This is a genomic window from Flavobacterium geliluteum, from assembly GCF_017948595.1.
Classification (GTDB): Bacteria; Bacteroidota; Bacteroidia; order Flavobacteriales; family Flavobacteriaceae; genus Flavobacterium; species Flavobacterium flavipigmentatum.
In genome coordinates this window covers 57,672-111,755 of record NZ_JAGFBV010000015.1, presented here as the reverse complement: position 1 = coordinate 111,755, position 54,084 = coordinate 57,672, and the positions used below count along the sequence as shown (strand labels likewise).

General features: G+C 35.9%; 48 protein-coding genes and 3 tRNA genes (1 of these 51 cut by a window edge). 30 read left to right on the top strand and 21 right to left on the bottom strand.

Translation table 11 applies throughout. From position 1 onward, the window contains the following. Positions 1-154 precede the first annotated feature (154 nt). The 7 genes from J3495_RS10905 (at position 155) to J3495_RS10875 (ending at position 6,224) form a co-directional block, all read left to right on the top strand. A complete protein-coding gene (locus J3495_RS10905; protein WP_210666588.1) occupies positions 155-1,864 on the top strand; it encodes a tetratricopeptide repeat-containing sensor histidine kinase in 1,710 nt (569 codons plus the stop codon). Positions 1,865-1,871: 7 nt separating this feature from the next. After that, positions 1,872-2,540 (top strand): response regulator transcription factor, encoded by a 669-nt coding sequence (locus tag J3495_RS10900; protein ID WP_210666587.1) that lies wholly within the window; start codon positions 1,872-1,874, stop codon positions 2,538-2,540. A 105-nt stretch (positions 2,541-2,645) separates the two neighbouring features. After that, entirely contained in the window at positions 2,646-3,701 is a 1,056-nt protein-coding gene (locus J3495_RS10895; protein WP_210666586.1) for a type I restriction endonuclease, read from the top strand. Positions 3,702-3,776: 75 nt separating this feature from the next. Further along, positions 3,777-4,187 carry a hypothetical protein gene (locus J3495_RS10890; RefSeq protein ID WP_210666585.1) on the top strand — a complete coding sequence of 137 codons (411 nt, stop codon included), beginning with the start codon at positions 3,777-3,779 and terminating at the stop codon, positions 4,185-4,187. 28 nt (positions 4,188-4,215) lie between these two features. Then, positions 4,216-4,425 carry a hypothetical protein gene (locus J3495_RS10885; RefSeq protein ID WP_210666584.1) on the top strand — a complete coding sequence of 70 codons (210 nt, stop codon included), beginning with the start codon at positions 4,216-4,218 and terminating at the stop codon, positions 4,423-4,425. A 163-nt stretch (positions 4,426-4,588) separates the two neighbouring features. Then, positions 4,589-5,692 (top strand): pectinesterase family protein, encoded by a 1,104-nt coding sequence (locus J3495_RS10880; protein ID WP_210666583.1) that lies wholly within the window; start codon positions 4,589-4,591, stop codon positions 5,690-5,692. 61 nt (positions 5,693-5,753) lie between these two features. Continuing rightward, positions 5,754-6,224 (top strand): hypothetical protein, encoded by a 471-nt coding sequence (locus tag J3495_RS10875; protein ID WP_210666582.1) that lies wholly within the window; start codon positions 5,754-5,756, stop codon positions 6,222-6,224. A gap of 43 nt (positions 6,225-6,267) precedes the next feature. On the opposite strand, the gene J3495_RS10870 is transcribed toward J3495_RS10875, so the two are convergent. The 4 genes from J3495_RS10870 to J3495_RS10855 form a co-directional block, all read right to left on the bottom strand. Continuing rightward, on the bottom strand, positions 6,268-6,672 hold the full coding sequence (locus tag J3495_RS10870; protein WP_210666581.1) for a GNAT family N-acetyltransferase: 405 nt from the start codon (positions 6,670-6,672) through the stop codon (positions 6,268-6,270). Positions 6,673-6,714: 42 nt separating this feature from the next. Continuing rightward, positions 6,715-7,338, bottom strand: a complete 624-nt coding sequence (locus J3495_RS10865; protein WP_210666580.1) for a tetratricopeptide repeat protein — start codon at positions 7,336-7,338, stop codon at positions 6,715-6,717. A 162-nt stretch (positions 7,339-7,500) separates the two neighbouring features. Continuing rightward, positions 7,501-9,081 carry an NADP-dependent glyceraldehyde-3-phosphate dehydrogenase gene (locus tag J3495_RS10860; protein ID WP_210666579.1) on the bottom strand — a complete coding sequence of 527 codons (1,581 nt, stop codon included), beginning with the start codon at positions 9,079-9,081 and terminating at the stop codon, positions 7,501-7,503. Positions 9,082-9,159: 78 nt separating this feature from the next. Further along, positions 9,160-9,471 carry a rhodanese-like domain-containing protein gene (locus tag J3495_RS10855; RefSeq protein WP_210666578.1) on the bottom strand — a complete coding sequence of 104 codons (312 nt, stop codon included), beginning with the start codon at positions 9,469-9,471 and terminating at the stop codon, positions 9,160-9,162. A gap of 374 nt (positions 9,472-9,845) precedes the next feature. Between J3495_RS10855 and J3495_RS10850 the strand changes: the two genes are divergently transcribed. Both J3495_RS10850 and J3495_RS10845 read left to right on the top strand, forming a co-directional pair. Further along, complete coding sequence (locus J3495_RS10850; RefSeq protein ID WP_210666577.1) at positions 9,846-10,481, top strand: Crp/Fnr family transcriptional regulator; 636 nt, start codon at positions 9,846-9,848, stop codon at positions 10,479-10,481. A gap of 124 nt (positions 10,482-10,605) precedes the next feature. After that, complete coding sequence (locus tag J3495_RS10845; RefSeq protein ID WP_210666576.1) at positions 10,606-11,391, top strand: sulfite exporter TauE/SafE family protein; 786 nt, start codon at positions 10,606-10,608, stop codon at positions 11,389-11,391. Between the two features lie 241 nt (positions 11,392-11,632). Here the strand turns inward: J3495_RS10845 and J3495_RS10840 are convergent, their stop codons facing one another. The 4 genes from J3495_RS10840 to J3495_RS10825 all read right to left on the bottom strand — a co-directional run bounded on the left by J3495_RS10840 (position 11,633) and on the right by J3495_RS10825 (position 14,976). After that, positions 11,633-12,655 carry a M28 family peptidase gene (locus J3495_RS10840; protein WP_210666575.1) on the bottom strand — a complete coding sequence of 341 codons (1,023 nt, stop codon included), beginning with the start codon at positions 12,653-12,655 and terminating at the stop codon, positions 11,633-11,635. A 6-nt stretch (positions 12,656-12,661) separates the two neighbouring features. Further along, the gene (locus tag J3495_RS10835; protein ID WP_210666574.1) at positions 12,662-13,633 is read right to left on the bottom strand and encodes a DUF3667 domain-containing protein; all 972 of its coding nucleotides are present in this window, start codon (positions 13,631-13,633) and stop codon (positions 12,662-12,664) included. Positions 13,634-13,663: 30 nt separating this feature from the next. Then, a complete protein-coding gene (locus tag J3495_RS10830) occupies positions 13,664-14,437 on the bottom strand; it encodes a dienelactone hydrolase family protein (protein WP_210666573.1) in 774 nt (257 codons plus the stop codon). Between the two features lie 86 nt (positions 14,438-14,523). After that, positions 14,524-14,976, bottom strand: coding sequence for an Lrp/AsnC family transcriptional regulator (locus J3495_RS10825; RefSeq protein WP_210666572.1), 453 nt, complete (start codon positions 14,974-14,976; stop codon positions 14,524-14,526). A gap of 201 nt (positions 14,977-15,177) precedes the next feature. Here J3495_RS10825 and rocD point away from each other — a divergent pair, with 201 nt between their 5' ends. The 3 genes from rocD to J3495_RS10810 all read left to right on the top strand — a co-directional run bounded on the left by rocD (position 15,178) and on the right by J3495_RS10810 (position 18,019). Then, complete coding sequence (gene rocD, locus J3495_RS10820) at positions 15,178-16,428, top strand: ornithine--oxo-acid transaminase (RefSeq protein WP_210666571.1); 1,251 nt, start codon at positions 15,178-15,180, stop codon at positions 16,426-16,428. 258 nt (positions 16,429-16,686) lie between these two features. After that, positions 16,687-17,451 (top strand): META domain-containing protein, encoded by a 765-nt coding sequence (locus J3495_RS10815; RefSeq protein WP_210666570.1) that lies wholly within the window; start codon positions 16,687-16,689, stop codon positions 17,449-17,451. A gap of 124 nt (positions 17,452-17,575) precedes the next feature. Further along, the gene (locus tag J3495_RS10810; protein WP_210666569.1) at positions 17,576-18,019 is read left to right on the top strand and encodes an META domain-containing protein; all 444 of its coding nucleotides are present in this window, start codon (positions 17,576-17,578) and stop codon (positions 18,017-18,019) included. 78 nt (positions 18,020-18,097) lie between these two features. On the opposite strand, the gene J3495_RS10805 is transcribed toward J3495_RS10810, so the two are convergent. From J3495_RS10805 to J3495_RS10775, 7 genes are all read right to left on the bottom strand, one after another. Next, positions 18,098-19,372 carry a DUF2130 domain-containing protein gene (locus J3495_RS10805; RefSeq protein ID WP_210666568.1) on the bottom strand — a complete coding sequence of 425 codons (1,275 nt, stop codon included), beginning with the start codon at positions 19,370-19,372 and terminating at the stop codon, positions 18,098-18,100. A 140-nt stretch (positions 19,373-19,512) separates the two neighbouring features. Then, the gene (locus tag J3495_RS10800; RefSeq protein ID WP_210666567.1) at positions 19,513-19,791 is read right to left on the bottom strand and encodes a putative quinol monooxygenase; all 279 of its coding nucleotides are present in this window, start codon (positions 19,789-19,791) and stop codon (positions 19,513-19,515) included. After that, positions 19,760-19,966: a hypothetical protein gene (locus J3495_RS10795; protein ID WP_210666566.1), complete on the bottom strand. Its 207-nt coding sequence runs from the start codon at positions 19,964-19,966 to the stop codon at positions 19,760-19,762. The genes J3495_RS10800 and J3495_RS10795 overlap by 32 nt, the downstream gene beginning before the upstream one ends. A 417-nt stretch (positions 19,967-20,383) precedes the next feature. Next, positions 20,384-20,851 (bottom strand): RES family NAD+ phosphorylase, encoded by a 468-nt coding sequence (locus J3495_RS10790; protein WP_210666565.1) that lies wholly within the window; start codon positions 20,849-20,851, stop codon positions 20,384-20,386. Next, positions 20,851-21,351, bottom strand: coding sequence for a type II RES/Xre toxin-antitoxin system antitoxin (parS, locus tag J3495_RS10785; protein ID WP_210666564.1), 501 nt, complete (start codon positions 21,349-21,351; stop codon positions 20,851-20,853). The genes J3495_RS10790 and parS overlap by 1 nt, the downstream gene beginning before the upstream one ends. Before the next feature lie 67 nt (positions 21,352-21,418). Beyond that, complete coding sequence (locus J3495_RS10780; RefSeq protein WP_210666563.1) at positions 21,419-22,180, bottom strand: C40 family peptidase; 762 nt, start codon at positions 22,178-22,180, stop codon at positions 21,419-21,421. A 71-nt stretch (positions 22,181-22,251) separates the two neighbouring features. Further along, positions 22,252-23,430: an acetyl-CoA C-acyltransferase gene (locus J3495_RS10775; protein ID WP_210666562.1), complete on the bottom strand. Its 1,179-nt coding sequence runs from the start codon at positions 23,428-23,430 to the stop codon at positions 22,252-22,254. Between the two features lie 241 nt (positions 23,431-23,671). On the opposite strand from J3495_RS10775, the gene J3495_RS10770 reads away from it, so the two are divergent. The 4 genes from J3495_RS10770 (at position 23,672) to J3495_RS10755 (ending at position 24,616) form a co-directional block, all read left to right on the top strand. Next, a tRNA-Ser gene (locus tag J3495_RS10770) sits at positions 23,672-23,755 on the top strand. Between the two features lie 17 nt (positions 23,756-23,772). After that, positions 23,773-23,847: transfer RNA gene (locus J3495_RS10765), tRNA-Pro, on the top strand. 30 nt (positions 23,848-23,877) lie between these two features. Continuing rightward, positions 23,878-23,951, top strand: a tRNA-Arg gene (locus J3495_RS10760). A gap of 80 nt (positions 23,952-24,031) precedes the next feature. Next, positions 24,032-24,616 (top strand): DUF4202 domain-containing protein, encoded by a 585-nt coding sequence (locus J3495_RS10755; RefSeq protein ID WP_210666561.1) that lies wholly within the window; start codon positions 24,032-24,034, stop codon positions 24,614-24,616. A gap of 70 nt (positions 24,617-24,686) precedes the next feature. On the opposite strand, the gene cobA is transcribed toward J3495_RS10755, so the two are convergent. From cobA to J3495_RS10740, 3 genes are all read right to left on the bottom strand, one after another. Then, positions 24,687-25,481, bottom strand: coding sequence for a uroporphyrinogen-III C-methyltransferase (gene cobA, locus J3495_RS10750; RefSeq protein ID WP_210666560.1), 795 nt, complete (start codon positions 25,479-25,481; stop codon positions 24,687-24,689). A gap of 6 nt (positions 25,482-25,487) precedes the next feature. Then, complete coding sequence (locus J3495_RS10745) at positions 25,488-26,060, bottom strand: molybdenum cofactor guanylyltransferase (protein WP_210666559.1); 573 nt, start codon at positions 26,058-26,060, stop codon at positions 25,488-25,490. A gap of 84 nt (positions 26,061-26,144) precedes the next feature. After that, complete coding sequence (locus tag J3495_RS10740; RefSeq protein ID WP_210666558.1) at positions 26,145-27,326, bottom strand: molybdopterin molybdotransferase MoeA; 1,182 nt, start codon at positions 27,324-27,326, stop codon at positions 26,145-26,147. 425 nt (positions 27,327-27,751) lie between these two features. Between J3495_RS10740 and J3495_RS10735 the strand changes: the two genes are divergently transcribed. The 9 genes from J3495_RS10735 to J3495_RS10695 are packed head-to-tail and all read left to right on the top strand — an operon-like array spanning position 27,752 to position 37,737. Then, on the top strand, positions 27,752-29,701 hold the full coding sequence (locus J3495_RS10735; protein ID WP_210666557.1) for a hypothetical protein: 1,950 nt from the start codon (positions 27,752-27,754) through the stop codon (positions 29,699-29,701). Between the two features lie 11 nt (positions 29,702-29,712). Next, positions 29,713-30,774, top strand: a complete 1,062-nt coding sequence (locus J3495_RS10730; RefSeq protein WP_210666556.1) for a ferritin-like domain-containing protein — start codon at positions 29,713-29,715, stop codon at positions 30,772-30,774. A gap of 1 nt (position 30,775) precedes the next feature. Beyond that, complete coding sequence (locus J3495_RS10725; protein ID WP_210666555.1) at positions 30,776-31,213, top strand: VOC family protein; 438 nt, start codon at positions 30,776-30,778, stop codon at positions 31,211-31,213. A 34-nt stretch (positions 31,214-31,247) separates the two neighbouring features. Continuing rightward, a complete protein-coding gene (locus tag J3495_RS10720) occupies positions 31,248-32,108 on the top strand; it encodes an EboA domain-containing protein (protein WP_210666554.1) in 861 nt (286 codons plus the stop codon). 3 nt (positions 32,109-32,111) lie between these two features. Next, positions 32,112-33,020 (top strand): TatD family hydrolase, encoded by a 909-nt coding sequence (locus tag J3495_RS10715; protein WP_210666553.1) that lies wholly within the window; start codon positions 32,112-32,114, stop codon positions 33,018-33,020. Then, on the top strand, positions 33,021-33,917 hold the full coding sequence (eboC, locus tag J3495_RS10710; RefSeq protein ID WP_210666552.1) for a UbiA-like protein EboC: 897 nt from the start codon (positions 33,021-33,023) through the stop codon (positions 33,915-33,917). It abuts the gene before it with no gap. A gap of 15 nt (positions 33,918-33,932) precedes the next feature. Then, positions 33,933-35,105, top strand: a complete 1,173-nt coding sequence (locus J3495_RS10705; RefSeq protein WP_210666551.1) for a 3-dehydroquinate synthase — start codon at positions 33,933-33,935, stop codon at positions 35,103-35,105. Beyond that, on the top strand, positions 35,099-36,346 hold the full coding sequence (gene eboE / locus J3495_RS10700; protein ID WP_210666550.1) for a metabolite traffic protein EboE: 1,248 nt from the start codon (positions 35,099-35,101) through the stop codon (positions 36,344-36,346). Before J3495_RS10705 ends, eboE begins: the two co-directional genes overlap by 7 nt. A gap of 20 nt (positions 36,347-36,366) precedes the next feature. Then, on the top strand, positions 36,367-37,737 hold the full coding sequence (locus J3495_RS10695; protein WP_210666549.1) for an alkaline phosphatase family protein: 1,371 nt from the start codon (positions 36,367-36,369) through the stop codon (positions 37,735-37,737). Positions 37,738-37,902: 165 nt separating this feature from the next. Here the strand turns inward: J3495_RS10695 and J3495_RS19195 are convergent, their stop codons facing one another. Further along, positions 37,903-39,441, bottom strand: coding sequence for an AraC family transcriptional regulator (locus J3495_RS19195; RefSeq protein WP_236025447.1), 1,539 nt, complete (start codon positions 39,439-39,441; stop codon positions 37,903-37,905). A gap of 834 nt (positions 39,442-40,275) precedes the next feature. Between J3495_RS19195 and J3495_RS10685 the strand changes: the two genes are divergently transcribed. The 4 genes from J3495_RS10685 to J3495_RS10670 all read left to right on the top strand — a co-directional run bounded on the left by J3495_RS10685 (position 40,276) and on the right by J3495_RS10670 (position 50,709). Further along, entirely contained in the window at positions 40,276-40,899 is a 624-nt protein-coding gene (locus tag J3495_RS10685; RefSeq protein WP_210666548.1) for a hypothetical protein, read from the top strand. An 11-nt stretch (positions 40,900-40,910) separates the two neighbouring features. Beyond that, on the top strand, positions 40,911-47,795 hold the full coding sequence (locus J3495_RS10680; RefSeq protein WP_210666547.1) for an Ig-like domain-containing protein: 6,885 nt from the start codon (positions 40,911-40,913) through the stop codon (positions 47,793-47,795). A 62-nt stretch (positions 47,796-47,857) separates the two neighbouring features. After that, positions 47,858-48,766 (top strand): PorP/SprF family type IX secretion system membrane protein, encoded by a 909-nt coding sequence (locus J3495_RS10675; protein ID WP_210666546.1) that lies wholly within the window; start codon positions 47,858-47,860, stop codon positions 48,764-48,766. Between the two features lie 2 nt (positions 48,767-48,768). Further along, entirely contained in the window at positions 48,769-50,709 is a 1,941-nt protein-coding gene (locus J3495_RS10670) for an OmpA family protein (protein ID WP_210666545.1), read from the top strand. A gap of 368 nt (positions 50,710-51,077) precedes the next feature. Here the strand turns inward: J3495_RS10670 and cydB are convergent, their stop codons facing one another. Then, positions 51,078-52,154, bottom strand: a complete 1,077-nt coding sequence (gene cydB / locus J3495_RS10665) for a cytochrome d ubiquinol oxidase subunit II (RefSeq protein WP_210666544.1) — start codon at positions 52,152-52,154, stop codon at positions 51,078-51,080. 2 nt (positions 52,155-52,156) lie between these two features. Beyond that, a complete protein-coding gene (locus J3495_RS10660) occupies positions 52,157-53,500 on the bottom strand; it encodes a cytochrome ubiquinol oxidase subunit I (protein WP_210666543.1) in 1,344 nt (447 codons plus the stop codon). 262 nt (positions 53,501-53,762) lie between these two features. Between J3495_RS10660 and J3495_RS10655 the strand changes: the two genes are divergently transcribed. Further along, positions 53,763-54,084 carry the start of an MBL fold metallo-hydrolase gene (locus J3495_RS10655; RefSeq protein WP_210666542.1) on the top strand. 1,094 nt of this gene lie beyond the right edge of the window, so only the first 322 of its 1,416 coding nucleotides appear in the window; the start codon lies at positions 53,763-53,765; its stop codon lies beyond the right edge, outside the window.

The following is a 54,084-nucleotide window of genomic DNA, read 5'->3' as shown; positions in this document are numbered from 1 at the left end:
TAAACAAAAAATTGATATAATTTTGTCTTTACAAAGCATTGGTGAGGTTTATTGGTTCGCAAAACAAATTTACTAAACCTCTGCTTTGTTTTTTATACTATAGAAACTAGCAACTTGAATTAATTAATTGCTACATTCGGGGAAAGTAACTTTTATGCTACGATCCCCGTTTTTTAGTATTCTTCTTCTCCTTTTTTTCTTTACTTCCTGCAAAGAAAAAAAGGAGAAGAATATTATTAAAAGTCCCATTCAAAAAGAAGCTCATATTTTACTTGAAAAAGGATTATTCAACCTTAAGAATAAAAACTTCAATAGTGCTTTCTATAATTTTAATAAATCAAAAATAAAATTTGAATCTCTTCACGACAGCATAAATATTGCATATAATTTGATTCAGATGGCTTCTATTCAGCAAATCAATGGCGATTATTACGGCAGTAAAGAAACCTTAACAGAAGCTTTACCATACATTAAAAAAGACGATATTTATCTTCTTTCAATATATAATTTCTTTGGCATTGCAGATAAAGAATTGTCACTTTACGATGATGCTATTATTTCATACAAAACTGCTTTAAAAAGTGTAACGGATTCAATATCAAAAAAATCTCCCCTAAACAATATTGCGGTTGTTTATATCAAGCAAAAAAAATACGACAAGGCTATTCAAATTTTGGAATCAATTTTAAATAGTAAAATAAGTAATCAGTTACCTCAGACAACAAAAGCACGTGTTACAGACAATTTAGGTTACGCTTACTTTAAAAAAGGAAATTTTGATAAAGGTATTTCTTTGATGAATGAAGGACTTGCGATGCGAAATAAAATTGATGATGCATACGGTGCGATCGAAAGCAACTTGCATCTCGCAGAATATTATGCCAAAACTAATCCGAAGAAATCTATTGACTATGCGCAAACTGCTTATCAAACGGCCACAAAATTTAATAGTATTGACGAACGTCTGAAAGCATTATCCTTTTTAATTTCAACTGATTTTAGTTCGAAAAATACACAGTATGCCCAAAAATACATTTTCCTGAACGATAGTATTATCAAGATTCGAAATAATTTTAAAAACAAATTTGCCAAAATAAAATACGATTCTAAAAAAGAAAAAGACGAAAATCAGAAACTTCGTTTAGAGAGAGCCGAAAATTTGCTGACGCTTCAAAAAGTAAAGTACCAGCGTATTGTTTGGTTGATTGTAGCAGTTTTTCTTTTGATTCTGATTCTGGTTTTGATTCGCTATTTCCGCAACAGAAATCGAATCGGAAAACTAAAAGCTTCGTACGATACCGAGACCCGAATTGCTAAAAAAATTCACGATGAGTTGGCCAATGATGTATTTCATGCGATCACTTTTGCCGAGACCCAATCTTTGACAAGCGAGAATAAAAAAGAAAAATTATTGGAGCAACTGGACCAGATTTACGTTCGTGTAAGAGGAATTTCGAGAGAGAATAACGATGTTGATACGGGTATCGGATATTCTAAAAACATCAAAGAAATGCTCTCTACTTTTAACTCTGAGAGTAGAAATGTTATCATTAACAATTTTGAAAAAGTAAATTGGGAAGGTCTGGATGATATAAAAAAAATCACTATTTACCGCACTTTACAAGAGTTAATGGTCAATATGAAAAAGCACAGCGAGGCGTCTATAGTGATTGTGAAGTTTGAAAACTTGCAAAATTCGCTGCTTATTGACTATGCCGACAACGGAAAAGGATGTGCAAAAGAGGAAATAATCAAAAATGGTTTGCAAAATATGGAAAACCGTATTCTGGCCATAAAAGGAACTATTACTTTTGACTCAGAACCGCATAAAGGTTTTAAAGTAAAAATAGCCTTGACTAAATAAGAGCCACATGTTTAAAAAAGTATTAGTAGCCGAAGATTTTGACAGTATTAATCTAGGAATCGAACAAGCCTTAAAAGATCTGAATATTGTAGATTTTCAACATTCGAAATATTGTGATGATGCATTTTTGAAGATGCGAAAAGCCATCTTGGATCACGAACCATACGATTTACTAATTAGTGATTTGTCTTTTAAAACAGATCATCGAGAAGTAAAAATTGCCAGCGGAGACGAGCTCATCGAGCAAGTTCGCGCGCTGCAACCGAACATTAAAATTATTGCCTATTCTGTAGAAGACAAAGGCTATCGTATCAAGTCACTTTTTGAAAACTCAGGGATAAATGGTTTCGTACTTAAAGGCAGAAACAGTATCGAGGAACTAAAAAAAGCGATCAACTTGCTGGCTGTCTCAGACCAAAGATATGTTTCATCTGAAATAGCGACAGTCATTCAAGAAAAAAACAACTACGAAATAGACGATTTTGATGTCCTGATTCTCAAGCAACTTTCGTTGGGTGTACCTCAGGACGATATCGGCGCAACATTTAAAGAGTTGGGCATAAAACCCAACAGCAAAAGCACTATCGAAAAAAGAATTGCCAAACTTAGAGACTTTTTTAAGGCAAACAACACGGTACATCTCGTGGCTATTGCAAAAGATATGGGAATTATTTAGGTTTTTTTTATCACATTACGGTTTTCCATAAAATACTGGTTTTTAATGGTTTTACATTTGAATAATTAAAAAATCAAATACTAAACCATTCTAAAAATGAACCTTATGGAAATTAATATTCAACTTAAAGCGTTAGCTGATAAAATAAACCAGCTAAAAAGCAAAATCGAGACCGAAGAGTCTACCAAACATGCTTTTGTGTTGCCTTTTATACATGTTTTGGGATATGATGCTTTTAACCCTCTGGAAGTAGTGCCTGAATTTACAGCCGATTTAGGTTTAAAAAAAGGCGAGAAAGTAGATTATGCCATCTTTCAAAACGGAGAACCCATTATCATAGTTGAATGCAAAAGCTGGAAAGAAAATTTGACCGTTCATAATTCGCAACTTTTTCGTTATTTTCATGTGACCAAAACTCGATTTGCACTTTTGACCAATGGAATCGAATACCAGTTTTTTACTGATCTCGATGATAAAAACAAAATGGATCAGAAGCCATTCTTAGAGTTTGACATCACCAATCTCAAAGAAAATATTATCAATGAAATTACAAAATTTCATAAAACAAATTTTAACGTTGATAACATTGTAAGCAACGCAAGCGCTTTAAAATATATCAAAGAGATTAAAAAGCAAATCACTATCGAATTGGAAAATCCTTCAAACGATTTTACAAAACTTTTCGCCAATAAAGTGTATGCTGGGAGACTTACAGAAAAAGTAGTAGACGAGTTTAAAGATTTGGTACAAAAATCCTTAAACCAATTTATCAGCGAAAAAATAAATGACCGTCTTAATGCTGCACTTACCAAAGAAACGATCAAACAGCAAGGAGAACAGGTTGAATCTATTGAAGAAGAAAGTAAAATAATTACAAGCGAAGAAGAACTTGAAGGGTATCGCATTATCGTTGCCATACTAAGACGAAAAATTCCTACCAGCCGAGTTGTTTATCGTGATACCCAATCTTATTTTGGTATTTTATTAGATGATAATAACAGAAAACCTCTTTGCCGATTGCACCTTAACGGCAGTAAAAAATACATCAGCCTCTTTAACGAAAATAAAACCGAAGCCAAAATCTCTATTGCTTCAATTGATGATATTTATCAATTTGAAAAGGAATTACTGGACACTGTCACTCTTTATGAAACCGAATAAAATTCATAAAAAAACATATTAATCCCGTATAAATACGCTATTTCATTAGAGTTGTTCTTTTTACATTTATAAAATATGCTTTTCAATTATAAAATACCGCTCGTATTGCTGTCTTTAGGATTAATTTCCTGTAAAAAGCAATTGCCTCCTCAAAAAATAAATACTTTTTACAAAGAGGTAATCACGCCCGCTGACCGCCAGACCATTACCGTAGAAGAGGCCAAAACCTACCATACCAATACAACGCATCAGTACGAGTACAGGACAGGAAAACCAGGACATTATGAGTACAATTATGATGTAAAAGGAATAAATACCGAAGGAGATTCTGTTTTTGGAAACATTAATATTGAAGGAAAATATGGTGCCGGAATCCTGACAAACGATTCGATTCCGGTTATTGAAATAAAGGCTGAATGGGTTCATTATGGAAAACTAAAAGCAGTCGATCAACACGGAAACTACTATCAGCTCGTAGTCAGATAACAGTAGTACTCCCCAAATCTATACGTACATGAAAACCATTTATATCCTACTGTTTCTTTTTCTGAGTCCTTTGAATATTATCGAAACTCAGGTTTATATTTGTGGCCAGACGGGAGCCAAAAAATACCATTATAACGAAAGCTGTCGTGGCTTATCTTCCTGCAAACACGGAACTTTTAAAACATCTCTTTCGCAGGCCAAAAACTACGGGCTTACGCTTTGCGGCTGGGAAGATTAGGCAATAAAAGCATAAAGATGTTGCCTCTGAAGTAATCTTCTGGATGTGCTATGCGTGTAATTATTTTTTATTTATGAATAATCGGTTGTAGAAGCCTTTTCTGGCGATTTTTTATTTTAGAAACTCAAATTTTAATTACATTGCAAATCCAAAAACACTACAAATGAAAACTCCTGTTGCCTCTTGTTTTATATTCTTATTTGTCTTTGCAAATACAGTAAATGCTCAAAAAAACAATGCTATTTACGACATCGTAGTGGCAACAGATGGCAGCGGAAATTATACTAAAATACAAGAAGCTTTTGATGCTGTGCCCGAAAATAACTCTAAACAAATTGTGATTTTTATAAAACCGGGGATTTACAAAGAAAAACTAACACTGGCTGCTGCCAAGAAAAATGTAAAGCTTGTAGGCGAATCGTACCAAAACACAATTCTGACGTATGATGATTATGCCGAAATTGCGGGCGGTACCAAAAAGTCTTTCAGCGTATGCATTGAGGCAGATGATTTTACAGCAGAGAACATTACTTTTGAAAATACCATCGACAGCCAATTGCCACAATACCAAAAAGGAGGGCAAGCTGTCGCGCTGATGGTTACGGGAGACAGAGGTGTCTTTCACCTGTGTAAAATAACTGGTTTTCAGGACACTTTTTATCTAAAAGACAACAAAAGAACCTACATTAAAGATTGCATTATTGACGGAACCACAGACTTTATTTTTGGTGCCGGAATAGCCTTGTTTGAAAACTGCTTTATCAGCATCAGAAAAGATTCTTACATCACCGCGAGCAATCATGAGATTGGCAAAAGCAAATATGGTTTTGTGTTTAAAGATTGTGTTTTTATGACCTATCCCAAAGAGACTGTCACCAACGTAAGTTTTGGCAGACCCTGGGGTGCTGGTGCCAATGTAGTGCTAGTTCATTCGTATGAAGGCCCCAAGATAGCAGTAGATGGTTGGTCGGTATGGTCAAAAGACCCCAGCCATAAAGCGTTTGACAACTGGAAAACTACTTTTTATGCCGAATACGATTGTTTTGGTCCTGGCTATCAACCCAAAAAACGGTTGTCATGGACACATCAATTAACTAAAGAAGAAGCATCTATGTATACCAAAGCAAAGATATTTGCGGCTAATACTACCACCGCGGTTCCTCTTGAAGGAGATTGGAATCCCGTAATCGAAAAGGACAACTGCCGCTCTATTCTACCTTCTAAAAAAGCTAAAAACGCTGTTGCGAATTATCAAAAAGCATTCTAACAGGGATAAAATAGCGTTATTGGGATTAAAAGCTCCTCCGATGGGGTTCTGAGCTGCAACGTTGAGGTTAGGAACCGCATCGTTTAGGTCTGGAACCCCAACTTTGGGGTTAAGAACCGCATCAACGGGGTTAGGAACCCCATCGTTTAGCTCTGGAACCTCAAATTTGGGGTTAAGAACCGCATCAACGGGGTTAGGAACCCCATCGTTTGGGTCTGGAACCTCAAATTTGGGGTTAAGAACCCCATCGTTTAGGTTTGGAGCCTCAAATTTGGGGTTAAGAACCGCATCAACGAGGTTAGGAACCCCATCGTTTAGGTCTGGAACCTCAAATTTGGGGTTAAGAACCGCATCAACGGGGTTAGGAACCCAATCGTCTGGGTCTGGAACCTCAAATTTGGGGTTAAGAACCTCATCAACGGGGTTAGGAACCCCATCGTTTAGGTCTGGAACCTCAAATTTGGGGTTAAGAACCGCATCAATGGTGTTAAAAAACCCAAAATTGAGCTATAAAAAAACCGAAATCAATTAAAGTTGATTGCGGTTTTTAGTTCTTTTTTATTCTAAAGAGATTGCTAAAAAACAATTTCCATTATTGTAAATTCCTGCCCAGCCTTAGTAAACGTTTGCTGCGTATCTTTCAATCCAAATTTTGTATAAAATGTCTTTTTATTGGTTCTCGCATTGCACCAAACTTTTTTCAGTCCTTTGTCTTTTGCAAGTTGCAAAATATATTTCAAAAGTCTCGAAGCCATTCCTTGTCCCTGATAACTTTCTAATGTTGCGAGTTTTCTAAATTGCATTTCATCGGCAATGATAAAGCAGGAAACTACCGTTACTAATTCTTCATTAATAAATGCTCCAAAATGCAATCCTTCATCATCTTCTTCGAGTTGAACAAATTCAAAGGGCTGATTGGGCCACATCACTTCATGCCTGATTTTCCAGGTATCAGAAGCTTTGATTTCTTTGATTATCATAAGGAAAATTTAAAAATCATATCCCGAAAAAACAGTAAAAACCTAAGGATATACTACTTTTTCGCAATATATTTCGGGATTATCGACAATAATTTTCTTGGTTCCTTCTTCTGTTTCCTCACCTACACATAGCATTTGCAATGTTTTTGCAGTATCATCCACATTATACGTCCAAATTGTTTTATCAGATAAAATAATTCCAGAAAACACACCATTCAAATCCTCTTTATCATAAAACACAAAGTTCTCAGATTTTACGATTTTTCTTTCTTTTGTTTTTATATTTTGTTCATAAAACAAAATCTGCTTGTCATTTATAACGATTAATTCGTCCTTTTCACTGCTGGAGATTTTGCTTTTTTCCTTAGTTGTCCAGCTTGGTTCGTTCCCTGTTTTTCTCCAAGTGCCCTGTAAATGGTTTACTAATTCTTTCCTTAAAATTGTTTTCAGTGTATCGACTTTTTGTCGTGATTCAATACCTATTGGGCTTTCCGGATCAATTTTAGAGGCAACAGAGAAAAGATCAATTGCTTTTGTGTACTCTAATTTTTTGTAATGAGAAACAGCTAAATCATATCTGTTTTTTTGAAATTTTTTTTTAACATCGCTCTGAGCGTAATTTTGTAATGCAAATAAAAAGGTAATAATAACAAGATAATTTTTCATAAAATAAAGCTATATTTTTGGCAAAAATAGATAAATTATTTCTAAATCCCAGCTAAATATATTTGCTTTTATTTCTAGTATTTTTCGTTGTTTTTTATTTAAAAAAAACCGTCTTAATCGAAAGAAAAAGACGGGTTTTTTAGACAGTAATATGTACTAAAATTAAAGAATATAATCGGTATTAATAAAATTTGATTCTTTACTATTTAATAATTCCTGCAAAATTTCGTTGTTGTAATCAATATCTTTTGAAGCTACAAACGTACGAATCGAGAACGAACGCAATGCATCCGGAATACTCAAAGTACCTACAGCAGAGTCTTTTCGGCCTGTAAAAGGAAACGCATCAGGGCCTCTTTGGCATGAGCTGTTTAAGTTTACACGGCAAACCAAATTGACCAAAGCATCAATAAGCGGTGCAAGAGTTTTGATGTTTTTTCCGAACAAACTCACCTGCTGACCATAATTGGACTCCGCCATATCGTGCAAAGGTTCTTTAATATCTTTAAATGAAATCACTGGAATAACGGGGCCAAATTGCTCTTCGTGGTACACACGCATTTCTTTATTAACAGGAAATAAAACCGCTGGAAAAATATAATTCTCACTATGTTTTCCTCCTTTTTCGTTCAATATTTTGGCTCCTTTAGCCGTTGCATCATCAACCAATCCCTGAAGATATGCCGGCTTATCTGTTTCAGGAAGGGGTGTCAGAGAAACACCTTTCTCCCACGGATTTCCAAAAACTAACGCGTCCACTTTTTCAGAAAAACGTTTATTAAATTCTTCTGCAATCGACTCATGTACATACAAAACCTTCAATGCGGTACAACGTTGCCCGTTAAACGACAAAGTTCCGGCAATACATTCCTGAATGGCCAAATCTAAGTCGGCATCCGGCAAAATAATAGCGGGGTTTTTTGCTTCAAGACCTAAAATCAAACGCAATCTATTTTTATTAGGATGCTGATCCTGCAAAGCAATTGCCGATTTACTATTTCCGATAAGTCCTAAAACATCAACTTTTCCCGACTTCATAATAGGAGAAGCCACTTCTCGGCCTCTGCCATAAATAATGTTTATTACGCCTTTAGGAAAACTGCTTCTAAAAGCTTCTAAGAGTGATGAAATACACAAAACACCATTTTTAGCAGGTTTAAGAATCACGGTATTTCCCATGATAAGAGCCGGAATCAATAATGCAAAAGTTTCGTTGAGAGGATAATTGTATGGCCCAAGGCACAAAACAACGCCCAAAGGACCACGACGGATCATGGCATTTACGCCTTGTACTTTAGAAAAATGTGAGCTGCGGCCGTTTAACTCTTTATAACTGTCAATGGTATCGTAGATGTATTCTACAGTTCTATCAAATTCTTTTTGCGAATCTCCCAATGTTTTGCCTATTTCCCACATCAAATATTTCACTACTTCGTCTCGGGTGGTCTTCATTTGCTTAACGAAACTTTCCATACATTTTATACGGTCAATTACCTTCATCGTAGGCCATAAACCTTGTCCCATATCATAAGCATCATAGGCAGATTGCACCACTTCGTGAGCTTCTTTTTCTCCCATAAAAGGAATTGAACCCAATAGCGTAGGAGCATATTTTTCGGTAGACGATATCGTAGAAAACACAGGTGTAGTCTGACCTGTCCATTTTTTTAACTCTCCGTTTACAAGATAAGTATCTTGATTGATAAGGGTTTTAATCTGAAATTCTTCGGGTATCAAATTCATAATCTCGTAATTTATAGTTTGGTTATTTAATAGCTTTTCAAATAAAAGAGAGGCTTTTTCAGGGCCTCTCTCTAACTTTTATGACTGTACAGTTTCACCTTCCCAATCCAGGATTCCGCCAAGTAAATTATAGGCATTTTCAATCCCTAATTCGTTCATTATTTGGCAGGCTTTGGCGCTTCTTGCACCAGAACGACAGTACACATAATAGTTTTTGTTTTTGTCTAATTCTTCGATTTCATAAATAAAACCTTGTCCTTTATGAATATCTATGTTAACGGCATTTTCGATATAGCCGTCGTTAAATTCGTCTTCAGTTCGTACATCCAGTATAACTGCGTTTTTGTCAGCAGCCAGCTGAGCAATCCACTCTTCTTGTGATAAATTCATAATATTGTGTTTTTGTAAAATTACGATGTTTCTACTAATTAAAAACGTGCCCAATACGATTTCGATTATTATTCTCAGAAAACGTTTTAGAGAAAGTAGTTTAATCAGTGAAATACAAATTTACTCACTATTTTTAAAAATATACTCTATAAAATCGATAGAAAATAAGATTTTTTCATTTGCATAAAATACCTTCAAAATATGATTTTCTGACAACTTATACTGTTACATTCTGTTATCTTTGTATAAAATCATCCGTTTAAATATTTTTTTAATAAAATACAAGCCTTTCAAATTAACGGTTTTCGCATCAAGCAGCATTCAAAACAGCAAAAAATTCGAAGCTGCCCAATGTAACCTAATCCTTCTCATTCATGCAAAATTCTATACAAAAACTGTTTCCCAACTTCTCAAGCGAACTCATTTCGGATATCGAAAAAAATGCCAGCGAGCAAGATTTTAAAGCGGGAACAATTTTAATGCGCACCGGACAATACATCAAAAACACCATTTTGGTCACCAAAGGAAAAATCAAAATTTACCGCGAAGGCGAAGATGGTGGTGAGTTCCTGATGTATTATTTGCAACCCGGGCAAGCCTGTGCTATTTCGATGATTTGCGCAACCAAAAGCGAAAAAAGCCAGATCATGGCCAAAGTCGTTGAAGATGTTTCGGTGATGATGATACCGTTAAACCTGATGGACAAATGGATGATGGAACACAAATCATGGTACGAGTTTGTGATCGAAACCTACAAAAACCGTTTCGAAGAAATCCTCGAAGTAGTAGACAGCATCGCTTTTCGATCTATGGACGAACGTTTAGAATTTTATTTAAAACGCCACTCAGACGCCTGTGGCTGTACCGAAGTAAAACTCTCTCATCAGGAAATTGCAACAGAACTAAACACCTCACGAGAAGTAATTTCGAGATTACTCAAAAAAATGGAACAACGCGGTCTGGTAAAATTAAACCGAAACCAAATCGAGCTTTTAAAAATAAATAGTTGAGACCATTAGCCATAAAATACATTCGTGAATACATCAAAAAAATAATTTAAAATTTCTTCTCGTATGTGACAAATGTTACTGCACATTTGCGTTTAACGACCCAACTTTGCCTAAAAATAATACAATGGAATATTTAGGATATTTTGCTTCTATCATCATCGGAGTTTCACTTGGTTTAATTGGCGGAGGCGGCTCGATACTCACCATCCCTATTTTGGTTTATTTATTTAAAGTAAATCCAGAGCAAGCCACCTCGTATTCGCTATTTATAGTAGGATTGACAGCCATGTTCGGGAGTTATAGTCACTACAAAATGGGCAACCTGCAACCTAAATCGGCTTTGTATTTTGCGATTCCATCCGTAATTTCAATACTCATTATCAGAGAAGTAATTTTTCCTCAAATTGCCTCAACACTATTTTCTATCGCTTCTTATTCTGTTTCCAAGGATTTCCTCATTATGATCATCTTTTCTATATTGATGATTACTGCATCGATCTCTATGATTCGAAAAAAAGAGCCCAAAATAGTAACAACTGAAACCAATTATTTGCAATTAAGCATCATCGGTTTTGTAGTCGGAATCATCACGGGATTTTTAGGCGCTGGTGGCGGATTCTTGATCATTCCCGCTCTGCTCTTTTTTGCCAATTTACCCATGAAACAAGCCGTTGGAACATCACTGCTCATCATCGCCATCAATTCTTCCATCGGCTTTGGAGGCGATCTATACATCGGCACACCAATCGATTACCCGTTTCTGCTAAGCGTTTCTGCAATGGCACTCACCGGAATGTTTATTGGGAGCCAACTCTCCAAAAAAATTGATGGTGCCAGACTAAAACCTATTTTTGGCTGGTTCGTCCTCGTCATGGGATTTTATATCATCACCAAAGAAATGCTTTTTTAATCTAATTAGTTTCAAACAATTTGGCACATTTGCTTTTAAAGACAGCATCTATTTTGGGCGTTCCCTTCGGTCGGGCTATCCGCTAAATCTTTTTGTTTTTAAAGAAAAAACAAAAAGGATATCGCTCCTATCCCTAACGCACACTCGAGCAATAGAGCATCCAAACTATATTTTAGGAAAACAAAAAAGGATGAATTTTTACAACTCATCCTTTTTTCTAAAATATACTTTCTAAATCCGTTTATTTAATCGGTTTATCCACTACTGGTCTGTTCTCTCTGTTGGCCAATTCCCACGCTATTACAAAGGCCAATTTGGCTCTTTTGGTCAAAGCATCATACTCAATTTTTTCTGGTTCATCTCCTTTTTGGTGGTAATCTTCGTGAACTCCATTAAATAAAAAAACAGCAGGAATACCGTGTTTTGCAAAGTTGTAATGGTCTGAACGCTCATAAAAATGATTTGGATCTGCGGGATCGTTAAATTTAAAATCCAAATCTAATTTAACATATCTTTCATTCTGAGCTACCGTAATATTATGCAAATCCGATGATAATCTGTCGGCACCAATTACATACACATAGTTATTAGTATTAGCATGTTCTACATCACGGCGACCAATCATATCAATGTTAATATCGGCAATAGTGTTCGCAATCGGAAATAATGGGTTTTCAGAATAATAGCGTGAACCGTGTAAGCCGTGCTCTTCGCCCGTAACGTGCAAGAATAAGATAGAGCGTTTTGGTCCGTGTCCGTCTTTTTTAGCTTTTGCAAATGCTTTTGCAATTTCTAACAACGCCACTGTTCCGGAACCATCATCATCAGCACCATTATAAATTTCTCCCTTTTTAATTCCTACGTGATCATAGTGCGCAGAAATTACCAAAACTTCATTTGGCTTTTCACTACCTTCAATATAGGCCCAAATATTCTCCGAATCAGGAAGGTTTTCGTTGCGTCTTGCATTCAAAAAAGCAGCAGGAACAGCTTGGTAATAATCTTTGGCGCCCTTAGGAAAAGGAATTCCGTTATTCTTGTATTGCTCAATCATATAAATACCTGCTTTCTTTTGTCCTTTCGAGCCCGTTTCACGGCCTTCCATTTCATCAGAAGCAACAATGTACAGCATCTTTTTTAAATTTTCTTCAGAAATAATATTCATGTATTTCGCTGGTTCTGAATTGTCTTGAGGAGCGGCTAACTGTGCGTTTTTACAAGAAAACGTAGATGCAATTAGTAATAAAACTAAAAATTTTTTCATTTTAAATTAATGTAAGTTGACGAATATATAAAAGGTGTATAAAACGAGTAAAAATAGAGTAAAAAAGAAGTTTATAAAAAATAATAGAACGGTTTTTATAAAAGAAATCCATCGCGTTTCTCCATAAAAACGATGATGTGCAGGAAAAAAATAATAGATCATCCAGACGTAGCCAATAAAATTGGTAATGTCTGCCACAAAAGCTATCGGACTATTTTCTCCAAACATGCCAATCACTTTCTGAGTGATAAACATGATGAGAAATAGCAATAGCAAAAACGAAAAGTAGTGCAGGGTAAATATGCCGTGATCAAAATAATACCATTTCTTTTTATTGTGAAATAACCATAGAAAGAAAGCAAAAAACGGCATTACTACAAACAATATTTTCGGAATATTATGAAAGAAAGATTCGATAAATTTTTCGATAATTTCCTTTTTTGAATAATGTTCGGTAACCACCAAAACTTTCTTCATCGCCCAATATTCAAACTCAGAAAATTTTTCTTTTTCTGTTCCGTATTTTTGAATAGAATCGAGTTTCCTAACCGAATTTAACTCGAATTCTAATGACTCATCCAACTTTTTATTGCTCGCTTTAGCGGTTTTCTCTGTTTCTAAAGAAATGACTTCTCCGCTCTTATTTAATTGTTCACTTACGTTATTAGGAAACAAAGCAATCAAAAGAAACGTAATAAAACTGATAAAAATATAAAGGCGCACTGGCGCCAGGTACGAAAGTCTTTTTCCGGAGAGGTATTCTTTAGTTAGTGTAGATGGCTTAAAAAGTAAATTCCGAATAGTTTTCCAGAAAGCATTTTCGTAATGTGTCAAATCTTCAAAAAAATGAATAAACAAATGGTGAAATGTTTTTCGAGATTCTGTATTTTCCTGCCCACAATTGGGGCAAAAGTGTTGCTCGACAACGTGCCTGCAGTTCAGGCACGTTTTATCTTTTCTTATTGTACTTTTTGACATTATTGTGGTAGTTGATCAGTTGGTTGAGCGTTATTTTTTAAGCACTTCATTCAAAAATAATTGCAAATGCTCAAAAGCTCTTTTGGCGGCCTTTTCGTTGTAAGCAGCCCCTTTAGAATTGTCATTTCCCGCTTCAGGATTGGTAAACGAATGTACAGAATTGGCATAATAAATCATTTGCCAGTCTGCTTTGGTATCTCTCATTTCTTGCTGAAAAGCAGTAATTTCTGCTACAGGAACAAAAGGATCATCTGCACCGTGACATACTAACACTTTTGTTGTAATAGGCTCAGCAGTACGAGCTGCATCTTTTCCTAAACCTCCATGAAAAGAAGCTACACCTTTTACATTTAGGTGACCGCGAGCGGCTTCAAGAACTCCAGTTCCTCCAAAACAATAACCAATTGCAACAATATTATCGGCGTTGGCACCCGATTTTACCAATTCCTGCAAAGCCAAATCAATTCGTTTTTGATAAGCCGCAACGTTTTGCTTATAAAAACCGGCTAGCTTTCCAGCTTCGGCAGTATTTTTTGGATAATTTCCCTCGCCGTAGATATCGGCAATAAAAACATGATAGCCGAGTTTAGATAAATTTTCTGCAATTCCTTTAGAAGCATTGTCAATTCCTAGCCATGCCGGAAGCAATAAAATTCCGGGATTTTGACTGCTTTTTTTGGCAGATTTTATCGATAAGCCATTTAACACTTGACTTTCATCTGCATATTTCACAGGCTTTAATTGAGCAGTTATTGTACTCGAAACTAATATAGTAGTTAAAATTAAAAGAGCATAATTTTTCATAAAGATAGATTTTAAACAAATATCTGAAATAATATTGTACTAAAAAACCTCTGAAGATATTTATTCTAAAGCTTTTACTATATAATTTACAAAATAATATTTCTTTTAAAGGCACATCCCAATTCAATCATCGAATCTGTTTTGGCAATACCCGGAATATTATCAATTTGCTCGTACAAAATCTTGCGCATGTGCTCATGATTTTTTGCTGTAATTTTCAAATATAAAGTAAAAGATCCTGTTACAAAATAGCATTCTGTAACTTCCGGAATACCTTTTAGTGTTTCAATGATTCTCTCGGAATCCGAGTCTTTATTGAGCGTAATACCCGTAAAAGAAGCCCAATCGTACCCCATTTGTTTCTCATTTAACACAGGTTTAATTCCCGAGATAATGCCCTGTTCCATCAGACGATTGATGCGCTGATGCACCATTGTATTTGATATTTTCAAATTAGTGGCAATGGTAGAATAGGCAACCCGACCGTCTTTTTCTAATTCTTTTATTATTCTAATGTCAAATTCATCTAAAATTTCCATGAAATTGTTGTTTTTCGTTTAAAGCTATAAAGATAAAAATAAGTCTGATTTAATTCTTTCGAACAATATCAAAAATGACTTATTATGCTGTGATTAAAAGTAAAATTAGTTTTTAAATATGATTTTTAAGTTAAAATTATTCTTTTTTAATCAATAAATAAATAATTTTTATATTTTTGTACTACTAAAAAATAAATGATCATGGGACATATTCAGGAAGTACTTTCATCAAAATCTGAGGTTTTAATTGAAAAAGAAAATAAATACGGAGCTCACAATTATCACCCGTTACCTGTAGTTTTAGAAAAAGGCGAAGGAGTTTATGTTTGGGATGTTGACGGCAAAAAATATTATGATTTCCTTTCTGCCTATTCTGCTGTAAATCAAGGGCATTGCCATCCAAAAATAGTAGGAGCCATGATTGATCAGGCACAAAAACTTAGTTTGACTTCGCGTGCTTTTTACAATGATAAATTAGGAAATTACGAAGAATATGTAACCAAATATTTTGGTTTTGATAAGGTGCTGCCAATGAATACGGGTGCAGAAGCAGTTGAAACAGCGCTTAAATTATGCAGAAAATGGGCCTACGAAGTAAAAGGAATTCCGGAAAATCAGGCGCAAATCATTGTTTGTGAAAATAATTTTCATGGAAGAACAACCACGATAATTTCGTTCTCGAATGACGAAACAGCTCGTAAAAGTTTTGGTCCCTTTACAGAAGGATTTATAAAAATTGAATATGACAACCTCGAAGCCTTAGAAAAAACATTAGCCTCATCAAAAAATATTGCGGGATTTCTGGTAGAACCAATACAAGGTGAAGCAGGCGTTTATGTGCCATCTGAAGGATATTTAGCAAAAGCCAAAGCACTTTGCGAAAAACATAATGTTTTATTTATTGCCGATGAAGTGCAGACCGGAATTGCACGTACCGGAAAATTATTGGCCGTACACCACGAAAATGTACAGCCTGATATTCTTATCTTAGGTAAAGCAATCTCTGGAGGTGTTTATCCCGTTTCGGCTGTGTTGGCAAATGACGAAATTATGAATGTCATAAAACCTGGTCAGCATGGTTCTACTTTTGGTGGGAATCCAGTTGCTGCGGCTGTTGCTATTGCGGCGCTTGAAGTAGTAAAAGACGAAAAACTGGCAGAAAATGCAGAACATTTAGGAATTATTTTAAGAAAAGGATTAAATGAAATTGCCGAACGCAACGACCTAATTACTTTGGTGAGAGGAAAAGGATTACTGAATGCAATTGTCATTAATTGTACTGAAGATTCTGATTTGGCATGGGAAATTTGCTTAAAATTCAGAGACAACGGTTTACTGGCAAAACCGACTCATGGCAACAAAATAAGATTGGCACCTCCATTGGTAATGACCGAAGTACAAATTCATGAATGCCTTGATATTATTGAAAAATCTCTAAACTATTTTAGATAAATAACAATACTCCAACTTACTTTATTCTCAAAAAGACGATTATGTTTCATGATCGTCTTTTTTTGTTTACAATTAATAAAAATGCATTATTAGCTGATGTTACTTCCCATCAATTGATCTTCGATTAATAGTAACTACAATAAAACGTTGCACAGCACTTTATTCTGCATAACTTTGATTGAAGAGCTTTTGCCAACTTTTTTAAAAAATTAGCTCTTTAATATTTACTTTCTTTTTACCTTTTTAAAATTATTTTCTATGAAAAAAATATTTATACTTTTTATCGCAAGCATACTATTAATAAGCTGTAAATCTCTGGTTCCAGTAAAGTTAGAAGAAACAAAATCTGAGTATGACGACTATAATTATCTTTTTATTGCCAGAGGAAATGAGCCTTTTTGGGAGGTAAAAATAGGTGCCGAACAAACCGTTTTTAAATCATTGCTTCCGGGTGCCGAGAAAATTGTTTTTTCGTCTGTCGAGACCATTACCACAGCCAACGCTAATGTTAAGATTTATAAATTGAGTAATTCGAATTACAACTTTCAGATTACCATTTTAAAAAAAGAGTGCACTACTACTATGTCTGGCATTATGTCACCTTACAGCGTACAAATTTTAATAAAAAAAACAGCAACTAATCAAGTAGAAAATATCGAAGGCTGCGGACATTATGTGACAGATTATCGCTTGCATGATATATGGGTTTTAGAAGAATTAAACGGTAAAAAAGTAGCAATTTCTGATGTTTCTAAAGAGTTGCCAAGAATCGAAATAAATGCGTCTAAAAATGAGTTTATGGGTTTTGGAGGCTGTAATTCTATCAATGGACGTTTGTTTTATGAGAAAGATTCCCTTCGTTTCACCAATGTAACTTCGACCATGATGGCTTGCGTTCCCTCAAATTATGAGGAGGAATTCCTAAAAACCCTCCAAACCACGACCCAATATTTTATTGGAAATAATCGATTGTCTCTTTCTGATGCTTCCGGTTTACGTTTGATTTTTAGAAAAGTAGACTAGATTACAATCTAAAAATGTAAGATAAAAATTATATTATAATTATTTTAACATAAAAATTTTCTTATAAATATAAAAATAATCGTAATTTTGAAAAATTAAACTTACAAATTATATTATTTTTTACATGAAAAGGATTTTAATGTTATTAATTACAGCTTCATTGGCTTATGGCTGTAACGCTACCAAAGAGGCAAAACCAACCACGAATTCACTCTCAAAAGCAATTGAAAACAAATTGCAGGAAGTTTGGGTTCTGGATGAGATGAACGGTAAAAAGGTTACCGAATCTGATTTTGCGCAGCAACTTCCTAAAGTTGAAATCAATACTTCAGCAGAATCTTTTACAGGAAATTCGGGGTGTAACGCTATTAAAGGTTTTTTGTTTTCGAAAGAAAAAGGAGAACTTCAATTTTTAAATGTGAGCTCAGAAACAAAAAAATGCCCGGCAGCTAAAAAAGAAGATGAGTTTTTAAGATTATTAAAAACAACAACAAATTACACTAGAAAAAGTGAAAAATTATCACTTTTCAATCAATTTGGACCAACGTTGGTCTTTAAAAAATTGTAATTAAAAAAAGTAGTTTTTTTTAATGCCTCTCGTCTCACAATGAGAGGCATTTTTTTATCATTATTTCGTTGGATATTATTATTCCAATTCTTCAGTAGGCTCTTCGTCTTCAATAAAATCCAGCTCCAACGCTCTAACCGTCTGAACAGCATTTCCTGCAATACCGCGAATAGAGCCATACATCCCTAAAGTGTTATTGACTACTTTTTCTATTTGTTTCTCACGCTGTTTCCAGATACGCTGCATGGCTCTTTTTTCAGCATCCAAATCACTTTGCATCTGGGTAAAACCTTCTACGATTCCTTCTATTTGCAAACGAAATTCGTTACTAGTAAGAAAATCATACAACATTGCCATTTTATCGCCTTTGTTTTCTTGCGCCTGAACGGCTTGACTCACTTGTATAAGCGATTGTCGCAAAACGGCACTAAGACCTTTAAATTCCTCATAAGTACAAATCCAGATGCCATCACGCATTCCTAACCGCTCCATTCCGGCAGGCATAACTTCGGTTACTAAAACGCCGATATTGGCTTTTTTTGTTCGTATATCATTCTTAAATTTCTCAATCCATGCGGGCTGAAATGCTTTTGTGCGTTTACTTTCGTAATAAATAGAACCACAATTTTGTAATTCTCTCGTGTTTACAATTTGCAAACAATCTGCTCCGTTGGCGCCTTTTTTAACTTCGTCGATACTGTCAAGTGGAAAATTATTTGCCAGCCATTCCTCAATTGCAAGCTCCATTACTTCGCCCTGTAGCTGCATAGAACCTTGCTCCTGCTTGCGTTTCATTTCTTCGGTAAGCTTTTTTTGTTCTTCGAGCTGCTTTTGAAGTTCTTTAAATTTCAACTCGTTTTTATCATCCTCCTGCTTTCTAATTTTATCACGCTCGAGAATTAAAGTAGCGTTGAGCTGCTTTTCGGCTTCGGCCTGAATAGCGTCTTTCATCTCGAGTTTTTCACGCTGCAATTTGGCAATTTCGCCTTCCATTTTATTGAGTTCTCGAATTTTTTCAGATTTTTCTGTGAGCTCCTTCTCCATCGATGTCAAACGATCTTTGTTTTCCTCTTCGAGTTTGTTTTTTAGTTTTTCGGTAATTTCTTTTTCGGCTAGTTTTTTTTCACGCTCCAAACGTTCTGCAAAAAGTTCGTTTTCCTGCTTTTTTTTGGCTTCAAATTCAGATTTTGCTTTTTCTAATTGCTCATTTTTTAGTTCGAGTTCTCTCGACTGAACATTTGCTTTTTGTTGAAATTCTTTGCGAATACTATCTTCCAACTGATGTTTCAGTATATCATTTACGTCGATAGTGGTTCCGCAGCTTGGGCACTGAATTGAAGATTGCTCCGCCATTTTATTGAGTTTATTAAGTCGAATTATAATTTGCTAAGATATTTAAAATTGAGGGCTTTTGCCACACTACGTAAGCCAATTTTGTATATGCAGACAAACTTTAATTCGTGAACTTTATCAAATGCTGAAACAATTATCATTTACAAAACTGCAGCTGTTTTGTAAACCTGAATAGGAGCATCAATGAGATCTTCGCTTTTTGCAATAAAGTCCTGCAAATACTTTTGATTATTATGAAAATCAAGTCCATCTTGGTCTTTCCACTCTTCCCAAATGATAAAAATATTTTTTGTTGCGTGTAAATCGTATCGCATACAAGCCGCTTCTTTTCTGGTTTCGGTAACCAAATTATGCAACATATTTTGGACTTGTTCTCTGTTTTCTGTTTTACTTTTTATGATGGCTGTAATTGAAATCATGATTAAAAAGTTTTAAAAATTTATTGAAGATGATGGTATAATTTTCCTTAAATATACTACTATTTTCAGAGGTAACGCCTTTTTCGAGATCATGAAAATAGAAGGTGTCGAGTTTCTCAATACCAACAAATTTATCGACTTCTTCATCAAGAACGATGGCTTCTTTGATATTCATTGTTTTGATTTCGAATTTTCTGCTATTGGTCAAAAATTCGATGGTCCAATCGGTGACTGTTTGGTTGAATTTTCAGCCTGAATGAGCGAAATTTTTTCCTCCGTTGATGATAAAAATTTTCTTCAAATTGTAAATGTTCTATTGAAGTTGAGAATCGTGTGAGGGGTAGCAGCGGTATCCTTTTGTTTTTTTCTTTAAAAAACAAAAGATTTAGCGAATGACCCGACCCCGCTTTTTCTGCGGGGACACACTCAAGAACTTCTTATTGTTTTCATATGTGTAATTTTTTGACAACGTAAATAGTCCGTCGGAGTTTAGAAAAGCGATTCGGTTAGTGTTTAAAAACAATTTTTTGCCACAGATTAGTGGATTAAAAAGTATTTTTTATCTGTGTTAATTTGGGAAGTATGTCTATTTTTATTTTTTAAATCTGGAATCAAAAATCATTTTTCTGGTGCTTAAAACTTTAATTTTTGAGGCATCTGGATGATTTGGATTTATTAAATAATTAAATTCCTCTGGTACGATACTGCTTGGGACTTTTAGGACTGCAGATTCATTGTAATCTATAAAATCATCACCAATCATCTGAGTAGTTGCAATAGGTGGTTTAGCATTCCAATCTTCTGGTAAATCTTCGAGGTTTACTTCCTGAATTAGTATTTCATCGGGAATTTCAATTTCGACATAAAAACGATCTATGGGCAAATCTTCACTTAAATCTAAGTGTACCGACACCTCTAGAGTGGCCAAAGCCCTGCTTTCGGCAGTATAAACCATTCTGGTGTTGAGGCTATTCCAACGATAGCCTTCAGACATAGATGCTCCGATACCTTTTAGAGTTGTGGATAAGTATTTTTCTCTTTCAATTCTAAATACGATCATTATGCCAAGTTTCCAAACTCTAATCTATTCAGACTAAATTTGACTTCATTAATTCCTGTAACAGTATCAAGCATATTTTCAGGAATGTTTCCGCCAATAGAAAGATTCGGTTTTTTTAACCATCTTTGAAACTTTTCTTCCTCATTATTAAAAACTTCCAGTCCGTAGTCTATCAACTCATTGATTAAAATAACCAATTCGCTGTCTCTACTGTCCAGCAGTAAATGCTCGCTTTTTTTCTTATTATAAGTTGTTTGGGGAATTCCGACAATCGCCAAAACTGATTTTACAGGATTGTTGAGTCTTCGGCTAATTTCTTCGATAGAATCGTAAGGAATACCAGATCGTATGACGCCAACACGCTCCAATTTATTGCTCCAGCTATACTCTTTCCCTCCGGAATATAATGTAGATCTTTTTATGGAGATCACTTTTCCTGAGGCATTTTGAATACTTCTTTTAGTGTCAAAAGGTTGTGTTTTTTGTTTGATACTTTTCATTGCGCAACAAATTTGCTACAAATATACAATATTTTTGTTGCTTAATTAAAGAAATTAAATTAAAAAACTAAATTATCTTCTTGATCACACGCAATTTATGAGTATGTTTATTTATTTCAGGATTGTAAATTCCTAAGTGATCGAGACGATCGATGCGTACTTTTCCACTTGCGTGAATGATGTAGTTGTTTTCCATGATGATGCCAACATGAATGATGTTTCCTTCTTCATTATCAAAAAAAGCCAAATCACCTGGTTCACTTTCTTCAATAAAACTTAGCGGTTCTCCCTCTAGGGCTTGCTGCGAAGCATCGCGGGTGAGTTTGTAACCGTTTAATTTGTATACCATTTGTGTAAAACCAGAACAATCGATTCCGAAAGGAGTTTTTCCGCCCCAAAGATAAGGAGCATTCAAATACATGTAAGCTGTCGTTATTAAAGTACTTTTGGGCTTTATACCGCTGGTTCTGGTTCCTTCAAATCCAAAATTAGAGGTATTAATTTCGCTATTATTCAAAAATGACAAGGAAGCTCCAAGCGGAATAGGCAATAATAAATTATCCGGAGAAGTAATATAATCAATCAAATCGGCATTTAAAATAATAGCCTCATTGCTTAATTGATTAAAATTTGTTTCAGAAATTACCTGATATTGTTTAGAATCCATCCATCCTTCGTAGCCATCAAACTGAATCCTGATTCTAGCCCATTGGTTTTGGCGTTCTAAAATTTCGATGTGTTCACCAAACAAAAGCTGCGTAACAATTTCACTTCTGTCACTTGGTTCCAATCGAACAGGTACTATGGCTAGATTACAAATTCCGAACATTTAAGATAATTTATGTATTTAAAATTAGGAGTTATTTTTTTAGAATAACTCCTAATAATGCTATTTATTTTTTAAACTCGTTCTATCACAATTGCCGAAGCTCCACCTCCACCATTACAAATAGCGGCAGCACCCGTTTTGGCATTATTTTGTTCTAAAACATTGAGCAAAGTTACAACGATTCTGGCACCAGAGCAACCAAGAGGATGTCCTAACGAAACAGCTCCACCATTTACGTTTACTTTCTCGTTATCCAAACCAAGGATTTTAGAATTGGCCAATCCAACGACAGCAAAAGCTTCGTTAAACTCGAAGTAATCAACATCTCCAATCGCTATTCCGGCTTTATCTAATGCTTTTGGTAATGCTTTTGCCGGACTTGTAGTAAACCATTTTGGCTCCTGTGCAGCATCCGCATAGCCTTTTATGTAGGCCAAAGGTTTTAATCCTAATGCGATTGCTTTTTCTTCAGACATCAAAATCACAGCAGCTGCTCCATCGTTTATTGTTGATGCATTTGCGGCAGTAACCGTTCCGTCTTTGGTAAAAACAGCGCTTAAAGAAGGTATTTTATCTAATTTTACATTAGTATATTCTTCATCTTTCGAAAAAATTACGGGCTCACCACGTCTTTGCGGTACTTCAACAGGAACTATTTCATTGTCAAATCTTCCTGCTTCCCATGCTTTTGCACTTCTTTCGTAAGATTGTATAGCAAAATTATCCTGTTCTTCACGGCTAATCTGGTATTCAGAAGCACACAAATCAGCGCAAACTCCCATTGCACTGTTGTCATAAGCATCTGTCAAACCATCTTTTTGCATGCCGTCTAACATTGTGGCGGGACCAAATTTAGTTCCGTTTCTCATTTGCACATAATGCGGAATGAGACTCATATTTTCCATACCTCCTGCTACAACTATTTCTGCATCTCCGCAAGCAATGGCTTGTGCACCAAACATAATGGCTTTCATTCCGGAGGCACAAACTTTGTTTACAGTAGTACAGGCAACCTTCTCAGATAATCCCGCAAATAGTGCAGCTTGTCGGGCTGGCGCTTGTCCAACTCCAGCTTGTACTACGTTGCCCATAAAAACTTCATCAACTAATTCTGGGTCAAGGTTAATTTTTTGTAGTGCGCCTTTTATTGCGGCTGCACCTAATTTTGGTGCGGGAACGGTAGATAAACCTCCCATGAAACTTCCGATAGGTGTTCTAACGGCAGAAACGATAACAACTCTTTTGTTCATTTTCTGTAGACTATTAGTTAGTGATAGCAAATTTAACCTTTATTTGTAGATATTCAAATTTTGAGCGAATACGATTGAATTTTAAATTGAGGTTGTCTTTTTGTTAATTCTATTCGTTTGATTGTTAAGTGTTTTAAAAAAAAGATTGAAAAAAGATAAAAAAAAGCACCAAAATAGTTGCGAGTAATACAATGTTGTGTTACATTTGCAACCGCAAAATAGGACTCGTTTCCTTGAGCTTGGAGAGGTGCCAGAGCGGTAATGGAGCAGATTGCTAATCTGTCGACGAGCAATCGTCGCCAGGGTTCGAGTCCCTGTCTCTCCGCATAATAATTTGCTTTTCGGGGTGTAGCGTAGCCCGGTTATCGCGCCTGCTTTGGGAGCAGGAGGCCGCAGGTTCGAATCCTGCCACCCCGACAAAACTTTCCATAAAGTTTAAAAACAAATGGACGCATAGCTCAGCTGGATAGAGCACCTGCCTTCTAAGCAGGCGGTCGAAGGTTCGAATCCTTCTGCGTTCACACAAAGCCTCATAATCTTTTGATTTTGAGGCTTTTCTGTTTTAATTACCTATATTTGAAATCAATATTTTTCAAAAAAAATGAATACACCTTTTCAACAAGCAAGTATCTGGATTGATGCCGAAAATGCTCAGGATCCAAATATCGAAATTGACCAAAACAACGAATATCCAAAAGAGTTATTGTACTCAATGAGGATGTATCAAAAACTAATGGATTTTGCTCCAGATGCTTCTGAGGAAGTCCAAATTGCAGCAAAAGCACAACACATTTGTCGATGGAAAGTTGCAAGGGAGTCTTACGCTATGGATCGTGTTGGTTATTTAAGATGGAGAGAAGATTTGAAAAAATTTCATGCCAAAACTACTTCAGAAATTTTGGAAAAAGCTGGTTATGATGAGGCTTTTATTGCTCGTGTTTCTTTTTTAATCGAAAAAAAATTACTTAAAAAAGATGCCGAAACACAGCTTCTGGAAGATGTCATTTGCCTGGTTTTTCTTGATTACTATTTAGAGCCTTTTGCACAAAAACATGATGACGAAAAACTAAAAAACATCATCAAAAAAACTTGGGATAAAATGTCTGAAAAAGGACATAAGGAAGCTTTAAAGATCAGTTACTCTGAAGAAAATTTAAGTTTGATTAAAGCATCTCTGGGGTTGTAAATAAACCTATCAGAGACTAATTCATCGGTTTTGATTTTACAACTATAGTTTTTACAACATTTAAACTCAATTATTGTTCTAAATTTAAATTCTGAAAGACAAATTCATCCTCGAAATATTCTTTAAAATAAGAGCTTAATTTTGATGTGTTTCTTACCACATCACCAATGACAATAATAGCTGGTGACGCGATGTTTTTTTGAGCTACTAAGTCAATAATTGAGCTAATATTTCCTACTACTTTTTGCTCGTTATTTTTCGTTCCGTTCTGAATAATGGCAATTGGCAAATCATCGGCTCGGTTTGCCTTGTAAATTGAAACAATTTTATAAAGCTGATGCATTCCCATCAAAATTAACACAGTTGCGGCTGATTTTGAAGCCAAATGAACATCTTTAGACAATTCATGATTAGAAGTTGTACCTGTAATTACCCAAAAACTATCGGCAACATGCCGCTGTGTCAAGCTGATACCTGACGAAACTGGAACACCCAAAGCCGATGAAATTCCGGGAACGACCGCAGTCTCTAACCCAAATTTTTCTACATATTCAATTTCTTCACTTCCGCGACCAAAAACAAAGGGATCGCCTCCTTTTAGGCGTACAACATGACCGTAACGATTGGCCATAGAAACGATTAAATCATTAATTTGATCCTGCGTATAAGCATGGCATCCTGAACGTTTGCCAACAAAAACAATCTCAGCATGAGTTGCATATTGCAATAATTCTTCGTTTACCAAAGCATCATACAAAACCACATCGGCATTTTTTAACGCTTTTATGGCTTTCAGCGTAATTAGTTCAGCATCTCCAGGACCAGCGCCCACAATGGTTAGTTTTGGTTTTTTAAAGTTTTTCATACTCCTTTAACTTAAATTAATATTGAGGTCGTTTAACTCATCCATCGAATGAATACTGGTCAAATGAATCTTTTCGCTATCTTCTATTGTGATAATTTGATGCGGAATTTTCGCGATTAAATCATTCATTTTTAACTCCCCTGCATCAATTACGTTTTTGATAACTGCCACTATTTTTTTTGAATAGATTCCGATTAACGGATGCAATCTGCTTTCGGAAGTAAAAATGGTAATTCCCGCTTCCTGGTTGTGCCTCGTAATCAAGTCGGATAATAATTGTGTTGAAATTAAAGGAATATCACAACTCAAAATCAAATTAAATTCGGTTTCAGAATGTGACAAGGCCGTATAAATTGCTCCTAAAGGGCCTTTGTCCATTATAATATCTGCTATTTTTGGATATACCAAATAATCGTATTCTTTTGAGTTTGTTACTAAACGAATATTTTCTGTAATAGGCAAAATTGCCTGAATAATATGTTCGATAAAAGGCTTTTTTTGAAACAAAACCAACCCTTTCTCCGACTGGACGTGATTGCTTTTTCCTCCGCAGAGAATAAATACTGTTAGTGTCTCCATAACAAACAATTTATTGATGATTTACTACTAATTTATATGTTTAAGCTTCAGTCAAAGTTGTAGTTTTGATCTTTTAATTATTGTTTAATTTATCGGCAACAAAGTAACCGATTCTCCCTTTTTTACATTTTCTACGTTATAAGGAACCATCAATAAACTGTTGGCCTTTGCGAAAGTATCGAGCAATACCAGGCTATTATCCTCTAAAACAGTTACAAATGTTTCGTCATATAAAACTTTTAAAAAAACTGTTTTTCCTGATGTATTTGTAATTTCTGAATTTAATTTCCGAATTACTTTTGGTACATAAATTTCTCCAAAACCCATTTTATTTTTTATTGCGGGACAAACGTAAACATAAAAATTAGTTAATAACGATGCTGGATTCCCTGATAAAGTAAAAACTAAAGTTTCCTCTTTTTTTCCAAAAAAAAGTGGTTCTTCAGGTTTTTGATTGATTTTATAAAAAAGTTCTTTCACTTCGTCTTCGAGTAATACTTCTTTTACAGCATCAAAATCTCCTGCCGAAACTCCGCCAGAAATCAGGACAATATCATATTTTGAAAGACTATTTTTTAGTGCTTTTTTAATTGCTTTGAAATTATTTTTTACTCCAAAAACTTTCGTTTTTTTGATTCCAATAGTTTGTAGTGCTGCTTGAAGCATCAGCGAATTACTTTCGTGAATTTTATCTTTTAGGAATTTTTCATCCGTTTTAACCAATCCGTTTTCTATTACCAAAAGAGCTATTTTCGGCTTTTTATAAACCGTAACTTCTGTAATTCCTAAACCATATAAAAGACCTATTGAAGCCGGTGTAATTAAAGTATTGGCTTCTAAAGACACCTCATTTTTGTCAATTTGTTCAGTTTGTTCCACATTTTCATGAATATTATCGAACTGATCCGGCATTACGGTAATCAAAATTGACTTTTCATTTGCCATCACATAATCATGCGTCACGACAGTATCGGCGCCATCGGGCAAAAAAGCTCCCGGAAAAACACGCACGGTTTGGTTATTTTCCAGTTTTGTATTTAAGTGTTCTCCCGCCTGCAAACTGCCTACAATATCATATTGTTGTTTTTCGCTGTAAACAAAAGCGTAACCATCTATTGCAGATTGTCGAAAAGCAGGTGTCGCAGTGTGAGAGTAAACCGTTTCTGCCAAAACATAGCCCAAAGCCTTGCCTAGAGGAATTCTTTTGCCCGGCATTTTAGAACTGTTTGCCTCGACTATCGCTAAAGCTTCAATAACTTGTATCATTTTTTTGAAATAAAAACTACGTTTAAGTACTTATAAACATAAGTATTTTGTATTAGTATGGGTGATGAATTTGAATTTATTTTAATCTCTATAAAATTAGTCTAATTTATTCAATATCAGCGTTCAATTTTGAGCTAGTTTTTATTCAAAATAAAACCATTGCTGTACCAACAAAAATGGTCAGAGAAGCATTAGTCTAATTGATTTATTGTTTTCTAAATTATGCTGAAGCTTTTTTTAATCAGTAAAACCTTTATTTATAAAAAAAAACTTATGACATCATTTACCCTTCCTGTGTCCAAAAAAAGCCCGTTCATGACATTTTACTATCAAAAAATGAGGTGATAAATTAAATTTACTATAGAAAAATAACCCAATCCATTTCTTTCTTATTAGTAGTTTTTTAGTAATCAAACCACAAAATCATGTCGTACTTAAACGTCCCTCGTCTTACCTTTTCAGGAGATTTCATTTCTGATGTCTCTACGGTCAATAATGACCCACAACATTACAACAATAGCAGCTTTGAGCCTTCATTTCAGCAATTTGGCAAAGGATCGCAAAACGGATGGTGGAACCCTGAAGGCGGTGCCACATTTGGATTTCAAAATTGTTTTGTAAAACGAATTACAGGAGAAGATGGTACTAGCACCTCAGATCCTTTATTGGATGGCATTATCGGTCAGGTTGTATGTGGTGCTGAGGGAAGAAACTCCGGAAAAATGGTAGATTTAGACCCACAGCAGCAAATGGTTTCACAACTTTGGGGTGTAACTTTTAGAATACTTACCGCTAAGAATGAGTTGTTACTTGAGGGAAAAATTGAGCCTACTGGTTTTAGGGATTTACAAATGCGTCAGCAATCTGGTGGCAGGGTTAACGGACAACCTTTAGGAGGTTCATGGACTTCGGTTCTTGAAGATGTAGTTTGGGGCGATTTGGCTGTTAATTCCCCTTTTTTACTGGCCTTAAAAAATAAAACACAAGGAAATAAACTGAGTATAAACTTAAATGGTTTTGGCTATTATTACAGTCATGCTGAAGATGGCAGATTTTCATTAGGACGTGTATTAGGAAGTTTGGGACCTTGGTTTTTCAACGAACCACAACTTTTTGCGCCTACCAGAAGATTATACGGAATTCTTTCTAATGGAGGTTCTATCTTCTTTGGTACTTCCAATTTTTTATTCGATAAAAATAATGCAAGACTCTCGATTGATATGGGAAGTTCATTCCCTGTATCAAACTCGATAGGCAACGTTTCGCTAACTACCAATTTATATCTGGCTGTTAGTAAAAAAGCAATAAACGCTCCTTCTAGCCCAAATTCTGTTATAGTTGCTAGTACCGATATTGTACTTATCGGTAAAATTGAGTATCAAAACGGAACAGATTGGCTCAATAAGACCAGTGCTATCTTAGATTTTAATAACCTAACTGCCGAGGCCGTTGCTGCCTTAGAAAATAATCAATTACTATTACTTGGCGGCTCTTCACAAGCAAATCAATATGTGGTTATTGCACGAGAAGCGATTAACGGACTTGTAGTAAGAGCAGATAATTTTGTACAACGTTTAGACACCAACCAAACCAATGAAGTGAGATTTTATGCCTACCAGTTTGGAAAACCTCTACAGAACGCGAGCCTAGATATCACTTTGGAGCCAGCTACGCCAGTTTCTCCAAAAAACGAAAACACCCCACCTATTTGCGACATACCGGGAAATAATTATCCCGCAGCAGGCCTTAGCTTTGATGCAAATATTAGTACCGATGAAAATGGTTTGGCAATATTAAAATTGACAGGAAACAGAATTGATAGTCCACGAGACTATATGGATGGTCAGATCTACACACTGGATTATCAGTTAAGTGGCGTAACACCAGATCCTGCATCGGGTTCTATGATGCCAGATGCTTTTATTGCAATACACTTAAGAGACTATTTTGAAATTCCAGAGAAGCCGGTTTGGTCAGATATTAAAGATATTATGGTACAATTTGCGCATCTCTACCCTATTATGAGTAAGTTTTTTATTGATTTTAGTGATCCTAATGCAATGATAGCCAAGAAGGAAATTTTAACGTTTGCGTTTGATAGAGACATCAAAGATCCTATCTACATGCCCGTAACCCGAGATTTATCAGAAAATAAAAGACTGACTATTTTAAAATGGCTGGAAAACCCAATCATTGATGAGCAGGTTGCTGTAACAAAACAAAAGACGATAGCAAAAGTAAATGTAGTGGAAGAAATAGCGTTAACAGAAACTATCACTTTGACAAATAACCAAGAGCGATTAAAAAATGCAGTACGAGCAAAAAACGGCTCCAACTTTAGTAGCCCTGAAATCACTAATCTATTTGAATTCTAAATTATAACATTATGCTAAAGATAAGTCCTAAATTTGTAAATTCTATAATCAATGCTGAAAGTTTAGAAGAACTTTTTCCATTGCTGCAAAATGCTATCGAACTAGAACATGCTACGATCCCTCCTTATTTGACAGCATTGTTTTCTTTTAAACCCAACACCGAAGCTGAGATCAGGAAAGTCATCCATTCGATTGTAATCGAAGAGATGCTGCACATGACCATCGCTGCGAATATATTGAATGCTTTGGGAGGAAAACCAGACATATCAAATCCGAATTTTGTACCCAATTACCCTACCCATTTGCCTATGGGCATTGGTGAAGGCCTAATAGTGGGTATAGAAAAATATTCGCCCGAACTGGTAAAGAATGTTTTTATGGAAATAGAAGAGCCTGAAAACCCTATAGTTTATGAAAAAACGGCAAAAAAGAGTGCTTTACCAACTTTCAGGACCATCGGAGAATTTTATATGGCTTTACAAAAAAAAATAGACGAATTAGCACCAGAAAAATTACCGGGTGATCCTGCTAGACAAGTGACTTCATCATTTTTTGACTCTAATTTACTGTATCCCATTCTAACAAAACATGATGCCATGAGCGCCATCAATATAATTGTAGAACAAGGAGAGGGAACTACAACTTCGCCAATAGACGAAGAGGGAGAATTAGCACATTATTACCGATTTCAGGAATTATATGTTGGGAAAGAATTAGTCAAAAATCCAACGGCTCCAAATGGTTATTCTTTTAGCGGACCAGTCATCCCATTTCATCCCAATAATGTCCAGCCTATTTTTCCGAACACCAAAGCAAATATGCTGCCCGAAGGTTCTGAAGAAAGAAGACAGGTAGATATTTTTAATAATTCTTACAGTGATTTATTAAACGGGCTACATCGTACTTTCAATGGAGAACCCGAATATCTTAACAATACGATCGGAGTTATGTTTGATTTGAGGTTAACTTCTCAGAAATTAGCTGAAATGCCATTTCCTGGAAAAAAAGGTTACACCATTGGACCTTCATACGAGTTTACCAAAACACTTTCTGAACACGAAATTCTTTCATAATATGAAATTCAAATCAAAAGCTCTAATTGTTAAGTTATCTGTAAGTGATGTCGTAGCATCCAGAAAATTCTATGAGGAAATTCTAGGATTTAAGGTCGATGATAAATATACGCTCAATTCGGGTGGGAATTTCGGAATGGAATCATACCTACAAATGTACCTGGACTCTAAGCAGAAAAATGATTTTATGCTGGGTTTGTTTAAAGACATTAGTGTGCCTTTTTATCCGTTGCCCGAAACCGGCAGCGTTCCGAGTTTTATCGTAGATGATATCAAGGCAACCCTGGAGTATTTTATAAGTAAAAAAGTTGTGATCGATAAAATAGACGGTGTAATAATCAATACTAATACTTCGGATAAAGGGTATGTTGACAAGTTTTTCTTTTTTAGAGATCCTGACAATAATTCTTTGGTCATCCGCGAGAATATTTTGAAATAATACTGGTATAAAAGAAGTGCTAAATTAAAAAGAAATGATAGCAAAATCAAGTAAAACTGCCGAGGAAATCATTCAGAACCTGCTTCAGAAGAAACTTTCCGAATCTGAATTAGAGTGGTTTACTGCTACTATCAAATTCGAAAACAGCACCTATTTTTTTAAGACATTCGGATTAATCTCCAGAAACATTTCGTCGGTTTTTCCGCAATGGACTACAGAAGAAAAAGCATTGTTAGAGGATTTGTATCCAGGCTTTACAGAGAGTAAGTGGGATTTACAGCAGCTTTGTCGTTGCTTGTTAATGATACAACTTCCAAAACATCAAAATATTGAAATACTGAAAAACTTAGCCGAAATGGCTGCAATTACAGAGCTTGTTTGCCTTTATAAAGGTTTATTTTTTCTAGAGAATGCTCACGATTTTGTGCCAATGGCTCAGGAAGGAATCAGAACCAATATGGTCGCTGTATTTGATGCCATAGCATTAGGAAACCCTTTTGCTGCAAAATATCTGCCCACAGATGCCTGGAATCAATTGGTTTTGAAAGCCGTTTTTATGGGGCTTCCATTGTATCAAATCACCGATTTAGACTTGCGTAAAAACGAAAAACTAGCTTTGATAGTTCACGATTATATTCACGAACGCTGGTCCGCAGGAAGAGCAGTAACACCTGAAATTTGGAGATTGGTTGTGGGTTTTATAAATACCGAAATAGCACAAGATCTAGTAAGTGCTGTACATAACGGAGATGACCTAACAAAACGAGCAGCCTTCAAAACAATAAAAAAAAGCTCATTTTATCATGAAAATGAAATGCCCAATGAAGCACTGTTTTATAAAAACATTTCATGGAATGCGATAGGAACAAAATATTATTCACAATTAAATTCTTAACCTATGTATTTTATTGACCCACATATTCACATGGTATCCAGAACTACTGATGATTACCAAGCCATGCGTGCCGCAGGTATCGTAGCCGTTATTGAACCCGCTTTTTGGCTTGGACAAGCCAGAACAGAAGCCTCTTCTTTCAAAGATTATTTTAGCACTTTGGTAGGTTGGGAAAGATTTAGAGCATCACAATTCGGAATCAAACATTATTGTACAATAGGTTTAAATTCTAAAGAAGCCAATAACGAAGCTTTGGCAGAAAAAGTAATGGATTTATTGCCTTTGTTTGCCGCCAAAGAAGGAGTTGTAGCTATTGGCGAAATCGGTTATGACGATCAAACTCCAGCTGAGGATAAATATTTTAGATTGCAGATCGAACTGGCATTACAATTTAATTTGCCTGTAATGGTTCACACTCCACACAGAGATAAAAAAAACGGAACTATCAGAAGCATGGATGTGTTGGAAGAACACGGAATCGCTCCTCACATGGTCGTAATCGACCACAATAACGAGGAAACTGCCAAACATGTTTTGGACAGGGGTTATTGGACCGCTTTTACAATATATCCTAATACCAAAATGGGGAACGAACGAATGGTAGAAGTTGTAAAACAATATGGCTCTGAGCGTATTATTGTCGATAGTTCTGCCGATTGGGGTGTGAGTGATCCCTTGTCTGTTCCTAAAACTGCCGCTTTAATGCTCGAAAGAGGTATTGCGAAAGAAGATGTTCATCTAACTTGTTATAAAAATGCATTGACAGCTTATTCTCAAAGCGGGCAAATGCATGAAAAAGACTGGAAAAATGAAATGGTAGTTACCCAAGATACAATGTTTGAGGGAAGTAGTGTTCTGAGAGGACAGGAATCAAAAAAAATTGTATACCCAAATATTATTATCGAAAACTAAATGTCAAGTAAGCCCTTTTATCTATTAACCTTAATGCGTCCGGCCAATATTATAACTGCCATAGCAGATATTTTGGCAGGTATTGCTATTTCGGGAGTTTTAGTTTTTACTGGTAACAACGGTTATTTTCTACTCGATTTATTATTATTAGTTTTTTCTACTATTGGCTTATACGGAGGAGGAATTGTGTTTAATGATATTTTTGATTTAGAATCAGACATCATAAACCGTCCCGAAAGAGTGCTTCCCAGAGGTTTAGTACGTAAAAAGGAAGCCATTTTATTGGGTTGTTTTCTGTTGCTGATGGGCATTGGATTTGCTTTTGCAGTTTCTACATTAAGTGGTGTTTTAGCCATTATTATCAGCATTCTAGCACTTAGTTACGACAAGATAAGCAAACATTATCCGGTAATAGGTCCTTTAAATATGGGGCTTTGTAGGGGAGGCAATTTACTTTTAGGAATGAGCATCAGCAACGACGCCGTTTTCAATTATTGGTACATTGGCATTATTCCTATTTTATTTATTGCCGCCATCACGCTTACTGCCAAAAAAGAAGCGGCTGGCAATAATAAATCCACTTTACTAATTGCTATGTTTTTGGATGCCGCCGTAGTGGCCTTGTTTGTTTGGATAGGACATCTACTAGGATTTCGGTTCTGGATATTGATGCCTTTTCTTCTTTTTTGGTACGGAATTAATTTTTTTGCAAAATACAAAGCATTCATTCATAACCAACCCGACACCATTCAAAAAGCTGTAAAAACGGGAATATTGTCTTTAATTCCGCTTAATGCGAGTTACGTTGCAGGTTCGGCAGGATTGTTTTATGCGCTACTGGTGCTGGCTTTATTGCCTGTATCAATTTTATTATCTAAAAAATTTGCAGTCACTTGATTATACCTCATAAAAATGAAACACCAACATATACTTCAGCAAAATTTTCAAGTCGCATTTAATTATGACATTATTTTTAGTCGTTCTTTATTTGATGTAAATAATTCATCGCTTATTGATGTGATTAAAAAAGAGCCTGGTTTTCAACAGCCCAAAGTCACAATCGTGATTGATAAAGGTGTTGTAGACTGTACAGAACATTTTATCACAAAAGTTATCCATTATTTTAATCATCAGCAGTTCAGAATTACCGAAAACAATATACTTGTAGTTCAGGGTGGTGAAGTCATTAAGAATAATCACAATGATATCGAGGCCGTACTACAATTAATAAACAATAATAAAATAGACCGCCATTCTTTTTTAATAGCGATTGGCGGAGGAGCAGTATTGGATGCTGTGGGTTATGCTGCTGCAATTGCACATCGTGGCGTGCGTCTGATCCGAATACCGACAACCGTTTTGTCGCAAAATGATTCTGGCGTTGGCGTAAAAAACAGCATGAATTACTTTGGCAAAAAAAACTTTTTGGGCACATTTGCACCGCCCTATGCTGTCCTCAATGATTCCGACTTTTTAAAAACTTTGAGCAAACGCCATTGGCGATCCGGTATTTCCGAAGCCATAAAAGTAGCGCTTATCAAAGAGGCATCATTTTTTGACTGGATAGAAAAAAATACTCAGGCACTCAACAACAGAGATGTTTCTGTTATGGAAACACTCATTATTCGCTGTGCCGATTTACATACTGACCATATTTCTAAAAAAGGAGATCCTTTCGAAAAAGGTTCTTCCCGTCCGTTAGACTTCGGGCATTGGGCGGCACATAAAATGGAGCAGCTTACCAATTATGAAATTACACACGGAGAAGCCGTAGCGATTGGTATCGCCCTCGATGTTACCTATTCTTTTTTATCAAAAAGAATTGATCAATCAAGCCTGGACCGAATCTTAAAATGCTTTTTAACATTGGAGTTTGCAATAACACATCCCATCCTTGATACGCATCTTGATGAGGTTATAAAAGGATTAGATGAATTTAGAGAACACCTCGGAGGTCAACTAACAATCATGTTATTAAGCGATATTGGCACGGGAGAAGAAGTACATTCGCTTGATAATAAATTAATTACAGCATCCATTCAATACTTATACTCATTTTGCCAATTAAATACAAAAGTATGTTAATCAGTGCAAATGGTCATTTAAGTTATTGTACCAACATTCACGCGGGTGAATCGTGGGAAGCTGTTTTTAAAAGTATCGAAACGTATTGCATTCCGCTCAAAGAAAAAGTCTCACCAAATAAGCCATTCGGAATTGGTTTGCGTCTGTCTTACCAAGCCGCCACCGAATTAACCTTAGATAATAATCTTTCAATATTTAAGGATTGGCTGCAAAATAATAAAATGTATGTCTTTACGATGAATGGATTTCCTTATGGAAATTTTCATGATCAACCCGTAAAAGACAAAGTTCATTTTCCGGATTGGACAAGCGACGACAGATTGCAGTATACCCAATTACTTTTTACTATTTTGTCTGAACTTTTGCCCTTTGGTTTAGAAGGCGGAATTTCTACTTCTCCACTCTCCTACAAACATTGGTACCCCACCGAAGCCAGTTTGATTGAAGCAAAAAAAACAGCCACAAAACAATTGGTCGCAGTGGTCACACAGTTAGTAAATCTTCATGAAAGTAAAGGTACAATGATGCATTTGGATATAGAACCGGAACCCGACGGGATCATTGAAAACAGTGCCGAATATATTGCTTTTTTTGAAGATTATTTACTAAAAGAAGGGGCATCATTATTGGCCGCTACTCTTTTTTGCAGTCTGCCAAAAGCAAAATATTACATACGCAATCATGTGCAGCTTTGTTATGATGTTTGCCATTTTGCCATTGGATTTGAAAAAAGCGAAGATGTACTTCAAAAAATGGAAAAGCATAATTTAAAGATTGGAAAATTACAAATTAGTGCTGCTCTCAAATGTACTGCATCATCAAATACAACAATTCAGGAACTACAGAAATGCCTCCGTACTTTTGATGAACCTACTTATTTGCATCAGTCAGTAATAAAAACAATAAACGAGGAACTGCTAAAATTTAATGACTTAAAAAACGGTATCGAGGCCATGCAACGAGAAGATTTTAAAGAGCTGCGTACACATTTTCATGTTCCAATTTTCATTGAAGATTACCAGCTATTGCAATCTACCCAAAATGATATTATTGATGTTTTAAAAAAATGGCGCCAAAAAGAGTTTACCAAACATCTCGAAATAGAGACTTACACTTGGCAAGTTTTACCTGCCCATTTACAAACAGATTTGGAGCAATCAATCGAGAGAGAATTAAAATGGGTTTTAAACAGAGTAGATCATAATGCAAAAGAGCAAATGATCGATGCAAAAGCACTTTAAAAAAAAGTAAAATCAAAACAATGCAGCAAACTGTCGTTATTAATGTAGTGGGGCTTACCACCAATTTACTCGAAAATCCAGATCTTTTTTTGCACCAATGGTTAAAAAAAAATAAGTATTTGAGTAGTATCGAACCCGTACTTCCTGCCCTTACCTGCTCTGCCCAAGCCACTTATCTAACTGGAAAATGGCCTTCAGAACACGGTATTGTAGGCAATGGATGGTATGACCGAAATGATGCCGAGGTAAAAATGTGGAAACAATCAAACAAACTGGTGCAATCTGAAAAAATATGGGACTTAGCGAGAGAAATTGATCCAACATTTACGTGCGCCAATTTGTTTTGGTGGTACAACATGTACTCTGACGCTGATTTTACAGTAACGCCTCGTCCGCAATATTGGGCAGACGGACAGAAAAAACCAGATTCTTACTCAAAACCAGCTAATTTACGAGATCGCTTACAAGACAAATTGGGCGTATTTCCGTTGTTTGACTTTTGGGGGCCAAAAACAACAATCCGCTCAAGCGAATGGATTGCAAAAGCGGCAAAACTCGTTTACGAATGGCACAATCCAACCCTCACCTTAATTTACCTACCACATTTAGATTATTGCTGTCAAAAATTTGAGCCCAACTCTCCAGAAATTGCAGTAGATTTAAAATCTATCGACCTAGTTTGCAAAGATTTAATTGAATATTTTGAAGATAAAGGAACACAAGTAATTGTTTTATCTGAGTATGGCATTACCAAAGTTACCAACCCAATACATATCAATCGGTTTTTGCGAACTAACGGTTATTTGCAAATTAGAGAAGAAAAAGAACTCGAATTATTAGATACTGGTGAGTGTCGTGCTTTTGCATTGGCAGATCACCAAATAGCGCATGTATATATCAAATGTAAAAATGATATTCAGGAGCTGAAAAAATTACTGGAAAAAATACCTGGAGTGGCAAAAGTGCTGGATAATGCCGGAAAAAAAGCGCATCATCTGGATCATGAACGTGCAGGAGATCTTGTACTTGTTGCAGATCAAGACAGTTGGTTTACTTATTATTATTGGTTAGATGATCGCAAAGCCCCCGATTTTGCCCGCACGGTAGAAATTCATAAAAAAATAGGGTATGATCCTGTTGAACTATTTCTTGACCCGAAGAAAAAATTTATTTTACCTCGTATTATTTTGAAATTAATTAGAAAAAAACTCGGCTTTCGCACTCTTATGAATGTAATTCCTCTAGACGCCAAACTGGTTAAGGGTTCTCATGGATGCATCCCGAAAAATGATGCAGACAAACCAATATTTATCAGTAAAAATAATCTTCCAGAAAAAATAGAGAGTAATTTTATATGTCAATATATACTCGACATTATTTTTAAAAAATAATGAAAAAATTAGTTTCAAACGATACAATTCTTTTTATCTCTATTTTGTTATTCCTTTTTATGTTTTTAAAATCAATGACAACTGCATAAAAGTGTAACAAAAAACACTAATAATTTTCTTCTCCGAAAAAACAAAGCAATCCTAAATAAGTTACAATTGTACTTATTACTCTTTTTCTTCATTTTCTTGCTGCAGGTAAGCAATAAAATTCATTGGAGAAACCCCCGTAACTTTTTTAAATGTAATACTGAATCTGCTGTGAGAAGAAAAACCTGCTTCATCTGCCAGGTAACTTATCTTATATTTCAGGTAACTGCTGTCGTTTTTTAATCGATCAACAATATAATTTATGCGCAATTCATTGATATAAGTTGCAAAATCTTTTGACTTATTTTTATTGATGACATACGATAAATATCGATTATTTATTCCGAGTTCGCCGGCAACTGTATTTAGAGAAAGATCTTTATTAAGATAAAATTGAGATTTCTCAAATTCCTTAATACTTTTCATAATACTTCTTTCTGTTGCCTCAGACATGTATTCTTTCGTAACTTCTTTCTTCGGAATTATTTCAACTTCTTCGTTAAAAGTGATAGCGCTTCTGCTGATAAATTTTTTATAATCTTGTCTTCTTCTGTAGATATAAATTCCTAAAGTAGTTAAAACAATAAAAGTACAGCCGCCAATAATTACAAAGGTACTTCTCTCATATTTGGATTGATTGTCAAGCTCTTTTTTCTGAAGTGTTTTGATTAATTCGTCTGCAATTATTTTTCGGCTATGTTCTTCATCTTTATTCAGTTTTACATTCTTTTCATTGTAAATAATGTATTTTTTTTGGTCTGTTTTTTTATAAAAATCCAATAAAGAACTATATACTTCCTGCTTCAATATAAAGAAATTCGAAGCTTCTGCTATCTGCTCAGCTTCCTGATAATACAAGTTTGCTTTTTTATAATCTGCCACAGAAGTATAGACATTTGCAAGACCATTTAATATAAAACCTTTCAGAGGACTATTTGAAGACTGAGACAATTCAAGTTCTTTTTGTGCTTTTTGGTAAAAAAATAAAGACGAATCAATTTTTTTTAATGAAAGATAATTTTTGGCTATAAGTTCGTCGTTAACTGCAATTTGAAAGTTTTTATCAATAGAGGAACCCGCTTTTTCAAAAAGGATATTACCGTTTTTAAGACACTCAATTGCTTTTGAATAATTGGCGGCATACATCTGGTAATAAGCTATTTCCTGAGATAAGTTTCCTTGAAATTTATACATTTCATTTTTATCTTCAATTTTTTTACTCGCCGTTAAGGCCTTTTGCAAATAAATTTTTCCGATGCTGTAAATTTCGTTCTCTCGGTAAAGTGTTGACATAAAACCATTTATTCTCGCCTGAAAAGTGTAATTCTCGTCGATTACAGCAAAATTATTTGCTTGTTTCAAAGCAGCAATAGCTTCACTTCGTATCCCATATTGACGCAAAAGAGTTGCCTTGAGCATACAGGCTTTTATTCTCTCCGTATTGTTTTTTGAAATTTTAAAAAGATAAGTAGTATTGCTCAGTGCCTTTGTCGGGTCTGAACTTAGCAATACCTGAGATGTTTCAGAAAAAATACTATCGTATTTAGAATTTTGCGAATAACTTGAATGATGAGAAACAATAACTGCAAAGAAGAAAAGAAAATATTTTAAGTGCATATAAGTAGGTTAATTAAATGATTTACAGGCTTATAAATTCGATTTTAAATTTAAAAATATAATTATTTTTATTAGTAAAAGTTTTTTTTGAAATATTCCATAACATTAGTACTATTTAAGTCCTTATGGGCATAAAGTATTATTTTTTTACGACACTTATTACATCAATAATAACTATACAACAAGATAGTAAATTTTCTAAATTAAAAAAATAAGACAGCTACTTTCTAAAAAAAATATTTCGGAAAAGCAGAAAAAAATAAATTAAAAATGACACAAAAAAAGGTTGATTAAAATAAAATTTTACTTGTAATGATTATTCTTTTTGTTACCTGTAATTGGACTTTTGCAAAAGTAAATTAATTTGTTGTTTTAGCATTGTTTTTAACAAGAAAAAGATAATTTAATTTCTGACTTTTAATGTCTCTTTCCATAGTCAAACCACCTACTTTTTACTGCCATTTCACAAGAAATATCTCTTGATCTAAAAACTCCAAGTAGCCTTATTCTGAACTATATCTCAAAAGGATTCCTGAAACACCAATTTCTCTTACGGCTAGTAAATTTAAGCCTTCAAAGAGCTTAAAACTTCTTTTTCATAAAAACCTGTAAAACAGATATATATCTTTTTTTTATAAGAATTATGTTTTTCTTATTACGCAATTGGTAAAGAGTCTTGACATTTTTTGGCCCTGTAGTTCGCTAATTTCGCTGATGAATTATGTAGATAAATACAGAACTAAATTATCATTTATGACCAAAAATCTTACACTAACACGCAGCTGTTTTTACCTAAAAAAACAACTGATTTACCTTTTATTTTTCATCTTATTTATGGGTTACAAATCTTCAGCTCAAAACAAAATTAGCGATGAAGATAAACAATTTTATAAAGTGATTTCTTTTGGAGAAAAAATTGATTTTGGTACTGTTGATACATCCGTAATGTGGACCATAACCAATACGAAAAATAATAGTCACGCTACTTTGATCGGTAACCAAATTAATGATTATGTATTTGAAGAACCAGGGGAGTATGATATTAATTTTCAAGAAAACAAAAAACACGATGAAGAATGCAATCATCCTATGTTTGCAGAAAGATCTCGAATAAAAGTAACAGCTGTGAAATTATCTTATGATTTTTCGAAGATAGCTTTTTCTCAGAAAATCGAGAAAGGAAGAAATTATTCAGACTTGATTATTACGGTTCCTGCAAAAATCATCACAAAAAATAATTCGATCGCCACATTACCTACACCTGGCTTGTCAATTGCCGGATTAGGGGTTTCTTTTACTGCTGTGCCGTTAGAAAAAGAAATTATCCTGAATAATAAAACACAACTTCTGAAATATAAAGTGTCTGGAATGGTCAATAGCGAAGCCTATCTGATGTTTGATTTTTTTGATTTCAATAATCAGGTACAGACATACAATCTTCCACAGATAATAAAATAATCGTATTACTTATGATAAAAAACTACTCTACTTTAAAGAAAATATCGAATTTTAAAAAAGCATTTTATCTGCTTTTTATATTTTTCGTCTTCAGTCAAATAGCAAATGCTCAATGTGCTTCGCCACCCGTTGGATGCCCGAACACTGATCTCTCTAATTTTGGGACTGAGTCAAATAACAATGCTGCAACAATAGAATATGATAATTTTGTTTCCAGTTTTCACACCACAATTGTAAGAACCTCAGACGGTTCTTTGCAAACATGGGGAGAAGACATTGGTAATGATGGATTGCAAGATGTATTATCACCATTAACAATAAACGCAACAAATTTTCCTGCTTTAACGGGTACTCCTTTAAAAGCTGGCTTGGGAAGCGTCTCTGCAAATAATGTTCAGGGAATTCTTTTGGCCACAGATGGTTTGTATGCTTGGTCAAAGGAAGGAATTGTTCTTGATGGTTCAATCACTTCAAGCACTACTTTTCAAAAAATTACCATTAACGGAAATACAAATGGTTTGCCAACAGGTGTAACTCCAGGAGATGTTAAGATGATGTTTGCTACTTATAGAACATTAGCAATTACAACTTGTAGCGGAGATGTTTGGGTAATTTCGCAAACCGCAAGTGTTCGAGGTAATGGGGGAACAGGAAATGCAACCACATGGTACAGAGTAACTACCTCAGACGCTGGCAATCCGTTTTTGACGGACGTAGTAGCCTGTAGAGGAAATTATGACGGTCTTATGGCTTTGAAATCAGATGGTACTGTATATGTTTGGGGAGTTAATGTACTTTTAGGAGATAATACAGCTGTAATTGCAAGTCAAACCAGAGCGAGACAAATGGCGATACCTGCTATAACACCTAAAATGATTAGTTCTTCGGGAAGCGGCACAGAAAGATCATATTATATTTTAGCTACAAATGGTAATTTATATACTGTCGGTGAAAACAGTAACAGACAATTGGGAGACTGGACAACCACAGATCGATTAGGATGGGTTCAGCCCCGATATACATCAGCTGCGGGGCCAGTTATGAGCGACATTGTCTGGTTTAGCGTACAGGAACATGATAATTTATACGGAAGCGCCAATGTGATAAATACTGCTGAAAATTTATATGCTTTTGGGCAAAACAATAACTCTTTGCTTGGAACTCCATCTGACCCAAGTAATCCAACTATGCCAACTGGAGTGAGTCTTACAGATAAAATTCTAGCTGTTGAAACGGGTGGACATACCACAATGATTGTGAAAAGCTGTGATGCAAACTTTGGTTATGTTGGTCATAGAATCAGGGGAAGTATGGGTAATGGTTCAAATACAACCAGTACAGAAGCTTCTTATAATTTTGCTACAGCTGCCGTACAAATTTGTGGTGTAGAATCGATTCCGGTAATTCAGCCTATCTCAGCAGGAGGAGGACCAGGATCTAATTATTGTGTGGGTGATCCTGTTTTATTAGAACCAACCCCAGCGGGAGGGACATTAAGTATATTAAGCGGCCCAGGGACATTAACGGGTAATACAGTAAATTTTACAGCAGCAGGTACAGTCGTAGTTCAGTATTCAGTAACTACTGCCTGTGGAGGCACATCTGTAACCTCTAGAAATTTTGAAGCTGTGCTTTGTCCGTTGGACTTGCAGGTTACAAAAGCTGTTAATAATACTAATCCAAGTGTTGGTGACAACGTTACTTTTACTATTACAACAACCAATAACGGACCCTATAAAGCTACCGGTATCACTGTAAATGACGTACTTTCGTCAGGTTATACCTTTGTAAGCGCGACTCCTTCAGTAGGAACATGGACTGCACCAAACTGGACTGTGGGTAGTCTTACCAATGGAACAAGTGCTACTCTGTCTATTGTAGCAACAGTTAACCCAACAGGTTCGTATGTAAATACAGCAACCGTTACAGGAAATGATCCTGATACAACCGCTGCTAATAATACTGCAACCGTAACGCCTTTGGTTGAAACCAATCTTGCAGTAACAAAAACAGCACCTAATGTTACAACCAACGTAGGAAGTAATGTTACGTTTACTATTACAGCTTCGAATGCCGGACCAAGTGCTGCTACAGGAGTTACAGTAAATGATGTACTTCCTGCGGGTTACACTTTTGTGAGTGCAACACCTTCGACAGGAACATGGTCTGCACCAAACTGGACTATAGGAAATCTTGCCAATGGAGCCAATGCAACACTTACTATTGTTGCGACAGTAAATGCTACAGGACCTTACAGCAATACAGCTACTATTACGGGAGCACAAAATGATCCAACACCAGGAAACAATTCGGGATCTGCTACACCAGCTGTGAATCGCTTCCCTGTGGCTAATGATGATGATCAAAGTGCTTTTCCCTTAACGGAAGATGGAGCTGATGGTACCGTGAATATACTTACCAATGATACAGATCCAGATGGTAATCCTTCTGCACCAGTAAACGGAATTGGACAATTTACAATAGATTTAGATACTGCTCTTGCGGGAATTCAAACCACATATTCTGATGCAAAAGGTGTCTGGACATTAAATACAACAACTGGAATTGTAACATTCAATCCAGCCAATAATTATAACGGAACAGCGACAATCACGTATACATTGTGCGATGTATCTGGTTTATGCGACAATGCCGACATTACATTTGTAGTAACGGCTGTAAACGATGCGCCAGTGGCCAATAATAATGCTGTTTCTACTGATGAAGACACGCCGGTAACCATCAACATAACTACCAATGATACCGATTTGGATGGAACCATTGATGTGGCTACAGTCGATTTAGACCCAGCGACAGCAGGGATTCAAACGACTTTCACCGTAACAGGACAAGGAACTTATACCGTAGACAATACTGGTCTAGTAACTTTCACGCCAGTGCTCAACTACAACGGAACGGCAACACCAATCAATTACACCGTAAACGATAATTTAGGTTTGGTTTCCAATATCGCTACTTTGACCATTACCGTGAACGCTGTAAACGATGCACCAGTGGCCAATAATAATGCTGTTTCTACTGATGAAGACACGCCGGTAACCATCAACGTAACTACCAATGATACCGATTTGGATGGAACCATTGATGTGGCAACAGTCGATTTAGACCCAGCAACAGCAGGAATTCAAACGACTTTCACCGTAACAGGACAAGGAACTTATACCGTAGACAATACTGGTCTAGTGACTTTCACGCCAGTGCTTAACTACAACGGAACAGCAACACCAATCAATTACACCGTAAACGATAATTTAGGTTTGGTTTCCAATATCGCTACTTTGACCATTACCGTGACCGCTGTAAACGATGCGCCAGTGGCCAATAATAATGCAGTTTCCACTGATGAAGACACGCCGGTAACCATCAACGTAACTACCAATGATACCGATTTGGATGGAACCATTGATGTGGCAACAGTCGATTTAGACCCAGCAACAGCAGGGATTCAAACGACTTTCACCGTAACAGGACAAGGAACTTATACCGTAGACAATACTGGAGTAGTGACTTTCACGCCAGTGCTCAACTACAACGGAACAACAACACCAATCAATTACACCGTAAACGATAATTTAGGTTTGGTATCGAATATCGCTACTTTGACCGTTACCGTAACGGCTGTAAACGATGCGCCAGTGGCCAATAATAATGCTGTTTCCACTGATGAAGACACGCCGGTAACCATCAACATAACCACCAATGATACCGATTTGGATGGAACCATTGATGTGGCAACAGTCGATTTAGACCCAGCAACAGCAGGGATTCAAACCACTTTCACCGTAACAGGACAAGGAACCTATACCGTAGACAATACTGGCCTAGTGACTTTCACGCCAGTGCTCAACTACAACGGAATAGCAACACCAATCAATTACACCGTAAACGATAATTTAGGTTTGGTATCGAATATCGCTACTTTGACCGTTACCGTGAACGCTGTAAACGATGCGCCAGTGGCCAATAATAATGCTGTTTCTACTGATGAAGACACGCCGGTAACCATCAACGTAACCACCAATGATACCGATTTGGATGGAACTATTGATGTGGCAACAGTCGATTTAGACCCAGCAACAGCAGGAATTCAGACGACTTTCACCGTAACAGGACAAGGGACCTATACCGTAGACAATACTGGTCTAGTGACTTTCACCCCAGTGCTCAACTACAACGGAACAGCAACACCAATCAATTACACCGTAAACGATAATTTAGGTTTGGTTTCCAATATCGCTACTTTGACCGTTACCGTGAACGCTGTAAACGATGCGCCAGTGGCCAATAATAATGCAGTTTCCACTGATGAAGACACGCCAGTAACCATCAACATAACCACCAATGATACCGATTTGGATGGAACCATTGATGTGGCTACAGTCGATTTAGACCCAGCAACAGCAGGAATTCAGACGACTTTCACCGTAACAGGACAAGGAACCTATACCGTAGACAATACTGGCCTAGTGACTTTCACCCCAGTGCTCAACTACAACGGAACAGCAACACCAATCAATTACACCGTAAACGATAATTTAGGTTTGGTTTCCAATATCGCTACTTTGACCATTACCGTGAACGCTGTAAACGATGCGCCAGTGACACTTGATGATATAAATTCTGTAATTCCTTCAGTAGCGGGAGCGACAGCTATAAATGCCTTATTGGCAACAGATTTAGATGGAAGTATTGCAAACTATACCGTTTTAACATTACCATCTCAAGGAGTTTTAGCATTAGCGGGAATTCCGGTAACACTAAACCAAGTATTGACTCCTTTAGAAGCGAGCATGCTGACCTATGAGCCAAGTGGAACATTTACAGGTAATGACACTTTTACCTTTACAGCAACAGACGATTTAGGCGCCTTAGCTTTATCGAGTGCCACTATTACAATTCCGGTTGGAAATAATGCACCAGTTGCACAAGACGACATCAATGCTAGTATTCCTTCAAGATCGGGAGCAACAGTTATTAATGATTTGATAGCAACAGATACTGATGGAACAATTGCAAATTACACAATTTTGACATTGCCTTCTCATGGAGTTTTAGCATTATCGGGAATTCCGGTAGTAGCCAATCAGGTACTAACACCTTTAGAAGTAACGATGCTTACTTATGATCCTAGCGGAGCATATTCAGGCAATGATACATTTACTTTTACAGCTACTGATAATCTGGGAGCTATTGATGCCAGCCCTGCGACAATAACACTTGTTATTGAAAAAACACTTCTCGATGCAGTTGATGATCCGGTTAATTCGGTGGTAGGAATAAATAGTACAGTAACGGTTGTCAATGTATTTACTAATGATACTTTAAATAATAATCCACTTCTGCCTTCAGATGTGAATTTAAGTGTAGTGACACCAGATCCATCAGGAGTTTTATCATTAAGACCTGACGGAACAGTAGAGTTAATTCCAAATGCACCACCCGGAAACTATTCTTTAACCTACGAAATTTGTGAGACAGTAAATCCTACAAACTGCGATCCAGCAACAGTTTCAGTTTCGGTTGTTGCACCAACGATTACAGTAACAGCCAACAGCTATTGTTCTAATAATACGCCTTATGTAGCTTACAGTGTTGTAGCAGACAATTTTACTCCAACAGATTTATTAACAATCAATTGGATAGACAGTGCAAATAATATTGTAGCGACTCAAAATAACATGCCCTTAAGTGGTAATGTTTTATGGCCTGGAGCAACAGTAGACGGTAACGGTAATCCAACAGATTGGCCGGGATGGTTATTAGTAAACGGACAATGGACACAAGGAAATGATGGTTTTCAATTAACAAGACCTTCTGTTACAATGCAGTTTACACTAAATCCAACACAATCTGTAGTTGTAAATTATCCATCAGCAGTATCAGGTTGTAATGCGATGCCTACCTTCGGCATTGAGGCGGGTAATGACGATGATGTAGTCCTTGCCGATGGTATTAATGGTTCATTAGAAGTGATTAATGTTTTAGATAATGATAAATTAAACGGAGTTCCTGTTAACGCTTCAGATGTTATTGTAAGCGGAACAAATTTACCCACAGGAATTACTCTTAATCCCGATGGGACAATTGATGTAGCACCTGGTACAGCAGCCGGTAGCCATATTTTAACTTATCAAATATGCGAAGTGGCGAATCCAAACAATTGTAGTACGGCAACGGTTACTATTTTTGTTGAAGTTCCTGCAATTGCTATTGTAAAAACAGTAGTACTTAACGATAATAACGGCAATGGATATGCAGAAGCAGGAGAAACGTTAACCTATAGTTTTTCAATAACAAATAATGGAAATGTAGCACTCCAAAACATCGTAGTTACTGATCCTTTACCAGGAATTGTTATGAGCGGTGGCCCAATCAATTTAGCGGTTGGACAAACGGATAACACTTCGATTACAGGAATCTATACACTATCTCAGGCAGATGTAAACTCCGGAAGCATTAGCAATCAGGCAACTGTGTCAGGAACGACTCCTAGCGGAATAAATGTTACAGACAAATCAGATTTTAGTGATCTTCAAGGAGAAAACCCAACTATTATAGAATTAAGTGGTTGTGTGATCAAAATCTTTAATGCCGTATCGGCAAACGGAGATGATAAAAACGGAAGGTTTTATGTACAAGGTTTAGAATGTTATCCGGATAATACGGTTGAGATTTACAACCGTTGGGGAGTATTGGTATTCGAAAGAGAACATTATAACAATAATGACATTGCTTTTAGAGGTATTTCTGAAGGTCGTGTTACTATCAAAGACTCAAACGGATTACCTGAAGGAACATATTATTATATCGTAAAATATAAAGATAATCAGTCCAATACGCATCAAAAAGCTGGGTATTTATACCTAACCAAGTAATATACTATACCAATTAAATGGCTTAGTCAATTAGGCTGAGCCATTATTTAAAAATAAAATAAATGAAAAAATTAGTTTTAGTTTTATTGTTTTGTTCGGTTGCCAGTTTTGCTCAGCAAGTTGCGCAGTTTACACAATACATGTATAACACCATTAATATCAATCCTGCTTATGCTGGTTCCAGAGGAGTCATGAGCGTTTTCGGATTGTATCGTACGCAATGGATTGGGTTAGATGGCGCACCAGAAACAAGCAGTTTTTCGGTAAATACACCAATAGGTAACAATGTAGGAATTGGAGTTTCATTAGTAAATGATAAAATTGGTCCCACAAATGAGAACACTTTATCAGCCGATTTTTCGTATTCTATACCAACATCAGCCACAGCTAAACTTTCTTTTGGTATAAAAGGATCTGGCAATTTATTCAAATTAGACCCTACTAAATTAACTCCCGAAGATCAGGGTGATCCGCAATTTCAGGATTTTAATAATAAATTCTCCCCTAATGTAGGAGCTGGTGTTTATTGGCATACAGACAAGGCTTATGTAGGTTTATCGGTACCCAATTTCATTCAGACCAATCGTTATGATGATAATGAAGTAGCGATCTACAAAGACCGAATAAACTATTATTTTATTGCAGGTTATGTGTTTGATTTGGATCGTTACGAAACCATAAAATTCAAACCCGCTTTATTAACCAAAATGGTAGAAGGTTCACCATTGCAAGTAGATGCATCTGCCAACTTTATGTTTAACGACAAATTTGTTATTGGTGTTGCTTACAGATGGAGTGCTTCAGTAAGTGCCATGGCGGGGTTTCAGATCACAGACAGTTTGTATTTGGGTTATGCATATGATCGCGAAACAACAAAATTGGTCAATTATAATTCAGGATCGCACGAGATATTCCTGCGTTTTGAATTCTTAAACAAATATGGACGAATAACTTCACCAAGATTTTTCTAATTATGAAAGTAAAAATTTTAATTTATACTGCTTTTTTGTCGTCTGTCTCTTTTGGCGTAATGGCTCAAAAAGCAATATTAAGTAAAGCCGAGAAACAATACGATCAGTATGCGTATATAGATGCTATTGCTATTTATGAAAAAGTAGCAGAAAATGGGTATAAGGACGAAAAAATGTTTCAGAGATTAGGAAATGCATATTATTTTAATGCAGAACTGACCAAAGCTGTAAAATGGTACGATGCCTTATTTGCTCTCAATGATCAGCAAGAGCCCGAATATTATTACAGATACGCTCAGGCGCTAAAATCTGCAGGTGATTATACCAAATCAGACAAAATGCTTGACCTTTTTAACGAGAAAGTCAAAACAGATACCAGAGGTGTTTTATTCGAAAATAATAAAAACTATCTCGAGCAAATTCAAGCAAATTCAGGAAGATTCGAAATACTGGATGCAGGCATAAATTCTAAACAATCTGATTATGGCAGCACTGTTTTCAATAACAAATTAGTATTTGCCTCAGCCCGCGATACCGGAAGTGTAGCCAGAAAAACATTCAAATGGACCAATAGGTCTTTTACGAATTTGTATACTGCAGATTTAAATGCGGATGGAAATTTACAAAATCCAACACGCCTTGAGAAAAAGATCAATTCTAAATTTAATGAATCTACACCCATTTTTACCAAAGATGGAAAGACGATGTATTTTACAAGAAATAACTTTTTACGCGGAAAAAAAGGAAAGGACGATAAGAGAATTACACTATTAAAATTATACAAAGCAGATTTTGTAGATGACACCTGGACCAATGTTGTAGAATTACCTTTTAACAGCGATCAGTTTAGTGTTGCGCATCCGGCTTTAAGCGCAGATGAAAAAAAACTGTATTTTGCCTCAGACATGCCGGGAACTTTAGGTCAGTCTGATTTGTATAGTGTGACAATTAATACCGATGGTACATTTGGAAAACCCGAAAATCTAGGTTCGCAAATCAATACAGAAGGTCGCGAGACATTTCCTTTTATATCAGGCGACAATGAACTTTATTTTGCCAGCGACGGACGTCCAGGCTTAGGAGGACTTGATATATTTGTAGCAAAAATCAAGGAAGATGCAAGTTTTGACCGCGTGCAAAACATCGGAGAACCTGTAAATACAAAATTTGACGATTTTGCCTTTATCATTGACCATACGACCAGAAAAGGTTTTTTCTCTTCTAACAAACAAGGCGGAATTGGAAATGATGATATCTATAAATTTACAGAAACCAAAAAACTTGATTGCGAGAAAAAATTGTCAGGAACAATCGTAGATGCCGATACTAATCAGGCGGTAAGCGATGCAAAAGTAATTTTGCTTGACGATAAATTTCAGCAAATTACCGAAGTTACTTCAGGTGCAGATGGTACTTACAATTTTGATGTAAAATGCAGCAAAACCTATCATATCAGAGTTGCCAAGCAAGATTATGAAACCAACGAAAGTCCTATTACTATTAATCCTTCAGATGATAAAGCAAAACTAGATGTAAAGCTCGAAAAGCAAATCAAGCAAATTGGTGTTGGAACAGACTTGGCCAAAACCCTCGACATTCCTATTATCTACTTTGATCTGGATAAATCTTTTATTCGAAAAGAAGCAGCCTTCGATCTGGAGAAAGTTTTAGCGGTAATGAAACAATATCCAAACATGAAAATAGATGTTCGCTCTCATACAGATAGCAGACAAACACAAAAATACAACATGGCTTTGTCTAACAAAAGAGCCAAAGCCACCATTCAATGGTTTATACAAAACGGAATTTCCGCTTCCAGAATAACCGGCAAAGGCTACGGCGAAAGCCAGTTGGTAAACAAATGCGCCGATAATGTGCCTTGCACAGAAGAAGAGCATCAGTTAAACCGAAGAAGCGAATTTGTTATTGTTTCTATGCAATAAAGCATCCCGAATCTTTATTTATAAAAAAGCTTAACCCAAGAAGACCGGCTCATCCCCCCGAATGAGTCGGTCTTTTTTTTGTTTAAAATCTAGTGTTTTCATTATTTGGGCGTTCCCTTCGGTCGGGCTATCCGCTTTATCTTTTTGTTTTTAAAGAAAAAACAAAAAGGATATCGCTCCTATCCCTAACGCAACTCTCAGCTAAATTAGAACTTTCCTTTTTTACTAGATAAATAGTAATTTGTACTTTTCAGTCAGACGTTGCTTAAAGTCATTGCGAGGAACGAAGCAATCACATTAAGCTAATGAATTGTCAAAACAAGATTTAATAAAAAATCTGTCAAGTTGCAGCAAAAAACTCAAAAAAATCAATGTTCCCCATACCCAACCTCATCCATTTTACCAGTAAAAACACGGTATTGCACAATTAAATAAACAATCACTAGAAACAAAGCGATAAAAAACCAGCTCATTCCCGCATACAATCCATATTCGCCAGCGGCAGTATTATAAATCGTTAACGAAGGATTGACTTTATTGGTTGAGGGTAAAACATTAGGAAAAATAGAAACCGCTGTTGAGGCAAAACCGCCCACCAAAAACAAACTCGAGAATAAAAATCCCAAGCCATCTTTTTGGTACGATCGGACCTTAAACAATCCGATGATACCAACAAAAGTCATCATTGGGAAAAACCATAAAATCGGGTTTTCAACAAAATTATGAAACGGCTTCGGCTCAATAAAATGCCAGATTTGCAGCGAAACAATAACCAAAACCAGCAAGACAATATTAAGTTTAAAAACCAACTTTTTAAGCTGAGGATTCAAAGACGAATTGGTTTTGAAAATAATCCAGTTGGCGCCGTGAATCATCAAAGCAACGACACTCACTACTCCCAAAAAGAGCGTAAACCAGTCAATAATTCCCAATTCATTGGCTTGTGGACTAAAAGTAGGATTCCATAAAGGCAAAAAGAAATAATGTGCTTCTTGCGTAGAAACGCCGTTGGTTACCATTCCGAGATTAACACCACGGACAATATTCCCAAGAGCAATCCCAAAAAACAAGGCCAAAAGCAAACTTGCAATTCCGAAAGCTTTATCCCAGATGGCTTCCCACATCGGATGATGCACCTGACCGCGCATTTCTAAACCAATAGCACGAAAAATCAACAGCCATAAAATCATGATCAGAGGCAAATAAAAACCACTGAAAGAAGAGGCATACAAAGTAGGAAAAGCAAAAAACAATACGCCTCCCGCCGCAATAATCCAAACTTCGTTGGCATCCCAAAACGGGCCAATGGCGCTTGTAATTGCTTTTTTATCTTTTTCTGTTTTGGCAAAAAACAAATGAATAATTCCTGCTCCAAAATCGTAACCGTCTAATACAATGTAAACGGCCAGAATTCCCATTAAAACTACGTACCAAAAAAATTCCATACTTATATATTTTCAGTTATGACTTCTGTGTGCGGGCCTTTACTAATAATTTTTCCAATTAAAAGCAAAAACAAAATTCCGAGTAAAAGATACAATCCTATAAAACCCAACAAAGTAAACAATGTATTTCCCGAAGAAACAGTTGGCGAAGCTCCCGCAGAAGTTCGCAATAAATTATAAACGAGCCACGGTTGTCTGCCTAATTCGGCAGTATACCAGCCCGTGGTGTTGGCGATATAAGGAAACGGCATCATAAACATCAGCGACCATAAAATCCATTTGGTTTGGTATAATTTTCCTCTAATTAATTGAAAAATAGCCAAAACCATCAAACCGATAAATAACGTTCCGAGTCCCACCATAATATGATAGGCATAATAAAGTCCCGAAATATTGGTAGGATGCAAGTCTTGATCAAACTTATCCAGACCTTTAATTTCTTCGTTCCAGCTCCCGTACGTCAAGAAACTTAGAATATTAGGCACAGCAATTTTATTGTCTAATTTTTTATCTTTTACGTCAGGTTGACCGATTAAAACAATTTCAGAACCTTCTTTTTCGGTATGAAAAATTCCTTCCATAGCAGCAAAAGTTACAGGCTGATATTTCACCACATTTTTAGCCAGTAAATCACCTGTTGGAACCGCTACAAAAAGACTCGAAATCAAACCAAAAACAACGCCTGTCTTTACAAATAATCTGCCGAAAGAAACATTCTTTTGACTCAGAATATAAAAAGCTCCAATTCCGGCTACCACAAAAGAACTTGTGACCAAAGAAGCTGCCTGATTGTGCAAATAAGAAGGCCATAACCACGGATTCAGGAACAAAGCCTTGAAGTTGGTCAAAACAAATTTTCCGTTTTCAAGAATTTCATAACCAACTGGATTCTGCATCCAGGAGTGTGTTGCTATAATCAAGTAACCGCTCGCCCACGAACCAATCATAATTAATAATCCGGTTACAAAATGCCACTTATGCCCTATTATTTTTTCTCCAAATAAAAAGATGCCGAGAAAGGATGACTCCAGAAAAAAGGAGAACATGCCTTCCATAGCCAAAGTCTGTCCGATAATTCCGCCCGTCAATTCTGAGAATTTTGCCCAATTAGTACCAAACTGAAACTCCATCGGAATTCCTGTTACGACACCCATTGCAAAATTCAGGGCAAAGATCTTCATCCAAAAATGAGTAGCATGATTGTATTGTTCATTTTTAGTTCGGAGGTATTTCCATTTAAAATAAACAATAATCAGCGAAAGACCCATTGTTAGCTGCGGAAAAAGATAGTGAAAGGTAATGGTGAAGGCAAATTGCATTCGGTCATAAAAAAGCATTTCTTCCATAGAGCGGTATTTGTTTTATGAAGTTCCACAAATTTACCTATTAAAAGCCAGATTTCTAACCACAAAAAACATTTAATTTTTTGGTGCCTCATTAAAAATTATGCTTCATGTTTTATAGAGAAAAACTTAAATTTGCTTATGCGGGTTATTCAATAATATTCTAAACATTTTTAATCAAAAAAAATGATTTCTGTAACATTAGTCACTTACTTTCCGAAAAAACAGAGTTACCTTTGTCAAACAATATTTTAGATATACTATCATGAAAATAGAACAAATTTACACTGGATGTTTAGCGCAAGGTGCTTACTATATTACTTCAAATGGTGAAGCTGCCATTATTGACCCATTACGAGAAATCCAACCTTATCTCGATCGTTTAGAACGTGATAAGGTACAATTGAAATATATTTTTGAAACGCATTTTCATGCCGATTTTGTTTCGGGACATGTCGATCTTAGCAAAGAAACTCAGGCGCCTATTGTTTACGGCCCTAATGCTACCTGCAAATTTGATTGTGTTTCAGCCAAAGACGGACAAGAATTCAAAATAGGAAACATTATCATTAAGGTGTTACACACTC

Bases quoted from the DNA above. Each gene is read 5' to 3' on its own strand.
- J3495_RS10905 (WP_210666588.1), top strand. From the start codon at position 155: ATGCTACGATCCCCGTTTTTTAGTATTCTTCTTCTCCTTTTTTTCTTT.
- J3495_RS10900 (WP_210666587.1), top strand. From the start codon at position 1,872: ATGTTTAAAAAAGTATTAGTAGCCGAAGATTTTGACAGTATTAATCTA.
- J3495_RS10895 (WP_210666586.1), top strand. From the start codon at position 2,646: ATGGAAATTAATATTCAACTTAAAGCGTTAGCTGATAAAATAAACCAG.
- J3495_RS10890 (WP_210666585.1), top strand. From the start codon at position 3,777: ATGCTTTTCAATTATAAAATACCGCTCGTATTGCTGTCTTTAGGATTA.
- J3495_RS10885 (WP_210666584.1), top strand. From the start codon at position 4,216: ATGAAAACCATTTATATCCTACTGTTTCTTTTTCTGAGTCCTTTGAAT.
- J3495_RS10880 (WP_210666583.1), top strand. From the start codon at position 4,589: ATGAAAACTCCTGTTGCCTCTTGTTTTATATTCTTATTTGTCTTTGCA.
- J3495_RS10870 (WP_210666581.1), bottom strand. From the start codon at position 6,672: ATGATAATCAAAGAAATCAAAGCTTCTGATACCTGGAAAATCAGGCAT.
- J3495_RS10865 (WP_210666580.1), bottom strand. From the start codon at position 7,338: ATGAAAAATTATCTTGTTATTATTACCTTTTTATTTGCATTACAAAAT.
- J3495_RS10860 (WP_210666579.1), bottom strand. From the start codon at position 9,081: ATGAATTTGATACCCGAAGAATTTCAGATTAAAACCCTTATCAATCAA.
- J3495_RS10855 (WP_210666578.1), bottom strand. From the start codon at position 9,471: ATGAATTTATCACAAGAAGAGTGGATTGCTCAGCTGGCTGCTGACAAA.
- J3495_RS10850 (WP_210666577.1), top strand. From the start codon at position 9,846: ATGCAAAATTCTATACAAAAACTGTTTCCCAACTTCTCAAGCGAACTC.
- J3495_RS10845 (WP_210666576.1), top strand. From the start codon at position 10,606: ATGGAATATTTAGGATATTTTGCTTCTATCATCATCGGAGTTTCACTT.
- J3495_RS10840 (WP_210666575.1), bottom strand. From the start codon at position 12,655: ATGAAAAAATTTTTAGTTTTATTACTAATTGCATCTACGTTTTCTTGT.
- J3495_RS10835 (WP_210666574.1), bottom strand. From the start codon at position 13,633: ATGTCAAAAAGTACAATAAGAAAAGATAAAACGTGCCTGAACTGCAGG.
- J3495_RS10830 (WP_210666573.1), bottom strand. From the start codon at position 14,437: ATGAAAAATTATGCTCTTTTAATTTTAACTACTATATTAGTTTCGAGT.
- J3495_RS10825 (WP_210666572.1), bottom strand. From the start codon at position 14,976: ATGGAAATTTTAGATGAATTTGACATTAGAATAATAAAAGAATTAGAA.
- rocD (WP_210666571.1), top strand. From the start codon at position 15,178: ATGGGACATATTCAGGAAGTACTTTCATCAAAATCTGAGGTTTTAATT.
- J3495_RS10815 (WP_210666570.1), top strand. From the start codon at position 16,687: ATGAAAAAAATATTTATACTTTTTATCGCAAGCATACTATTAATAAGC.
- J3495_RS10810 (WP_210666569.1), top strand. From the start codon at position 17,576: ATGAAAAGGATTTTAATGTTATTAATTACAGCTTCATTGGCTTATGGC.
- J3495_RS10805 (WP_210666568.1), bottom strand. From the start codon at position 19,372: ATGGCGGAGCAATCTTCAATTCAGTGCCCAAGCTGCGGAACCACTATC.
- J3495_RS10800 (WP_210666567.1), bottom strand. From the start codon at position 19,791: ATGATTTCAATTACAGCCATCATAAAAAGTAAAACAGAAAACAGAGAA.
- J3495_RS10795 (WP_210666566.1), bottom strand. From the start codon at position 19,966: ATGAATATCAAAGAAGCCATCGTTCTTGATGAAGAAGTCGATAAATTT.
- J3495_RS10790 (WP_210666565.1), bottom strand. From the start codon at position 20,851: ATGATCGTATTTAGAATTGAAAGAGAAAAATACTTATCCACAACTCTA.
- parS (WP_210666564.1), bottom strand. From the start codon at position 21,351: ATGAAAAGTATCAAACAAAAAACACAACCTTTTGACACTAAAAGAAGT.
- J3495_RS10780 (WP_210666563.1), bottom strand. From the start codon at position 22,180: ATGTTCGGAATTTGTAATCTAGCCATAGTACCTGTTCGATTGGAACCA.
- J3495_RS10775 (WP_210666562.1), bottom strand. From the start codon at position 23,430: ATGAACAAAAGAGTTGTTATCGTTTCTGCCGTTAGAACACCTATCGGA.
- J3495_RS10755 (WP_210666561.1), top strand. From the start codon at position 24,032: ATGAATACACCTTTTCAACAAGCAAGTATCTGGATTGATGCCGAAAAT.
- cobA (WP_210666560.1), bottom strand. From the start codon at position 25,481: ATGAAAAACTTTAAAAAACCAAAACTAACCATTGTGGGCGCTGGTCCT.
- J3495_RS10745 (WP_210666559.1), bottom strand. From the start codon at position 26,060: ATGGAGACACTAACAGTATTTATTCTCTGCGGAGGAAAAAGCAATCAC.
- J3495_RS10740 (WP_210666558.1), bottom strand. From the start codon at position 27,326: ATGATACAAGTTATTGAAGCTTTAGCGATAGTCGAGGCAAACAGTTCT.
- J3495_RS10735 (WP_210666557.1), top strand. From the start codon at position 27,752: ATGTCGTACTTAAACGTCCCTCGTCTTACCTTTTCAGGAGATTTCATT.
- J3495_RS10730 (WP_210666556.1), top strand. From the start codon at position 29,713: ATGCTAAAGATAAGTCCTAAATTTGTAAATTCTATAATCAATGCTGAA.
- J3495_RS10725 (WP_210666555.1), top strand. From the start codon at position 30,776: ATGAAATTCAAATCAAAAGCTCTAATTGTTAAGTTATCTGTAAGTGAT.
- J3495_RS10720 (WP_210666554.1), top strand. From the start codon at position 31,248: ATGATAGCAAAATCAAGTAAAACTGCCGAGGAAATCATTCAGAACCTG.
- J3495_RS10715 (WP_210666553.1), top strand. From the start codon at position 32,112: ATGTATTTTATTGACCCACATATTCACATGGTATCCAGAACTACTGAT.
- eboC (WP_210666552.1), top strand. From the start codon at position 33,021: ATGTCAAGTAAGCCCTTTTATCTATTAACCTTAATGCGTCCGGCCAAT.
- J3495_RS10705 (WP_210666551.1), top strand. From the start codon at position 33,933: ATGAAACACCAACATATACTTCAGCAAAATTTTCAAGTCGCATTTAAT.
- eboE (WP_210666550.1), top strand. From the start codon at position 35,099: ATGTTAATCAGTGCAAATGGTCATTTAAGTTATTGTACCAACATTCAC.
- J3495_RS10695 (WP_210666549.1), top strand. From the start codon at position 36,367: ATGCAGCAAACTGTCGTTATTAATGTAGTGGGGCTTACCACCAATTTA.
- J3495_RS19195 (WP_236025447.1), bottom strand. From the start codon at position 39,441: ATGCACTTAAAATATTTTCTTTTCTTCTTTGCAGTTATTGTTTCTCAT.
- J3495_RS10685 (WP_210666548.1), top strand. From the start codon at position 40,276: ATGGGTTACAAATCTTCAGCTCAAAACAAAATTAGCGATGAAGATAAA.
- J3495_RS10680 (WP_210666547.1), top strand. From the start codon at position 40,911: ATGATAAAAAACTACTCTACTTTAAAGAAAATATCGAATTTTAAAAAA.
- J3495_RS10675 (WP_210666546.1), top strand. From the start codon at position 47,858: ATGAAAAAATTAGTTTTAGTTTTATTGTTTTGTTCGGTTGCCAGTTTT.
- J3495_RS10670 (WP_210666545.1), top strand. From the start codon at position 48,769: ATGAAAGTAAAAATTTTAATTTATACTGCTTTTTTGTCGTCTGTCTCT.
- cydB (WP_210666544.1), bottom strand. From the start codon at position 52,154: ATGGAATTTTTTTGGTACGTAGTTTTAATGGGAATTCTGGCCGTTTAC.
- J3495_RS10660 (WP_210666543.1), bottom strand. From the start codon at position 53,500: ATGGAAGAAATGCTTTTTTATGACCGAATGCAATTTGCCTTCACCATT.